Source organism: Streptomyces sp. NPDC006643 (assembly GCF_042870175.1).
Classification (GTDB): Bacteria; Actinomycetota; Actinomycetes; order Streptomycetales; family Streptomycetaceae; genus Streptomyces.
Genome location: NZ_JBIAHA010000023.1, coordinates 22011 through 79681, shown reverse-complemented (window position 1 = coordinate 79681; position 57671 = coordinate 22011). Strand labels below are relative to the sequence as shown.

The 57671-nt window shown below is 70.2% G+C and carries 45 protein-coding genes and 3 pseudogenes (1 of these 48 only partly in view); 25 read left to right on the top strand and 23 right to left on the bottom strand.

Going from position 1 to position 57671, the window contains the following annotated elements; all coding sequences use genetic code 11:
• Both ACFYNU_RS28705 and ACFYNU_RS28700 read left to right on the top strand, forming a co-directional pair.
• Nucleotides 1–56, top strand: the final stretch of a protein-coding gene (locus tag ACFYNU_RS28705) for a serine hydrolase domain-containing protein (protein WP_356596601.1). The gene continues 1363 nt to the left of window position 1, outside the view; the window shows 56 of its 1419 coding nt (coding positions 1364–1419); its start codon lies beyond the left edge, outside the window; it ends in the stop codon at nt 54–56.
• A 9-nt stretch (nt 57–65) separates the two neighbouring features.
• A complete protein-coding gene (locus ACFYNU_RS28700) occupies nt 66–608 on the top strand; it encodes a DUF1707 domain-containing protein (protein ID WP_356596599.1) in 543 nt (180 codons plus the stop codon).
• 84 nt (nt 609–692) lie between these two features.
• On the opposite strand, the gene ACFYNU_RS28695 is transcribed toward ACFYNU_RS28700, so the two are convergent.
• Complete coding sequence (locus ACFYNU_RS28695; RefSeq protein ID WP_356596597.1) at nt 693–4205, bottom strand: NB-ARC domain-containing protein; 3513 nt, start codon at nt 4203–4205, stop codon at nt 693–695.
• 203 nt (nt 4206–4408) lie between these two features.
• A complete protein-coding gene (locus tag ACFYNU_RS28690; RefSeq protein ID WP_356596595.1) occupies nt 4409–4828 on the bottom strand; it encodes a GNAT family N-acetyltransferase in 420 nt (139 codons plus the stop codon).
• An 89-nt stretch (nt 4829–4917) separates the two neighbouring features.
• Between ACFYNU_RS28690 and ACFYNU_RS28685 the strand changes: the two genes are divergently transcribed.
• Together ACFYNU_RS28685 and ACFYNU_RS28680 are read left to right on the top strand one after the other, a co-directional pair.
• Nucleotides 4918–5553: an ATP-binding cassette domain-containing protein gene (locus ACFYNU_RS28685; RefSeq protein WP_356596593.1), complete on the top strand. Its 636-nt coding sequence runs from the start codon at nt 4918–4920 to the stop codon at nt 5551–5553.
• Entirely contained in the window at nt 5550–7097 is a 1548-nt protein-coding gene (locus tag ACFYNU_RS28680) for a hypothetical protein (protein WP_356596591.1), read from the top strand. The genes ACFYNU_RS28685 and ACFYNU_RS28680 overlap by 4 nt, the downstream gene beginning before the upstream one ends.
• Before the next feature lie 100 nt (nt 7098–7197).
• Here the strand turns inward: ACFYNU_RS28680 and ACFYNU_RS28675 are convergent, their stop codons facing one another.
• The 3 genes from ACFYNU_RS28675 to ACFYNU_RS28665 all read right to left on the bottom strand — a co-directional run bounded on the left by ACFYNU_RS28675 (nt 7198) and on the right by ACFYNU_RS28665 (nt 10047).
• Nucleotides 7198–8091 (bottom strand): S1 family peptidase, encoded by an 894-nt coding sequence (locus ACFYNU_RS28675; protein WP_356596589.1) that lies wholly within the window; start codon nt 8089–8091, stop codon nt 7198–7200.
• A gap of 844 nt (nt 8092–8935) precedes the next feature.
• Nucleotides 8936–9436 carry a winged helix-turn-helix domain-containing protein gene (locus ACFYNU_RS28670; protein ID WP_356596587.1) on the bottom strand — a complete coding sequence of 167 codons (501 nt, stop codon included), beginning with the start codon at nt 9434–9436 and terminating at the stop codon, nt 8936–8938.
• Between the two features lie 71 nt (nt 9437–9507).
• Nucleotides 9508–10047, bottom strand: coding sequence for a peptidoglycan-binding protein (locus ACFYNU_RS28665; RefSeq protein ID WP_356596585.1), 540 nt, complete (start codon nt 10045–10047; stop codon nt 9508–9510).
• A gap of 245 nt (nt 10048–10292) precedes the next feature.
• On the opposite strand from ACFYNU_RS28665, the pseudogene ACFYNU_RS28660 reads away from it, so the two are divergent.
• Nucleotides 10293–10415, top strand: a pseudogene (locus ACFYNU_RS28660) (type I restriction endonuclease subunit M); the annotation flags it as partial.
• Nucleotides 10416–10653: 238 nt separating this feature from the next.
• Here the strand turns inward: ACFYNU_RS28660 and ACFYNU_RS28655 are convergent.
• The 3 genes from ACFYNU_RS28655 to ACFYNU_RS28645 all read right to left on the bottom strand — a co-directional run bounded on the left by ACFYNU_RS28655 (nt 10654) and on the right by ACFYNU_RS28645 (nt 12954).
• A complete protein-coding gene (locus tag ACFYNU_RS28655; protein WP_356596583.1) occupies nt 10654–12183 on the bottom strand; it encodes a UDP-N-acetylglucosamine 1-carboxyvinyltransferase in 1530 nt (509 codons plus the stop codon).
• A 215-nt stretch (nt 12184–12398) separates the two neighbouring features.
• Nucleotides 12399–12599 (bottom strand): DUF4236 domain-containing protein, encoded by a 201-nt coding sequence (locus ACFYNU_RS28650; protein WP_356596581.1) that lies wholly within the window; start codon nt 12597–12599, stop codon nt 12399–12401.
• Nucleotides 12600–12609: 10 nt separating this feature from the next.
• Nucleotides 12610–12954, bottom strand: a complete 345-nt coding sequence (locus tag ACFYNU_RS28645; protein WP_388767586.1) for an SDR family oxidoreductase — start codon at nt 12952–12954, stop codon at nt 12610–12612.
• 160 nt (nt 12955–13114) lie between these two features.
• On the opposite strand from ACFYNU_RS28645, the pseudogene ACFYNU_RS28640 reads away from it, so the two are divergent.
• Both ACFYNU_RS28640 and ACFYNU_RS28635 read left to right on the top strand, forming a co-directional pair.
• Nucleotides 13115–13345: pseudogene (locus ACFYNU_RS28640) on the top strand (helix-turn-helix domain-containing protein); the annotation flags it as partial.
• Nucleotides 13346–13469: 124 nt separating this feature from the next.
• Complete coding sequence (locus ACFYNU_RS28635) at nt 13470–14090, top strand: dihydrofolate reductase family protein (protein WP_356596579.1); 621 nt, start codon at nt 13470–13472, stop codon at nt 14088–14090.
• Here the strand turns inward: ACFYNU_RS28635 and ACFYNU_RS28630 are convergent.
• A complete protein-coding gene (locus tag ACFYNU_RS28630) occupies nt 14068–14967 on the bottom strand; it encodes a helix-turn-helix transcriptional regulator (protein ID WP_356596577.1) in 900 nt (299 codons plus the stop codon). The two genes, ACFYNU_RS28635 and ACFYNU_RS28630, sit on opposite strands and share 23 nt — an antisense overlap.
• Nucleotides 14968–15081: 114 nt before the next feature.
• Here ACFYNU_RS28630 and ACFYNU_RS28625 point away from each other — a divergent pair, with 114 nt between their 5' ends.
• Nucleotides 15082–15753, top strand: coding sequence for a short chain dehydrogenase (locus ACFYNU_RS28625; protein WP_356596575.1), 672 nt, complete (start codon nt 15082–15084; stop codon nt 15751–15753).
• Between the two features lie 22 nt (nt 15754–15775).
• Here ACFYNU_RS28625 and ACFYNU_RS28620 read toward each other — a convergent pair whose 3' ends face one another.
• The 3 genes from ACFYNU_RS28620 to ACFYNU_RS28610 all read right to left on the bottom strand — a co-directional run bounded on the left by ACFYNU_RS28620 (nt 15776) and on the right by ACFYNU_RS28610 (nt 17107).
• A complete protein-coding gene (locus ACFYNU_RS28620; RefSeq protein ID WP_356596573.1) occupies nt 15776–15934 on the bottom strand; it encodes a hypothetical protein in 159 nt (52 codons plus the stop codon).
• Nucleotides 15931–16587, bottom strand: coding sequence for a hypothetical protein (locus tag ACFYNU_RS28615; protein WP_356596571.1), 657 nt, complete (start codon nt 16585–16587; stop codon nt 15931–15933). Before ACFYNU_RS28615 ends, ACFYNU_RS28620 begins: the two co-directional genes overlap by 4 nt.
• A gap of 64 nt (nt 16588–16651) precedes the next feature.
• Nucleotides 16652–17107, bottom strand: a complete 456-nt coding sequence (locus tag ACFYNU_RS28610) for a nuclear transport factor 2 family protein (RefSeq protein ID WP_356596569.1) — start codon at nt 17105–17107, stop codon at nt 16652–16654.
• A 354-nt stretch (nt 17108–17461) separates the two neighbouring features.
• Here ACFYNU_RS28610 and acnA point away from each other — a divergent pair, with 354 nt between their 5' ends.
• Nucleotides 17462–20176: an aconitate hydratase AcnA gene (gene acnA, locus ACFYNU_RS28605; protein WP_356596607.1), complete on the top strand. Its 2715-nt coding sequence runs from the start codon at nt 17462–17464 to the stop codon at nt 20174–20176.
• 141 nt (nt 20177–20317) lie between these two features.
• On the opposite strand, the pseudogene ACFYNU_RS28600 reads toward acnA, so the two are convergent.
• Together ACFYNU_RS28600 and ACFYNU_RS28595 are read right to left on the bottom strand one after the other, a co-directional pair.
• A pseudogene (locus ACFYNU_RS28600) lies at nt 20318–20932 on the bottom strand (N-acetylmuramoyl-L-alanine amidase); the annotation flags it as partial.
• Between the two features lie 25 nt (nt 20933–20957).
• Nucleotides 20958–21608, bottom strand: a complete 651-nt coding sequence (locus ACFYNU_RS28595; RefSeq protein WP_356596567.1) for a peptidoglycan DD-metalloendopeptidase family protein — start codon at nt 21606–21608, stop codon at nt 20958–20960.
• A 344-nt stretch (nt 21609–21952) separates the two neighbouring features.
• Here ACFYNU_RS28595 and ACFYNU_RS28590 point away from each other — a divergent pair, with 344 nt between their 5' ends.
• Nucleotides 21953–22984, top strand: a complete 1032-nt coding sequence (locus tag ACFYNU_RS28590) for an AraC family transcriptional regulator (protein WP_356596565.1) — start codon at nt 21953–21955, stop codon at nt 22982–22984.
• A 161-nt stretch (nt 22985–23145) separates the two neighbouring features.
• Here the strand turns inward: ACFYNU_RS28590 and ACFYNU_RS28585 are convergent, their stop codons facing one another.
• On the bottom strand, nt 23146–26988 hold the full coding sequence (locus ACFYNU_RS28585; protein ID WP_356596563.1) for a GH92 family glycosyl hydrolase: 3843 nt from the start codon (nt 26986–26988) through the stop codon (nt 23146–23148).
• A gap of 677 nt (nt 26989–27665) precedes the next feature.
• Between ACFYNU_RS28585 and ngcE the strand changes: the two genes are divergently transcribed.
• From ngcE to ACFYNU_RS28535, 10 genes are all read left to right on the top strand, one after another.
• A complete protein-coding gene (ngcE, locus tag ACFYNU_RS28580; RefSeq protein ID WP_356596561.1) occupies nt 27666–29114 on the top strand; it encodes an N-acetylglucosamine/diacetylchitobiose ABC transporter substrate-binding protein in 1449 nt (482 codons plus the stop codon).
• 48 nt (nt 29115–29162) lie between these two features.
• The gene (locus ACFYNU_RS28575; protein WP_356596559.1) at nt 29163–30092 is read left to right on the top strand and encodes a sugar ABC transporter permease; all 930 of its coding nucleotides are present in this window, start codon (nt 29163–29165) and stop codon (nt 30090–30092) included.
• Nucleotides 30092–31015, top strand: coding sequence for a carbohydrate ABC transporter permease (locus tag ACFYNU_RS28570; RefSeq protein WP_356596557.1), 924 nt, complete (start codon nt 30092–30094; stop codon nt 31013–31015). The genes ACFYNU_RS28575 and ACFYNU_RS28570 overlap by 1 nt, the downstream gene beginning before the upstream one ends.
• 356 nt (nt 31016–31371) lie before the next feature.
• A complete protein-coding gene (locus ACFYNU_RS28565; RefSeq protein ID WP_356596555.1) occupies nt 31372–32571 on the top strand; it encodes an ROK family transcriptional regulator in 1200 nt (399 codons plus the stop codon).
• A 121-nt stretch (nt 32572–32692) separates the two neighbouring features.
• Nucleotides 32693–33805 carry a substrate-binding domain-containing protein gene (locus ACFYNU_RS28560; RefSeq protein WP_356596553.1) on the top strand — a complete coding sequence of 371 codons (1113 nt, stop codon included), beginning with the start codon at nt 32693–32695 and terminating at the stop codon, nt 33803–33805.
• Nucleotides 33806–33996: 191 nt separating this feature from the next.
• Entirely contained in the window at nt 33997–34785 is a 789-nt protein-coding gene (locus tag ACFYNU_RS28555) for an ATP-binding cassette domain-containing protein (protein ID WP_356596551.1), read from the top strand.
• On the top strand, nt 34782–36074 hold the full coding sequence (locus tag ACFYNU_RS28550) for a sugar ABC transporter permease (protein WP_356596549.1): 1293 nt from the start codon (nt 34782–34784) through the stop codon (nt 36072–36074). Before ACFYNU_RS28555 ends, ACFYNU_RS28550 begins: the two co-directional genes overlap by 4 nt.
• Nucleotides 36075–36319: 245 nt before the next feature.
• Nucleotides 36320–38251, top strand: coding sequence for a 1-deoxy-D-xylulose-5-phosphate synthase (gene dxs, locus ACFYNU_RS28545; RefSeq protein ID WP_356596605.1), 1932 nt, complete (start codon nt 36320–36322; stop codon nt 38249–38251).
• A gap of 157 nt (nt 38252–38408) precedes the next feature.
• A complete protein-coding gene (locus ACFYNU_RS28540; protein WP_356596547.1) occupies nt 38409–39914 on the top strand; it encodes an amino acid permease in 1506 nt (501 codons plus the stop codon).
• A gap of 37 nt (nt 39915–39951) precedes the next feature.
• A complete protein-coding gene (locus ACFYNU_RS28535) occupies nt 39952–41454 on the top strand; it encodes a glycosyltransferase family 39 protein (RefSeq protein ID WP_356596545.1) in 1503 nt (500 codons plus the stop codon).
• On the opposite strand, the gene ACFYNU_RS28530 is transcribed toward ACFYNU_RS28535, so the two are convergent.
• Entirely contained in the window at nt 41430–41822 is a 393-nt protein-coding gene (locus ACFYNU_RS28530) for an NTP pyrophosphohydrolase (RefSeq protein ID WP_356596543.1), read from the bottom strand. The two genes, ACFYNU_RS28535 and ACFYNU_RS28530, sit on opposite strands and share 25 nt — an antisense overlap.
• Nucleotides 41823–41923: 101 nt before the next feature.
• Between ACFYNU_RS28530 and ACFYNU_RS28525 the strand changes: the two genes are divergently transcribed.
• Nucleotides 41924–43081 carry a hypothetical protein gene (locus ACFYNU_RS28525; RefSeq protein ID WP_356596541.1) on the top strand — a complete coding sequence of 386 codons (1158 nt, stop codon included), beginning with the start codon at nt 41924–41926 and terminating at the stop codon, nt 43079–43081.
• 609 nt (nt 43082–43690) lie between these two features.
• Here ACFYNU_RS28525 and ACFYNU_RS28520 read toward each other — a convergent pair.
• From ACFYNU_RS28520 to ACFYNU_RS28500, 5 genes are all read right to left on the bottom strand, one after another.
• Complete coding sequence (locus ACFYNU_RS28520; RefSeq protein ID WP_356597335.1) at nt 43691–45817, bottom strand: 3-hydroxyacyl-CoA dehydrogenase NAD-binding domain-containing protein; 2127 nt, start codon at nt 45815–45817, stop codon at nt 43691–43693.
• A complete protein-coding gene (locus ACFYNU_RS28515; RefSeq protein WP_356597337.1) occupies nt 45814–47034 on the bottom strand; it encodes an acetyl-CoA C-acyltransferase in 1221 nt (406 codons plus the stop codon). The genes ACFYNU_RS28520 and ACFYNU_RS28515 overlap by 4 nt, the downstream gene beginning before the upstream one ends.
• A gap of 733 nt (nt 47035–47767) precedes the next feature.
• Complete coding sequence (locus ACFYNU_RS28510) at nt 47768–49051, bottom strand: ribonuclease D (protein WP_356597252.1); 1284 nt, start codon at nt 49049–49051, stop codon at nt 47768–47770.
• Nucleotides 49052–49138: 87 nt separating this feature from the next.
• The gene (locus tag ACFYNU_RS28505; protein WP_023537917.1) at nt 49139–49798 is read right to left on the bottom strand and encodes a response regulator transcription factor; all 660 of its coding nucleotides are present in this window, start codon (nt 49796–49798) and stop codon (nt 49139–49141) included.
• Nucleotides 49799–50020: 222 nt separating this feature from the next.
• Nucleotides 50021–50695, bottom strand: coding sequence for a DUF3000 domain-containing protein (locus ACFYNU_RS28500; RefSeq protein WP_356597254.1), 675 nt, complete (start codon nt 50693–50695; stop codon nt 50021–50023).
• Nucleotides 50696–50786: 91 nt separating this feature from the next.
• On the opposite strand from ACFYNU_RS28500, the gene hemE reads away from it, so the two are divergent.
• Nucleotides 50787–51878 carry a uroporphyrinogen decarboxylase gene (hemE, locus tag ACFYNU_RS28495; RefSeq protein ID WP_356597256.1) on the top strand — a complete coding sequence of 364 codons (1092 nt, stop codon included), beginning with the start codon at nt 50787–50789 and terminating at the stop codon, nt 51876–51878.
• Between the two features lie 18 nt (nt 51879–51896).
• Here the strand turns inward: hemE and ACFYNU_RS28490 are convergent, their stop codons facing one another.
• Both ACFYNU_RS28490 and ACFYNU_RS28485 read right to left on the bottom strand, forming a co-directional pair.
• On the bottom strand, nt 51897–53282 hold the full coding sequence (locus ACFYNU_RS28490) for an FAD-dependent oxidoreductase (protein WP_356597258.1): 1386 nt from the start codon (nt 53280–53282) through the stop codon (nt 51897–51899).
• Between the two features lie 69 nt (nt 53283–53351).
• Complete coding sequence (locus tag ACFYNU_RS28485; RefSeq protein WP_356597260.1) at nt 53352–54320, bottom strand: DUF4349 domain-containing protein; 969 nt, start codon at nt 54318–54320, stop codon at nt 53352–53354.
• 161 nt (nt 54321–54481) lie between these two features.
• Here ACFYNU_RS28485 and hemG point away from each other — a divergent pair, with 161 nt between their 5' ends.
• The 3 genes from hemG (at nt 54482) to ACFYNU_RS28470 (ending at nt 57537) form a co-directional block, all read left to right on the top strand.
• On the top strand, nt 54482–55975 hold the full coding sequence (gene hemG / locus ACFYNU_RS28480; protein WP_356597262.1) for a protoporphyrinogen oxidase: 1494 nt from the start codon (nt 54482–54484) through the stop codon (nt 55973–55975).
• 4 nt (nt 55976–55979) lie between these two features.
• Nucleotides 55980–56696 carry a hydrogen peroxide-dependent heme synthase gene (hemQ, locus tag ACFYNU_RS28475; protein ID WP_356597264.1) on the top strand — a complete coding sequence of 239 codons (717 nt, stop codon included), beginning with the start codon at nt 55980–55982 and terminating at the stop codon, nt 56694–56696.
• 328 nt (nt 56697–57024) lie between these two features.
• Nucleotides 57025–57537 carry a DinB family protein gene (locus tag ACFYNU_RS28470; RefSeq protein WP_356597266.1) on the top strand — a complete coding sequence of 171 codons (513 nt, stop codon included), beginning with the start codon at nt 57025–57027 and terminating at the stop codon, nt 57535–57537.
• Nucleotides 57538–57671 lie beyond the last annotated feature (134 nt).

The following is a 57671-nucleotide window of genomic DNA, read 5'->3' as shown; positions in this document are numbered from 1 at the left end:
TGGGTGTCGACCTCGCGGGCCGGCTCTTCGGCCGGACCCCGACCGTCGCCCACTAGAGTGAGGCGGTGACCCCTCTGCCGGAGAACCCGCAGCGACAGATCAGCGAAGACGACCGTGACACGGCCGTACGGCGCCTTCAGGAGGCGTACGCCGAAGGGCACCTCTCCCACGAGGAGATGGACGCACACCTGCACACCGCGCTCACCGCCAAGACGCACGGCGAGCTGGCGCCCGTACTGGCCTCGCTCCCGGCGGAGAAGGCACCCACCACGTCCACGATCGCCGCACAGGGCGGCCGGATCAAACGGCACGGCGCGTGGCGGGTGCCCCGGAATCTGAAGGTCGAGTCCGCGTTCGGAAAGGTCGACCTGGACCTGTCCCGGGCGGTCGTCGAGCACCCGGTGGTCGACATCGAGCTGCAACTCGGCACCGGCCGGGCCAAGATCACGGTGCCGCGCGACGCGGTCGTCGACATCGAGAATCTGAACACCGGGTGGAAGGACACGCATTACAAGCCCCCGCGGCACGCCCGCCCCGGTGGCCCGACGATCCGGATCTCCGGAACGATGGGCTTCGGCCGGCTGACGATCCGCCACTCCGGCCGCTGAGCCGACGCGCCGCCCGTACCTGAAGCGCCGCCAGTACCCGGCGCGCCGCCCGTACCCGACGCGCCGCGCGTGCCTGACGCCCCGTCAGGTACGGAACGTGAAGAGATACAGCCCCCGTTCCCCGGCCGCCGCGACGACGCGGCTGTCGGGTGCCCACAGACAGCAGTGCAGGGGACCGTCGACGCGCATCACGCTCGCCACCCGCTCGGTGGCGCGGTCCCAGATCCGCAGCGTCCCCTCCGCGTCGGTGGTGGCGAGCCAGGCGCCGTCCGGTGCGACGGAGACGGATGTCGCTCCGTCGGCGTGGGCGGTGAGGAGCGACGTACACGCCCCGTCGGCCCGGTCCCAGAACCGCACCGTCATGTCCTGACCGGTGGTGGCGAGCCAGCTGCCGTCGGACGCGACGGTCACCGATCCCGCCCCGTACGCGGCAACGGTGCGGGTGCAGGTGCCGCTCGCCCGGTCCCAGATCCGCAGCGTCCCCTGCGCGTCGGTCGTGGCGAGCCAGGTCCCGTCCGGCGCGATCGTCACCGACCGCACCGCACCGGCGTGCCCGGTGAGGGTGCCCGTGCACCGCTCGCTCGTCCGGTCCCAGATCCGTACCGTGCCCTCCGCGCCGGCGGCGAGCCAGCTGCCGTCCGGCGAGATCGCCATGGGCTCCTCCCCGCCGGTCTCACTCGCCGGGATCGTCGTGCTCGTACCGCTTGCCCGGTCCCAGATCCACAGGGTGCGCGCCGCGCCGGTGGTGGCGATCCAGCTGCCGTCGGGCGCGATCGCCATCAGCGCCATCCGGCCGACGGGGTCGTGCGGAGCGAACGTCGGCCCTCCGTCGGCGCGGTTCCAGATCCGTACCGTCCTGTCGTCGCTGGTGGTGGCGAGCCAGCTGCCGTCCGGCGCGTACGTCACGGACTCCACCCGCCCGGCGTGGCCGGTGAGTACGGCGCCGCAGGAGCCGGTGCTCCGGTCCCAGAGCCGTACGGTCTGGTCGTCGCTGGCGGTGGCGACCCAGGCCCCGCTCGGCGAGATCGCGACCGCGCGCACCGCGCCGGTGTGGCCGGTGAGTACGGCGCCGCAGGAGCCGGTGCTCCGGTCCCAGAGCCGTACGGTCTGGTCGTCGCCGGCGGTGGCGACCCAGGCCCCGCTCGGCGAGATCGCGACCGCGCGCACCGCGCCGGTGTGCCCGGTGAGGGTGGCGGTGAAGTTCTGCGTCCGCAGGCTCCAGAGCCGTACGGTCCGGTCGTCGCAGGCGATGGCGATCCAGGTCCCGTCCGGGGCGACCGTCACCGACTCCACCAGGACCGAGGGTTCGGCGAGAACCACGGTGCACAGGGGTTCCTCCGGGCGGGCGATCCGCACCTTCCTGCCGTAGCAGGTGTAGGCGAACCAGGCCCCGTCCGCCACGCTGGTCACCTGCCACACACCGCGCGAGTGCCAGGTCGGGAAGGAAGCGATCGCGTTGCCGCCCGTGGGCGCCCAGATGCCCGTCCTCTTGTCACTGACGGCGGCGACCTCGGTCCCGTCCGGCGAGATCGCCACCGAACTCACCGACTGCGGGACGTCGTCGCTGGGCGGCGCGAAGATGGTGGCGACGGGGGGCCCGCCGGCGGGATCCCAGATCCGCACCTTGTCCGTCCCGTTGGCGGTGACGAGCCAGTTGCTGTCCGGGGCGATCACCAGTGACGTCACCACCTGCCTTCTGCTCCTGCCCCTGGGCCGGCTGAGGGTGGCGGTACGGGTCCCGCCGACCGGGTCCCAGATGTGCACCTCGCCCGGTCCCTGGACGGTGGCGAGCCAGGTGCCGTTCGGCGCGATCGCCAGCCGGCTCACCGGCCCGCCGAATCCGGTGAGCGTACGCAGCAGTGCCGGGACGGGGAGGTCGGGCGGCGGCCACGCGTTGACCAACACCGGCCCCGGGAGCGGCGATCGCTGTCGCGCGGCGACCTGGTCGCGCCAGAGCGGGAGCCCTTCGAAGCGGCTGTGCAGCACCGCTGTCAGCGCACCGGCGGGGTCGGTGGGGGTGAGGAGATGGGCGGCCTGCGCGATGGTGTGGGCGCGTGCGGCGGCGGTGGGGCTCCCGATCCGGGTGAGATCGCTCCAGGGGGCGGTGGGACCGCGCTGCGCCAGCCGGGTCTCCACCCAGCGCAGATCGCTCGCCACGGCCTCGGCGAACTCGGCCGGACCGGCGGCCAGCAGATGCTCGATCAGATGATCGAGCAGATAGCCCTCGCGCAGTTCCCACCACGCCCTGCCCGGATCGGGCGCGTCGGCGGCCAGGGGACCGGCGGGGGGCAGATCGTCGGCGACGGCGTCGACCAGCCGGGCGTGGACGGCGGCCAGCGCCGTCTCGCCCAGCTCACCGGCCAGGTAGTCGCGGATCACGTCGTGCAGGGTGATCCGGCCCGCGTGTTCGGCGGACAGCGACAGCAACGACAGCCGTTCCAGGTCCGCGCACAGGGCGCGGGACCGCGCTTCGGTCAGACCGCCGGTCGAGCGCCACAACCGCGCGACGAGTGACAACGGCACCGCCTCGTCCTCCGCGAACACGGCCAGCTCCGCGAAGCGGTCGGCGCCGCCCGGGGGCAGGAGTGTGGTGGCCGCCTCGACCGTGGCCCGCACCGCCCGGTTCCTGCGCTCGGGATCGTCCAGGTTCAGGGCGCCCGGCGTACGGTCCACCACCGTCGGGCCACGCGCGGACAGCTCCCGCAGCATGTCCGTGGCGGCGGTGGTGACGTCGGCGCCGGTGGCGACCTGTTCCGCGATGAGCCGGTTCGCCAGGCGCAGCAGCAGCGCCCACCGGCCGGTGGCCCGCAGCAGGGCGTCCGTGATGTCGCCGGAGAGGGGCGGCAGTTGATGGGTCAGGACGGCCCGCGCCTGGTCGGGCGACATCTCGTCGACGGCGATCGACCGGGCGTCCGGCGGCAGCAGCGAGGGGACACGGGTCGTGACCAGGCGTACGCAGCGTTTCCCGCCGCGCAGGAAGGGGGCGAGCTGCTCGCTCTCCCACACGTCGTCCAGGACCAGCAGTGTGCGCGGGCGCTGGTTCAGCAGCCGGCCCAGATGGGCGCCGGCGAGAGCGGGGTCGTCGAACTCCTCGGTGTTCCCGGTGATGAAGCGGGTGGCCTCGGCCACCTTCGCCGCGATCGCGGCCCGGCCCCGCACGTCCCGGCCGATGGTGACGGTGTACACCCGGCCGCGGAACCGCCGCTGTACCTGGGGGTTGGCGCACACCACCCCGGCCAGCGTCGTCTTGCCGAAGCCGCCCGCGCCGGACAGCGAGGTCGTGATCCCGACGGCCCCGCCGCTGCCGCACACGGCCGCGACGACCTCGTCCCCCTGCGCCCGGTCGACCACCCAGTCGGCGACCGGGGGCGGTTCGGGCGGCGGTGGGTCACTCGCGGCGGCGGCGGGCTTCTCCTGCCGTACGACCACCGAGGCCGCGACCAGGACGGCCAGCAGGGTCGTAGCCGCGACGGACTCCCAGGAGTTGCGGCGTAACAGATCCAGAACGCCGGGCCAACGCGCGTCCGACGTCGCGGCGTTGGCGGCCAGCGCCCCCAACGCGGCCAGAGTGACGCCGGCACCGGCCAGCAGCACCATGCATGTGACGCGTCCTCGCACCCGTACTCCCGTGTACCCCGTGGTCAGATCGGCCCGACACTATCGGCGAGTACGGGCGCCCGGCGCACAGTTGCCCGCGCGGGGCGCGATGAGATACGGGCGCTACAAGATCGGTGCGCTACGAGACCGGGGCGCTACAAGATCGGTGCGCTACGAGACCGGGGTGCTTCGAGATCGGTGCGCTACGAGGCCGGAGTACTCCGCGACCGGAGCGCGAGGAGACCGGCGCTCGTCGGCGTGAACCCGCAGGCGTCGAAGTAGAACGCCCGCAGGTCGTCGTCGAAGTCGACATGCAGCCACTCACACTTCGCCGCGCGGGCCCCTTCGGCTGCTGTGGCGACGAGTCGGGCCCCGATTCCCGAGCGCCGGAGACCGCCGCCGACCACGGTGTCCAGGACGAACGCGTGCACGCCGCCGTCCCACGCGACATTCACGAATCCGACGAGCGCACCCTCGTGCCGCGCACAGACCCAGCCGAGACTGTGCCGGCGCACCTGCCCCACCCAGTCGATGTCCAGGACCGGATGCCCGAAGCCCTCGGCGTGCAGCGCGTTGACGGCCGCGTTCTCGAAATCGCCCCGCCATGTGTACGTGATCGTCATGACCGCGACCCTAACGACCGCGCGGCGCGGCCGAATTGACGGCGCGTACCGTTGCGGGCATGGGATCACCGCACGGTTCTGGAGGGAAAGTGACCGGAGTTCCGGTGATCGCGGCGGACGGGGCCACCGTCACGCTCGGCGACACCACGCTGCTCGCGCCCACGACGTTCGCGGTGCCGCCGGGCGGGATCTGGTGTGTCACCGGCGGCAACGGTACGGGGAAGACGACGCTGCTGCGCGCCTTCCTGGGCAGTCGCCGACTGACGGCCGGTACGTGTTCGGTACGGGGCGAGGCAGCCGATCTGGCCAGGCCCTCGCACCGGCGGTTCGTGGCCTCCCTGGTCGAACCCGTCCCGTTCGCCCGGGACATGACGCTGCGCGAGCAGGTGACGCTGGTCGCCGCGTCCTGGTACGGCAACGCCCCGGAGACCGCCGACCGGGCCGAACGGATCATCGAGCGGCTCGGACTGTCCTCGCTGGGCGAACGGTTTCCCCATCAGGTCTCGTCCGGACAGCTGCAACTCTTCAGCCTCGCCCTGACGTTGGTGCGCCCCGCCGATGTCGTCCTGCTCGACGAACCCGAGCGCCATCTCGACTCCGACCGCGTCGAGTTGGTGGCCGCGCTGCTCACCGAGCGGGCGGCGCGGGAGAGTACGGCGTTCCTGATCGCCACCCACGAGCCCGCCCTGGTCGAAGTTCGCGACGGCCGTGTGGAGTTGGGATGACGACGCACGCCACCCCGGCCCATGACGCGACCGCCGGGGATCGCGTCCACGCCGTACGGCAGCGGTACGCCCGCCGGGGCGGCCGGGCCACGGTGCGTGGCCGCGCCTACACCGCGTATCTCGTCGCGCTGTTCGGCGTCTTCTACCTGGTGCCGATGGTCCACGCCCGGAGCACGTCCCCGGCGCTGATATCCGTGGGGCCGCTCGCCGAAGTGACGCCGCTCGCCTGCGCGTTCGCATTGGCGGCGTGCTGGGGCGCCCAACTCGCGGGCCGGTTCTGGGGACCGCTGGTCATCCCGCCGTTCCTGCTGCACGTGTTCATGTCCACGGACCTCTCCCCGGCGCGCTACCTCGGCACGATCGCCCGGCGCCGACTGGCGTACGGGGGCACGCTCACGCTGCTGGCGGCGTGCGCGGCGGCGTACCTCGCGACCGATCTCTTCGACCGGCCCGGCACCGCGCTGCCGGGCCTCGCCGTCGTGGCGGGGACCGTCGGCGTCGCCGCCGTCGCCTGGCTGTGGGGGCAGGTCCGGGCGGTACGCGACAATCTCGTCCTCGCCTCCGTAGCGGGCGCCGTGGCACTCGCCGTCGCGGCGCTGAGCCGCACGACCCCGGCGGGCGGGTACGGGCTCTGGCTCGTCGCCGGTGTGCTGGCGACCGCCGGAGCGGCCGTGGGACGGGCGGCCTTCCGTTCGATCCGCAACATCGACCTCGCCCGGCTGGCCCGCGAGTCGGCCCGTGCCTCCCAGGCGCAGGCGTACGCGTGGACGGGCACGCTCCACCACGCACTCGACCTCTACCGGCCCGAGCCACACGGCTTCACATCGGCGCTGATCCGCCCGGACGGGCGCCTTCGCGGCCATCTCGCCCAAGGGGCGGTCCGCGCGCTGCGGACGCCCGGCCGCGCGAGCGCCGCTGTGACGCTCCTGCTGGTCGGCGGCGCCGCGCTGACCCATGGGGTGGCCGGACGGGACGGCGGCGGCCCGGCGGCGCTGTGGTGGACGGCCGGGTCGATCGGTGTGTATCTGGGCAGCGGGTGGGTGGGCGAGACCTGGCGCGGGCTGCGGGACGAGCTGACCCTGGCCCCGCTGTTCGGCGAATGGTGGGGCGGCACACTCGCCCGCACGCTGCTCTGGCCGGTCGTCGCCGTGACGGTCGGCGTATGCCTGGGCGGTGGGCCCGCGACCGTGGCCCGATGGCCCCAGCACGGCGCGCCGTCGGTGCATACGGTCCTCCTTGTCGCGGGGTCGGTGGTGCTCGTCCTCGGCGCCAGATTCCTGCGCGAGATGAAGCTGCATCTGCCGCTCGAACTGCTTCTGCCGGTCATCACGCCGCTCGGCGACCTCTCCGGACTGCGCGTCGTGGCCTGGCAGTTCGACGGTTTCGTGGTCGTGGTGATCGGTGTCGCCGTCATGCACGCCGTCGCGTCCCCGCTCGTCGCGACGGCACTCGCGGTCGGTGTCGCCGCCTGCTGTGTCTGGGCGGGCCTGCGCCGGACGGGCTGGGCGCACCGGGGGCTGCTCTCCCGCCTGGGCCGGGTCTAGCGCGGCGCGGTGCGTGTGCGGTGCGGGGCGTGTGTGACGACGAGTGACGACGACGGCGGACCGCGCCGAGGCGCGGTCCGCCGGTGGTGCGAGTCGCGTGCTAGAGGACGCTGGCGCCGTAGACGCTCAGGGCCTCCGTGACGGGCTGGTAGAACGTGGTGCCACCCGTACGGCAGTTGCCACTGCCGCCGGAGGTGAGGCCCAGCGCCACGCTGCCGGCGAAGAGCGAGCCACCGCTGTCACCGGGCTCGGCGCAGACGTTGGTCTGGATCATGCCGTACACGATGCCGCTGGCACCGTAGTTGACGGTGGCGTTGAGACCGGTGACCGTACCGCCCCAGACGCCCGTGGTGCTGCCGCTGCGACGCACGGACTGGCCGACGAACGCGTTGCCCGCCGACGTGATGTCCTGGTACGTGCCGTTGTACAGGTAGACCCGGCCGTCGGCCGCCGCCGGGTTGGAGTGGCGGATGATGCCGTAGTCGTTCGTCGGGAAGCTGGTCCCGGTACGCGTGCCTATGGACCAGCTGGCACCGATGTTGGTGCAGTGACCGGCGGTCAGCGCGTGGGCCACGCCGCCGACGGACACGTTGAAGCCGAGCGAACAGCGGCTGCCGCTGGTGGTGATGGCTTCGCCACCGGCGATCAGCGGGCTGAACTTACCGTTGGTGCGCTTGACCGTCAGCTCCGCCTTGGAGTCCGCCAGCGCGCTCTTGACCTCGGCCAGTTCGGCCTTCGACACGGTGCTGTCGATGGTCACGACGATCTTGCCGGTGCTCGCCTCGGTGTACCAGGCGGTGCCAGCCACGTCCGCTTCGAGCACGGCCGAGCTGGCGGCGGCGAGCTGCGTGGCGGTGGCCTTGACCTCGGGGGCCGGGGCGGCGACGGCCGAGGGGGCCGCGAGCGCGACGGCGGTCACCAGACCGGACGCCACGGCGACGAGCCGAGCCCGTCTGGACGTGCCGTTGAGCGGGGAGAAGCGCTTGAAGATCACGAGATCCTCCGGAGGTAGTGGGGGATGGACGGCCCGTCCGGTAGGGCGGGCCGCCGATGCGTACGGGTCCCCGACCAGTGGTTGCTGGTCGTGGACCTGCCAAGCTGCGCGGATCGAATGGTTGACGGCTACGGCTCCCGACGCAAGGACTACTTCCGGTCCGCGGCCGGAGAGCACGCTCGGTGTGGGGACGGGGCGCGCCCGACCACACGCCGGGGCGCGCGCCGGCACCTTTCCGGCTTTACTGCAAAGCGTGTGCGCGCTGCCGGACCTGGGTGGTCCGTGCCGGAAACTCCCTTGACGGGCGGCGGGTTTGAGCCTGTTTGCAGTCCCTTTGCATTTGATTGCAACGGGTTACATGACGAACACACGCAGTTTGCCGCTCGATCCGTCCCCGTTGCGGCTGAGGCGGACTACGTCTGGTGGGGTGAGTGGGTCGCGTGGTGCGGCTGGCCATGACTGCGGCATTCAGCAGGCTTTCGAGCGACTTTCCCGTGCGTTCGGCATGGCCGAATCTTGAACTCCACCGCTGCGGGCCCTCCGCTTTCAGACCTGAATACGTCCGGAGGCGCGCTCTTGCGGGGGGTTGTCGGCGTGTGCTGAGGGGGTCCGGTACGGCGAGGAAAGATCCGCCGATCCGGACCGGCCGCACCGGATGTCCGGCGAAGCGGCCCGCGAACGCCTTGTGGTGCGGGCCGAGTTCGGCGCGGCCGGGGCGTGTGGGGCCCGATGTCCGCCCAACTCCCGCAATGGTTGCCGTCGCAAAGCGATTGATGGAATCCAATCACTTGACCATGCCGACAGCCGTGCGCGGGGATTCCCCCCGCGTCAAGCGGGCGGGCGATCACACACTCGGATAGACGGCGATATAGACAGCGGTCCGCTCGGTGTCCGCCTCGACGGCGTCGTCGTCGAACTCGTCGACGAGCGCTGCCAGCCGCCGTTCGTACTCCGCCCGCCGCCGAGGTGTGAGATCCAGTACGAACCTGGCCTGGCGGACGTCCTTCATGTCGAGTTCGCCGGCCTCGGACAGAAAGGCCCCCAACATCGCCCCGCCGACGGGACCTTCGCCCAGCGGACCTCCGGCCCACGGAAGCCCGCTGGACAGATAGGGAATCTCCCTCGCGCCACGATTCCCCCGCCTCGGTGCCTGCGCCTCCAGCAGCCCGGCGTCCACCAGCTTCCGTACATGGTGAAGCGTGGTCGCCGGATCCCTGCCCAGCCGCACGGCCAACTCCTTGTTGGTCATAGCCTGCGTCCGCGTCAGCCGAATGATGCGCAACCGCACCCCCGACGCGAGAGCCCCCGCCCGCACCTCAGCGGCGTCCCGGCGCTGATTCGTCATGTCCCGAGCCTAGGGGGTGTCTTGTCGATCCTGCCGGGCTCGCGCGCCCGGACCGACCACCGACAGGATCGTCACGTGCAGGTACGGGAGTTGTAGCCGGCGACGCGCCAGTTCTCGTTTGCCAGCTCGTAGAAGCCGTGCCTGCCCGTTTCTCCGCGATAGAGGACGAAGTCGTCGCTGTCGCCCGTGTATCTCATCCGGTACTGCCGGTTCGGCCCGTCGTTGACGAGTTGCCCGTAGCCCAGATTCTCTCCGGCCTTGGACCAGGTGTTCTTGCCGACGATGCCGTCGTCGGCCAGGCCCCACCTCCTTTGCAGGCTCTTCGTACGGGACTCGGTGGTCGGCCCGAAGATCCCGTCGATTTCGAAATTGTGGCCGTAGCCTTCCGCCCAAAGGACTTGCTGCCACAGACAGGCGGCGTTGGAGCTGGCATGCGAGTACCGGGAGACGGTCCCCTCGTCGCCCCAGTCGTCGAACAAGGTCCCGGCGCCGCTGATGTAACCGTCGTTGACGTTCGCAGAGGCCGGCGTTGTGCCGAGCCCCAAGGTGAGCATGACCGTCACAGCCGCCGTACCGGCCCCCAGCCGTGTCAGGGCCTTCCTGATGGACATGATGAGATTCCTTCCAGTCGCGCTTCTCGATGTGCCGACCACCAACTCGGCGGCGGGTCGAACTCCCTCGTCGCACCTGAGTTTCACTGCCGCGGACATCGCCGAACAGGGCTTTGCGCCGCACGCCAAAAGCCCAGGCCACGAGCGCGGAGGGAGCGCTCCGGATCCACTCCGCGCGGTGCCATGAGTCGCGGAACACGTACGGGAATCGGGACCACGATCAGCCACTGGCAGGCTCATGCCGCATGATCGACGAATTCGCGAAAGGCGATCTGCCCGGGAGACTGCGGCGAGACCGCTAGGCGCTGCTCTGGAAACTCGACGGCTTGTCGGAATACGACGCACGCCGCCCATTGACCGCGACTGGTCTTCGACCGCCCTTCCCCGGAACAAGTCCATCCGGCATACCGGGCAGGCCGACATCCTGCGCGAGGGCATCGACGGCCGGACCGGGTTGCGCGCCGAACAGCGGTCCAGGCCTAGCGCCGACGACCCACGGACCGCGTCGGCGTCACGTGTCCTCCGGGTCACACCGGCGGCCGTCGCACCCCCCTCCATGACCCACCGAACAGCAGGCCATGAAGGGGTACGACGGCATCGCCGGTTCTAGATGTCGCGGAAGATCTCGATCTGCGCGCCCACCGAGTTCAGGCGCTCCGCCAGGTCCTCGTAACCCCGGTTGATCACATAGACGTTGCGCAGCACCGACGTGCCTTCCGCCGCCATCATCGCCAGCAGTACGACCACCGCGGGGCGCAGCGCCGGCGGGCACATCATCTCCGCCGCGCGCCAGCGGGTCGGGCCCTCCACCAGGACCCGGTGCGGGTCCAGGAGTTGGAGCCGGCCGCCGAGGCGGTTGAGGTCCGTCAGGTAGATGGCGCGGTTGTCGTAGACCCAGTCGTGGATCAGGGTCGTGCCCTGTGCGACGGCGGCGATCGCCGCGAAGAACGGCACGTTGTCGATGTTCAGCCCCGGGAAGGGCATCGGGTGGATCTTGTCGATCGGCGACTCCAGCTTCGAGGGCCGTACGGTCAGATCCACCAGCCGGGTACGGCCGTTGTCCGCCGGGTACTCCGGCGTGAGGTCGTGGTCCAGGCCCATCTCCTCCAGTACCGCCAGCTCGATCTCCAGGAACTCGATCGGCACCCGGCGGATCGTCAGCTCGGACTCTGTGACCACGGCGGCGGCGATCAGGCTCATCGCCTCGACCGGGTCCTCGGAGGGGGAGTAGTCCACATCGGTGTCGATGCTCGGCACGCCGTGCACGGTCAGCGTGGTGGTGCCGACGCCCTCGACCCGTACCCCGAGCGCGTCCAGGAAGAAGCACAGGTCCTGGACCATGTAGTTGGACGACGCGTTACGGATGACGGTGACGCCGTCGTGCCGGGCGGCGGCCAGCAGCGCGTTCTCCGTGACCGTGTCGCCGCGTTCGGTCAGCACGATGGGCCGGTCCGGCGACGTCGAGCGGTCGACCACCGCGTGGTACAGCCCCTCGGTCGCCGTGATGTCCAGACCGAAGCGGCGCAGCGCGATCATGTGCGGCTCGATCGTGCGCGTACCGAGGTCGCAGCCGCCCGCGTACGGCAGCAGGAAGTTGTCCATACGGTGCAGCAGCGGGCCGAGGAACATGATGATCGAGCGGGTACGCCGCGCGGCCTCCGCGTCCATGGCGGCCATGTCCAGCTCCGCCGGCGGCACGATCTCCAGATCCATGCCGTCGTTGATCCAACGGGTGCGTACACCGATGGAGTTGAGCACTTCGAGGAGCCGGTAGACCTCCTCGATACGGGCCACCCGCCGCAGGACCGTACGCCCCTTGTTGAGCAGCGAACCGCAGAGCAGCGCCACGCAGGCGTTCTTGCTCGTCTTGACGTCGATGGAGCCGGAGAGCCGGCGTCCGCCGACCACACGAAGGTGCATCGGCCCGGCGTATCCGAGCGACACGATCTCACTGTCGAGCGCCTCACCGATGCGCGCGATCATCTCAAGGCTGATGTTCTGGTTGCCGCGCTCGATGCGATTCACGGCGCTCTGGCTGGTGGCCAGCGCATCCGCAAGCTGTGTTTGTGTCCAGCCCCGGTGCTGACGGGCGTCACGGATGAGCTTGCCGATGCGTACGAGGTAGTCGTCTGCCATGGAGAAAGGTTATCTCATATGTGAGATGAGAGCGCAGTTGGGGTGCGCCATTCGTGGCGCCCCATCCGGGGCCCCGCGCGGCGCACCTCACCGCCCATCCTGGCCCGACTGGCCCGACCCGGCGAGCGGGGTACGGCCGTTCGGGCACCGTCCCTGACGCCTCGGTCCTGACCCCGCCTCGCCCCGCCGGGGGAACGCGCCGGGGCCCGCCCGTGTCAGTGGCCCCGGCGCTTGGTCGTGGTCTTGCGCCAGCCGAAGGGACCGGGCAGATCCATCGAGGTCGTCCGTCGGCCGGTGCTGCTCGTGGTGTGCTTCGGGCCCTTCTTGCCGCCGCTGGTGATGGACCACGAGCGCTTGTTGATGTTGAGCCGTACGCCCGGCAGGATCTGGAAACTCTTACGGAAGGTGAGCGGCACGGTGGTCTCCTCAAGTCGGTCCCGGTGGAGCCTTGTTGGCAGTACTGGTTACCCGTGGGCGCGCACCCATGTCTGCGGCACCGAGATTGCCGCCGGGCGCCGTGTCGATCGCCTCGCCGATCGCCGCCGCCGGGTCGACGCGGAGCCCGGAGATGGAGGCGACGTTCACGATGTGCCCGGCGCCCTGCTCACGCATGACGGGCGGTACGGCCGCGATGCCGTGCGGCACACCCCGGATGTTGACGTCGATCATGCGGTTCCACTCCTCGACCCTCAGCGCGTCCAGCGTCGACAGCGGCATGACTCCCGCGTTGCGTCCGTGCCGCTCGCGTGCGGCTCCGGCGAACGACCGCATGCTCGCCAGGTTCGTGTTGAGGGCCAGGGGCCGGGCCGGTGATCCGTGGCCGGTGCGGGGAGCATGCGCCGGATCCCGTCCGTGAGGCAGGGCGGGACTTCCTGGGTGTGCCACACCCTGGACCCGGGCCGGGAGTGTCCCGCGACGTACGATTTGCCCCATGAACGGTGACGGACTGGGTGAATTCCTACGGGCCCGGCGCGCCCGGCTGACCCCCGCCGACCTGGCCGGGGTCAGCGCCGACTACTACGCCCGGCTGGAACAGGGCCGTGAACGCAGCCCGTCCGGCCCGGTGATCGACGCCCTCGCCGACGCGCTGCGGCTGGCCGCCGGCCGGGAACCGCACAACACGCGGCTGCTCGCCCTCGTCGCCGAACTGCGGGAAAGCAGCGAGGAGTTCGAGGCGCTCTGGCAGGACAACAGCGCCCGCGGACCGACCCCTTCACGACCGATTCATGGCCCGACCGATTCGCGACAGACGAGCCGAACCACCGAACGTCGAAGGAGCACACCTCATGACGGTCACCGTCACCGCCGACATGGTCATGTCGCTGGACGGCTATATCGCCGGTACCGGCCACAGCGTCGCCGATCCGGCGGGTCGCGGCGCCGACCGGATCGGCGGCTGGATCCACGCGCAGTCCAGCTGGCGCGAACGCTCGGGCCTCGACGGCGGTGCGGCCGACCGCGACTCCGAGATCATGCGCGAGTGGTTCGAGGCGACCGGCTCGGTGGTGATGGGACGGCTCATGTACGACTCCGGGGTGGAGTTCTGGGGGGACGAACCGCCGTTCCACGCCCCGGTGTTCGTGCTGACCAACCGCCCCGCGCCCACTCTCGTCAAGGAAGGCGGCACCAGCTTCACCTTCGTCCCCGACGGCATCCACAGCGCGCTCGACCAGGCCAAGGCCGCCGCCGGCGGCCGTAACGTCGACATCGCCGGGGGCGCCGACACCGTCCAGCAGTATCTGCGGGCCCGGCTCGTCGACGAACTCCAACTCCATGTACTCCCCGTGCTGTTCGGCGCCGGGCTACGGCTCTTCGACAACCTCGGGCTCGGTGCGCACGACCTCGAACCGATCCGTGTGGTGGACACTCCCGGCGCGACCCATCTCAAGTACCGCGTCCTGAAGTAGCGAGGAGCCGCAGCGCGGTCTCGGAGGCGGACCCCGGCTCGGCCCCGTACACCGCCACGCGCTGCCCCTCGTCGTTCGGCAGCACCATGAACTCGACCATGAGCGTCATCGTCCCGACCGTCGGGTGGTGGTACGTACGGGTGTCGGTGCCGCAGTCGCCCACCGAGTGCGCGGCCCACAGCTCGGCGAACTCCGGGCTGGCGACGGTCAGTTCGCCCACGAGTCCGGTCAGACCGGGGTCGTCCGGGAAGCGGCCCGCGATCAGACGGAGATCGGCGACGGTGGCACGGGCCTTGCGCGTCCAGCCGCCTTCGCCACCGCCGTCGCCCTCACCTTCGCCACCGCCGTCGCCGTACAGCTCGCGCGTGTGTGGGTCGAGGAACACCAGCCGGGCGATGTTGGGGCGGTCCCCGGGCCGGTCCGGGGAGCCGATGTCGAGATGACCGGCGAGCAGCGCGTGCGCCGCCGGATTCCAGTCGAGGATGTCGCCGAAGCGCCCGAGCACCAGGGCGGGTACGTCCAGGAACGACCGGATCATGTTCCGTACGCCCGGCCGCACCCGCTCGGGCTCCGCCTCCCGGCGCGGCGCCCTCGGCCGGGGGCGGGCCAGCGAGTAGAGATGAGCGCGCTCGTCGTCGTCCAGGCGCAGCACCCGCGCGACGGCGTCGAGCACGGAGTCCGACGCGTTCGGGCTCTGCCCCTGCTCCAGACGCGTGTAGTAGCCGGCGCTCACCCCGGCGAGCTGCGCCAACTCCTCGCGGCGCAGCCCCGGCACCCGGCGGCGGCTGCCCCCGTACATGGGCAGCCCGGTGTCCTCCGGCCGGAGCAGCGCCCGTCGTGACCGCAGGAACGCGCCCAGGTCCGCGTATGTCTCCATGCGCTTCAGTATCGCGGCCGGGCGCGAGTCCAGGCCGTACTCCAGCCTGTACCTGTCAGGGGTGGGCTCGGCGGACGGCTGGCTACGGCCACCGGCCCGTCGCAGCATGGCGCCATGACGATTCTGGTGATCGGTGCCACGGGCACCATCGGCGGCGCGGTCGCCGACGCGCTGTCCGCGCGCGACGGGCGCGACGGACCGAACGGACCGAACGGACCGAACGGACCGAACGGACCGAACGGACACAGCGACTCGTACGAAGTCCTGCGCGCGTCACGCCGAAGCGGCCCCCTGCGCGTCGACCTGACCGACACGCCCTCCATCGACGCCCTCCTCGAAGCGACCGGTCCGGTGGACGCGATCGTGTGCTGCGCGGCGAGCGGCGCGATGACCCCGCTGACCGCGCCGTCCGACGACACGTTCTGGACCGGCCTCGACGGAAAGCTGATCGGCCAGGTCAACCTCGTACGGCGGGCACTCACCCACGTACGCGACGGCGGCTCGCTCACCCTCACCAGCGGCCACTTCGCCGAGCCCGTGCCGGGCAGCTCGCTCGGCCATCTGATCAACGCCGGACTTGAGGCCTTCGTCCACGCGGCGGCGGTTGAAATGCCGCGCGGCGTACGGCTGAACGCGGTCAGCCCGGGTTGGGTACGCGAGACACTGGCCGCCCTGGGCATGGACCCCGCACCCGGCATCCCCGTGGCCGACCTCGCGCGCGTCTACGTGGCCGCGATCGAAGGCACGGCGAACGGCAGCACCCTCGCCCCGGCGCCGTCACGGTGAGCCGAGGACGCGGTCGACGCCCTCACGCCGGCGGGGCCGCGTACAGCGCCGACGTCTCGTCCTCCGGCGCACGCATCAGCGACGTGGCGAGACCTCGGTACGCCGTCGCGTGCGCCACCGCGGCGCGCGCCCTGAGCAGCAGCGCCCCGCGCCCCGTGCCCTCCCGTTCACCCCTCCTCACCCGGCCCCCGACCCCCGCCCCCGGTGCTCGTACGCCAGCGCCGCCACCTGTTCGGCCAGGGCGGCCAGTCGAGGGTCCTGGCGGGCGCTCGCACGTGCCAGACGGGCGATGTCGCGCGGCTGCGCCCCCGCGACCGCGTCGGGTTCGCCGATCCGGTCGAAGCCGCGCCGCAGGAGCGCGCGGGCGTCGTCGGGGCGTTGTCTCGCCACGGCCTTGACCGCGCCCAGCGCGTTGGCCAGGGCGCTCGCGGGCCGGGACCATTCGCCCTCGCGGGCCCGCGCGGCCGGGTTCGCCGCGTCGTACTCCACGTCGTCGGCGACCGATTCGGCCCGCACCGACAGGTCGAGCCGCCAGAACAGCGGTACGCGCTCGAACCGTACGAACAGCACCCGGCGCCGGTCGGAGTGGAGCAGATCCGGGTCCTGGCGTACCTCCGCCACGGTCAGCACCCTGTCCAGCACGCTCTCGGCCGACGCCACGCACCCGGCGAACGCGCCGTCGGGGACGACCCATTCGACGTCGATGTCGCTGTAGGCGTCGGCCTCGCCCGTCGCGAGCGAGCCCAGCAGCCTCGTCCACGACCCCGGCACGCTCCGCCCGAGCGCGCCCCGCACCTCGGCCGGCAGATGTGCCCGGTCGTCCTCAACTCCCATGCGGCACACGGTAGATCCCGGCGGGACGCCAGTGCCCACGGCCGGGGGAGCGTCTGCTCGGCCGTCAGAGGGTCCGGCCCGGCATCGGCTCCGCGAGCGCGGCCCGCGAGGGCGCCGCGCCGAAGGGATCGGCGAAGTACTGCGTCTCGTGCACCACCAACCGGTCGGCGAACGACTGGTCGGCGAATTCCATGATGCTCACCGAGTACGAGGGGACCCCGTCGTAGGTGATGACGCACTCGCTCACCCAGAGCCGCGCCTGGCCGGTGATCCGCCGCACGGTGAAGTGCCGGTCGGCCGGATGCCCGCCACGCTGCGCGGAGATCGCCGCGCGCCCCCGGAACCGCTCACCGGACTGCGGGTAGTCCAGGATCGCGTCCGCGGCGTAGAGGGCGTGCTCGGCTTCGATGTCCCCGCGCTCCGAAGCCCGCCAGTGCTCCTCGATCGCGGTCCTGGTCCGGGAGTCGTCATCCATGACACCGCCCTCCATGACACCGCCCTCCATGACATCGCCCTCCATGGCATCGCCGTTCCGTGGCGGCGGCAGCCTAACCACCCCGGACGGGCCCGGCCCGGAGGCCGGACGGGAAGGGCCGGTCATGTCGTCCCTCAAGGGGCGGCCACATCGTCCCTTCGGCGGGATCGGACCGGCGAACAACCGCGCCCGGGCATGACCTCGCAGCGGTCATGTACTAGAGTTATCTCGACATCGAGATATCTGCCGAAGGCGTACCGCAGCCGCCAGGCAGTAAGGCGAGCCTAACTAAGCCTTACCTTAGCGGATCGGCGAGCAGCCCGTTGGCGGCACCGCGCGGCGTCAGCCGCACATGCGTCGCGGCGCGGTAGTACGCGCACATTCATGAAGGAGACTGTCGTGTCGGCGAACAGCTTCGACGCCCGCAGCACGCTGCGCGTGGGCGACGAGTCGTACGAGATCTTCAGGCTGGACAAGGTCGAGGGCTCAGCGCGCCTCCCTTACAGCCTGAAGGTGCTGCTGGAGAACCTGCTCCGTACCGAGGACGGCGCGAACATCACCGCCGACCACATCCGTTCGATCGGCGGGTGGGACTCCCAGGCTCAGCCGAGCCAGGAGATCCAGTTCACCCCCGCCCGCGTGATCATGCAGGACTTCACCGGCGTGCCCTGCGTCGTGGACCTCGCCACCATGCGGGAGGCCGTCAAGGAGCTGGGCGGTGACCCGGCGAAGATCAACCCGCTGGCGCCGGCCGAGCTGGTCATCGACCACTCCGTCATCGCCGACAAGTTCGGTACGCCGGAGTCCTTCGCGCAGAACGTGGAGCTGGAGTACGGCCGCAACAAGGAGCGTTACCAGTTCCTGCGCTGGGGCCAGACCGCGTTCGACGAGTTCAAGGTCGTCCCGCCCGGCACCGGCATCGTCCACCAGGTCAACATCGAGCACCTGGCCCGCACCGTCATGGTCCGCGGCGGCCAGGCGTACCCCGACACCCTCGTCGGCACCGACTCGCACACCACCATGGTCAACGGCCTCGGCGTGCTCGGCTGGGGCGTCGGCGGCATCGAGGCCGAGGCGGCGATGCTCGGCCAGCCCGTCTCGATGCTCATCCCGCGCGTCGTCGGCTTCAAGCTGACCGGCGAGCTGACCCCGGGCACCACCGCCACCGACCTGGTCCTCACGATCACCGAGATGCTGCGCAAGCACGGCGTGGTCGGCAAGTTCGTCGAGTTCTACGGCGAGGGCGTCGGCGCCACGTCGCTCGCCAACCGCGCCACCATCGGCAACATGTCGCCGGAGTTCGGCTCCACCGCCGCGATCTTCCCGATCGACGACGAGACGCTGAAGTACCTGCGCCTGACCGGCCGTGACGAGCAGCAGGTCGCGCTCGTCGAGGCGTACGCCAAGGAGCAGGGCCTCTGGCTCGACCCGGCCGCCGAGCCCGACTTCTCCGAGAAGCTGGAGCTGGACCTCGCCACGGTCGTCCCCTCCATCGCCGGCCCGAAGCGCCCGCAGGACCGCATCGTCCTCGCCAACGCCAAGCAGCAGTTCGCGCTCGACGTGCGCAACTACGTGACGGACGACGAGGAGGCGGGCAAGGAGTCCTTCCCGGCCTCCGACTCGCCGGCCTCCGCCAACGGTGTACCGACCCGCCCGACCCTGGTCACCACCCCGGACGGTTCGACGTACGAGATCGACCACGGCGCCGTCACCGTCGCCGCGATCACCTCGTGCACCAACACCTCGAACCCGTACGTGATGGTCGCCGCCGCGCTCGTCGCCAAGAAGGCCGTCGAGAAGGGCCTCACCCGTAAGCCCTGGGTCAAGACGACCCTGGCGCCGGGCTCGAAGGTCGTCACGGACTACTTCGACAAGGCCAACCTCACGCCGTACCTCGACAAGCTCGGCTTCAACCTGGTCGGTTACGGCTGCACGACCTGCATCGGCAACTCCGGTCCGCTGGACGAGGAGATCTCCAGGGCGATCAACGAGAACGACCTGGCCGTCGCCGCGGTGCTCTCCGGCAACCGCAACTTCGAGGGCCGGATCAACCCCGACGTCAAGATGAACTACCTGGCGTCCCCGCCGCTGGTTGTGGCCTACGCGATCGCCGGCTCCATGAAGGTGGACATCACGCGCGACGCGATCGGCGTCGACCAGGAGGGCAAGGCCGTCCACCTCGAAGACATCTGGCCGACCGAGGCCGAGGTCAACGAGGTCGTCGCCTCCGCCATCGGCGAGGACATGTTCAACAAGTCCTACCAGGACGTCTTCGCGGGCGACGCCCAGTGGCAGGCGCTGTCGATCCCCACGGGCAACACCTTCGAGTGGGACCCGCAGTCGACCTACGTACGCAAGCCCCCGTACTTCGAGGGCATGACGATGGAGACGACCCCGGTCGCCGACATCACCGGCGCGCGCGTCCTCGCCATGCTGGGCGACTCGGTCACCACCGACCACATCTCCCCGGCCGGCGCGATCAAGGCCGACACCCCGGCGGGCAAGTATCTGACGGAGCACGGCGTCGAGCGCCGTGACTTCAACTCCTACGGCTCGCGCCGCGGCAACCACGAGGTCATGATCCGCGGCACGTTCGCCAACATCCGCCTGCGCAACCAGATCGCGCCGGGCACGGAGGGCGGCTACACCCGCGACTTCACGGTGGCGGACGCCCCGGTCTCCTTCATCTACGACGCCTCGCAGAACTACCAGGCCGCCGGCACCCCGCTGGTCGTCCTCGCGGGCAAGGAGTACGGCTCGGGCTCGTCCCGCGACTGGGCCGCGAAGGGCACGGCGCTGCTGGGCGTCAAGGCGGTCATCGCCGAGTCGTACGAGCGCATCCACCGCTCGAACCTGATCGGCATGGGCGTGCTGCCGCTCCAGTACCCGGAGGGCGGTTCGGCCCTGTCGTACGGCCTGACGGGCGAGGAGACGTTCACCTTCACGGGCGTCACCGCGCTGAACGACGGCACGACACCGGCGACGGTCAAGGTCACGACGGACACGGGCGTGGAGTTCGACGCGGTGGTCCGCATCGACACCCCGGGCGAGGCGGACTACTACCGCAACGGCGGCATCATGCAGTACGTGCTGCGCAGCCTGATCCGCAAGTAGCCTTCCGGCACAGGGAAGTTGACAAGGGGCCGCACCCCACGCGCCTTCACGCGTGGGGTGCGGCCCCTCGTCGGTGGCCGCGGGCGCTCCCGCCCGCGACCCCGAGGGTCAGGACAGAATTCCCGCAGGTCACCTCCTGGGCGGTTGGGTCTTCAGCCGCTGGGCGATGCGTTCGCGCATGCCCGGCATGCCGAAGCCCTTGGGGTCGATCTTGTCGTCCGACCATTCGAGATGGCCGATGACGCTCTTCGCGCTCCACCGGTGGACACGGCAGACCGCGGCGCCGACGCGTTCGACGGCGGCGAGCTGAGCGGTCGGCCAGGGGTCGGTGCCGTTTCCGAGGTTGACGCACTCGAAGCCGTAGAAGTGGACATTGCCGTCGACTCCGTCGGCGTTGCCGACGGTGGGCCGGGGCGGCCGGTCGTCGTAGTCCTCGGCGATGACGTGCTTGAGGACCAGCGGGTCACCGCCACCGGCGTGGTTGGCGCGGCCGTGTCCGACGAGATGGACGGTGCCGTCCTTGGCGATGACTCCGTGACACAGCGGTCCGGGCAGTGCGCTGTAACCGTCACGGCAGAGCGCGACGGACGGCTGCGTGCCGGTGGTGACGGTGTGGTGGATCATCACACCGTGGACGGGGCCCCACGGCCCCTTGTGGTTGCGGTTGTGGGTCCGCCAGTCGCCGACCTCGACGACCTTCACGCCCTCGGCGCGCAGGGCAGTGAGGAGGGAAGCTGCGGACAGCGGTGCGGCCATGAGTTCCTCCGGTCTGCGTCTGTCGTCACCAGGACGGCTTGCGATCGTTGCCGTAGGCGCCGCCGCGAGGACGGTCCTCGAAGTGCAGGTGAGGTCCGGTGGTGTTGCCGGTCGCGCCGACTTCGCCCAGCTTCTGGCCGGCCTTGACCTTGGCACCCTTCTGGACACCGCGCTTGGAGAGGTGGCAGTAGCAGTAGTCGCGGTTGTTGTCGGCCCGCAGGACGATCATGTTTCCGTACGAGCCGCCGTTGGCGGTCGACTCGGCGATGGTGCCCGCGCGCACCGCGACCACGTCCGTCCCGGTGGGCGCCGGATAGTCGTCACCGGTGTGGTAACCGGCCGCGTAGCTGGAACTGCGCCGCCCGTAGGGGTTGCCCTTGTTGATGCCGTAACCGGGCACGGGGGACGAGACACGTCCCGAACCGCCGCTCCCGTGCCCGCCGTCGGTCAGCTTGAGCCGAGCGAACGTCTCCGGCCCGGGGGCCCCGTCCGCGTCGCTTCCACTCCAACCCTGCGCCCGCTGGAACGCGGAGCAGGCGGCCTTGGTCTCGTTCCCGTACAGGCCGGTGGGACCGGAAGGGATTTTGTGACCCTTGGCTATCAGGGCCTGCTGGAAGGTCTTGACACACGGATCGGTCGAACCGTGCTTCACATGACTGAACTCTATGGCCGGCATGTCATATCCCCCCGAGGAAGGAGGCCGGAGGCTTCGGGCAAGAAAGGGCCGCATAGCTCATTTGTGTTTCTCCTTATGTGGTGGGCGAATTCCGCCGACACCGAGAAGCTATGCGGCGCGGGTCCGCGCGTCCTTGACGCTCGATCGCCACTGTCTTGACGATGCGTGCACGTCCTGCCGGACCCACGACGGCAGCGGCGCGCGGTGCCCCGGCCGGCGACCGCCCTCGTAAGGAATCGGCCTCGCCGGTGCTCATCAAGCCGTATCGCCCCCCGGGCGAAACCGAGTCCGCGAAGCCGTCCGTCTCGAGCGGGACAGAGTCGCGTCGAGTGTGGAGGACTTCGATGATCGAAACGGTGTTCCGGACTGCAGATGTCGCTCCGGAGGACAGATTCGACATGTGGCAGGAACAGATGGCGAAAGCCATGGCTCCGATGGACATGTCCGCCGAACAATCCGAAGCGTTCGCAGCGGAGATGAGCCTGCGCAGCCTGGGCGAGGTGAGCGTGTGGCCCACCAGCTTCGAGCCCATGAGCTTCGTACGGACTTCCAAGTTGATCCGGCAGTCCGATCCCGATACCTATCATCTGACGCTTCCGCTGAACGGCGGAATCGGAATCAGCCAGAGAGATCAGAGCGGTGTCTACGGTCCGTGGGAAATGTATGTGATCAGTTCCTCGGATCCCTTCGACTGTGCCAACGGAGAGATCACCGCGGTGGGGCTCGATGTCCCGAGACGGCTCGTGCCGCTTCCCGACAACAAAGTGCGCAAACTGGTGACCCGCCGGTTATCCGGCCGGGAAGGTCCGGGCGCGCTGCTCGCCGGGACGCTGCTCCGGCTGAGCAGGCAGGACATCGGCTCCTTCCGCCCGTCGGACGGGCCCCGGCTGGAGCCGGTCGTGGCCGACCTGCTCGCCGCGACGCTCGCCCACCACTTGGACGCCGACGACGAACTTCCCCTGGAGACCCGCACCCGCACCCTCGCGATACGGCTCCAGGAATTCATCCGCCACCACCTTCACGACCCGGACCTCAACCCCCGCACCCTCGCCGCCGCCCACCACATCTCCGTCAGCCATGTCCACAGCGTCTTCCGCACCCTGGGCCACCCCACCACCCTCGCCGCCTGGATCCGCGAACAGCGCCTCGAACGGGCCCGCCGGCTGCTGACCGACCCCGCCCAGCGCGCCACCCCCATCCACCACATCGCCGCCCGCTGCGGCTTCACCGACCCCGCGGTCTTCTCCCGTACCTTCCGTGCCACCTTCGGCCTCCCTCCCCGCGACTACCGCCACCACACCCTGAGCGGCGAGAGCACACCGGCCACCACCCGGCAGAAGCCCCCCGGACATCCGGACTCGACCCCGGGTAGGTAACCATCCGAATCCAGCATCAGGAGGCCGTGGCCGACTGCTCGCGGGGAGCGGGACCTCCCCGGCGGAGGCTGAACAGCGGGACGGGCCCCGGCGTCCAACGCCGAGGCCCGTCCCCTGAGCGGAGCGCCCGATGAGCGGAGCGTCCCCTGAGCAGCCGTCCGCTACCGCAGCAGCTCCACCTCCGACAGCTCCGCCTCACCCTTCGTCACCAGGCGGTACTTCGCGTACGACCCCGGTGTCGCCACCGTGAACGCCCGTGTCTGCTGGTCCCACTTGAAGGACTGGCCCGACCGCTTGTCCAGGGTCTGCCAGGTCTTGCCGTCCGCCGAGCCCTGCAACTCCCAGGCGTGCGGCGCGACATCGGCCTTCGACGACGTCAGCGTGTACTGGACCGCCTTCGTCGCCGACGGCACCGGCAGCTCCACCGGACCGCCCGCCGCGCCCGACGTCTTCGACGTGTTGTCGAAGAGCGCGCCCGAGCCGGACAGCGCGTCCGTGCGGGGCGACGGCACCTTGTCGTCCTTCGCGATCGACACCGGCGCCGCGTCCTTGCCCGAGCCCCACGTCGAGGGCTTGGCGCCCATGTCGAACTCCAGCGTGCCGCCCTCGGCGAGGACATCGTGCGGCAGCGCGGTGGAGTTCCACGCCTTGCCGTTGACCTTCAGACCCTGCACGTAGACGTTCTTGTCGCTGTTCTTCGGGGCCGAGACGACGAGCTTCTTCCCGTTCTCCAGGTGCACCGTCGTCTTCGTGAAGAGCGGCGAGCCCACCGCGTACTCCCCGCTGCCCATCACCAGCGGGTAGAAGCCCATCGCGGAGAAGAGGTACCAGGCCGACTGCTCGCCGTTGTCCTCGTCGCCGTGGTAGCCCTGCCCGATCTCGCTGCCGGTGTAGAGGCGGCCCAGCACCTCGCGGACCTTCTCCTGCGTCTTCCAGGGCTGGGAGGCCGCGTTGTACATGTACGTGGCGTGGTGCGCGACCTGGTTCGAGTGGCCGTACATGCCCATCCGGACGTCCCGCGCCTCCGTCATCTCGTGGATGACGCCGCCGTAGGACCCCGTGAACTCCGGCGCCGCGGTCTCCGGCGTCGCGAAGTACTCGTCGAGCTTCGTCCCGAGCCCCGCGCGCCCGCCGTACAGATTGGCGAGGCCGCGGGAGTCCTGCGCCGCGGTGAAGGAGTAGCCCCACGCGTTGGTCTCGGTGTAGTCGTAACCCCACACCCGCGGGTCGAACTCGTCGCTCGGGACCCGCCAGTCGCCCTTCAGGTCGCGGCCCTGGAAGAAGTCCGCCTCCTTGTCGAAGAGCGTGACATAGCTCTGGGCGCGGTTGAGGAAGTACGCGGACTCGTCCTTGTACCGCTTCTCGCCCGTCTCCCGGTAGAGCTTCTCGCCCATCTTCGCTATGCCGTAGTCGTTGAGGTAGCCCTCCAGCGACCAGGACAGGCCCTCATGGGTCTCGGTGGAGGCGTAGCCGAGGAACGGCGACGTCTCCATCCCCTTGCGGCCCACGCCGGCGCTCGGCGGCACGACGCTCGCGTTCTTCAGCGCCGCGTCGTACGCCGCCTTCGCGTCGAAGTCGACACCCTTCACATACGCGTCCGCGAAGGCCACGTCCGAACTGGTGCCGGTCATCAGGTCCGCGTAGCCGGGGGAGGACCAGCGGGAGATCCAGCCGCCGTCCTTGTACTGCTGGACGAAGCCGTCCACCATCTCCCCGGCCTTCTTCGGGGTCAGGAAGGAGTACGCGGGCCACGTCGTCCGGTAGGTGTCCCAGAAGCCGTTGTTGACGTACACCTCGCCCGTGACGATCTTCGCGCCCGTGTGCGTCGGGGAGTCCGTGCCCATCTTCGGTACGAAGGGGCTCGCGTACTGCTGCCTCGGCTTCTTCTTCGTCCCCGTGTTCTCGAAGCCGGAGTTGGGATACAGGTAGAGCCGGTAGAGGCTGGAGTACAGCGTCGTGAGCTGGTCCTTGTTCGCGCCCTCGACCTCCACCTTCCCCAGGATGTCGTCCCAGGCGCGCTGCGCGTCCTTCTTCACCCGGTCGAAGCCGAGGTCGGCGGGCAGTTCGTCCGCCAGGTTCTTCTTCGCCTGGTCGACGCTGATCAGCGAGGTCGCGATCCGCAGGTTGACGGTGCGGTCCTGGCCCGCGTCGAGGCGCAGGAATCCGGTGACGTCCTTGCCGCCGCCGCCCGGCAGCTTGCCGCTGTCCTTGACCGCCGCGTCGAGGACGCCGTACACGAACAGCCGTGTGGCGCCCGCCGATCCACCGCTGCGCACGTCGGAGTAGCCGGTGAAGGACCGGTTCGCGGCGTCGATGGTCAGACCGCCGTTGTTGTTGACGTTGTCGAGCACGAGGCTCGCGTCGTCACCGGGATAGGTGAACCGCATCGCCGCCGCGTGGTCGGTGGGGGTGATCTCCGCCTTGAGGCCGTTCTCGAACGTCACGCCGTAGTAGTGCGGCTTGGCGATCTCGTTCTCGTGGCGGTACGGCAGCGCGCGCGCCTTGCGCGACGCGTCCGGGGTGCCCGCGGCCGTCGACGGCATCAGCTGGAAGGTCTGCCGGTCGCCCATCCAGGGGCTCGGCTCATGGCTCGCCGACAGCGCCTCCAGCGCGGGCAGATTGGCGTCGTTGTTGCGGCGCGAGTACTCGTACAGCCAGCTCGTCGACCCCGCGTCGGTCACCGGGGTCCAGAAGTTGAAGCCGTGCGGCACGGCCGTGGCCGGGAAGGTGTTGCCGCGCGAGAAGGAACCGCTGGAGTTGGTGCCGCGTGTGGTCGACGCGTAGTCCGAGAGATGCGCGAGACGCTTCTCGGGCGCCTTCACCGCGAGCGCGATGTCGTCCACCCAGCCCTGGAACTTCGCCGGGCCCTTGGGGGAGTCGTACGCCACGAGTATCCGGTCCACCGTCTTGCCGGCGGCGACGGAGCCGATCCGGGACGCGACCGCGTTCCACTGGTTGACGTACAACCGCTTGGCCTCGCCCTGGCCCTGAGGGGTCATCAGGCCGCCGTGCGAGTCGAGGGCCTTGAGATCGCTCAGATAGCTGCCGTCGGTGAAGGCGAGGTCCACCGAGACGTTGGTGGCCGGGTAGTTGAGGTCCGTCTCCGTCATCGACGGATAGACCTTGTACGACAGCTCCGTGTCGGGGCGCACGGCCGTGTTGACGTCGAAGACCTTGTTGTACGAGTAGCCCCGGCCGTCCGCCTGGTGCGAACCGGCGTACTCCAGCGCGCGCTTGCCGGTGAAACCGGCGTTGGACTTGGCCGTGGGCGAGCCGCCGGGACCGCTGTCGATCTGGCTGCGCATGTCGGCGGGCGGCGGCGTGCTGGTGTCACCGTCGGAGAACTGGACGTCGGCGAGCTGGGTGGCGTCGCCCGCGCCGTTGTTCTTGGTGATGTCCAGCCGATAGTGCGCGTACTCGGTCGAATTGTCGAAGTCGTACGACTTTGTCTGGAATCGTTCGCCGAAGGTCTGGTCCACTCGGGTGTCGAGGGTCTTCCAGTCCTTGCCGTCGGTCGATCCCTTGAGCGTCCACTCCTTCGGATCGCGCTCGGCATGGTCGTTCGCCGACGTCAGCGCGTAGGTCGACACCTTGACCGGCGCGTCCAGGTCGAACTCGATCCAGGCGGTCGGCTCGAAGGCCAGCCACTTGGTGCTCGACTGGATGTCGACCAGGTTCTCCTTGCCTTCGCCGCCGTTCGCGTTCTCGTCGCTGGCGCGCAGTTCCACGACGCGGTCGGTGACATTGCCCGGGATGCCGGCGTTGAACTCGCCGTTCACGCCCGAGGATCGCTTCTCTCCATCGGGTCCGGTATCAACCGTATTGCGCCAATTCGGCTGCGTATCGTCCTCTTCGAAGGAGGACGCGAACGTGCCCTTGGGGGCCGCCGCCTTGGCGGGCTGTGCCACGGCCGACGAGTGTGCGGTGACGACGAGCAGTGAAGCGGCGGCCACCAGGGCGGCGTTGCGGCACTGTGTGAGCCGGGGTCTGGGTGTGCGCTGCATCCCGAGCCTTCCTTCTGCGGAAGCATGATGGACAACGTTGTCAAAAGTCATGCGCCGGTTAAGTAGTGGTACAAGAGAGGCAAGGTGTCAAGGGTGTTGCCGGTGTGAGATGACAAGAACCGGCCATTGTCCGTGAGTGTTCCGTGGAATGGGCGCACAACTGCCCATGGCGAGAGCGCGCGAGGGGCCCGGATATCGCGCCGTGCGCGATCCGGAAAAAGCGGCGAGATCCGTACGGATGCCGCGCGGGCCTTCTGAAACCCGCTCCAGGTCTCAACTAGGGAAAGACTCCCGCCCAAACCTGCTTTCGATCTTGCTCACTCCACCTGAAGTGGACTATACCTGTCGGCGTCCGCCTCGCCAGGTTTCGAACGGTGAAGGACCAGGAGACGGGGGACGGTTGGGTGCCGCGACGCCGTGACGCACCCCGCCGCCAACCATTCAGGCCGTCCCTGCTGTAATCACGCATCACACGTCACGCGACAGGCATCACAGCGCACACATCACGCAGTTCGTACGACGCTCAACAACACGCTCGACACGAAGCACGGCAATCAGCACCACAATCCTGAACGACCAGCTTCATTTGACCGCGGTGGCGGGGCCCTTCTGCCTCAGGCGAGAAGGACGGGCGACCGGTACACCGCCTGAGTCCTGGAGAAGGCGAGGACTTGAGCATGGGATCCACCTCCGCTCACAGCAATGAGGGCCTTGGCCGTCGTGATCTGATCAAGCGTTCGGCCGCGATCGGCCTGATCACCGTCCCGACCATGAGTTTCCTGGCGTCCTGCGCGAGCAGCGACAGCGGCACCGAGGACAAGGTCGAGAAGGGCAAGACCTCGGCGAAGAACCCCCTCGGAGCCAACGAGACGGCGCAGCTCGATGTCGTCATCTTCAACGGCGGCTTCGGCGAGCAGTACGCCATCGACGCGGAGAAGCGGTACAACGCGGCCTTCCCGAAGGCCCCCAAGGTCAAGCACGCCGCGACCGAGAAGATCCAGTCCACGCTCCAGCCGAGGTTCAACGGCGGCACCCCGCCGGACCTGATCGACAACTCCGGCGCCGAGCAGATGGACATGGGCGTGCTGGTGGGCAAGAAGCAGCTCACCGACCTCACGGCGCTGATGGACGCCCCGTCGTACGACGACCCGGCGAAGAAGGTGCGCGACACCCTGCGCCCCGGCATCGTCGAGATGGGCCAGTTCGACGGCGACCCCGTCTGGATCATGTACTACGCCTACACGGTGTACGGCGTCTGGTACTCGCAGAAGGCGCTGGAGAACCTCGACGCGACGTACCCCGAGACGTGGGACGACATGCTGGCGCTCTGCGCCAAGGCGAAGAAGAAGGGCATCGCGGGCTGGACGTACGCGGGCAAGCACCCGTACTACATCCCGTTCTCGCTCTACCCGCTGATCGCCAAGATCGGTGGCGTCGAGGTCCTCGACAAGATCGACAACCTGGAGCCGAACGCCTGGAAGGACCCGGCGGTCAAGACGGCCTTCGAGGCGTACTACGAGCTGTTCAAGAAGGGCTACATCCTTCAGGGCACCCCCGGACTGGACCACATCCAGTCGCAGACCGCCTGGACGAAGGGCAAGGCGCTCTTCATCCCGAACGGTTCGTGGGTGGAGAACGAGGCGGCCAAGACGATGCCGGCCGACTTCAACCTCGCCGTCGGCGCGCCGTCCAGCATGGACGCCTCCGACAAGATGCCGTTCGGTACCCTCTGGGCGTCCGGCGGTGAGCCCTTCATCGTGCCGCAGAAGGCCAAGAACCCGCAGGGTGGCATGGAGTTGCTGCGCATCATGCTCAGCGAGGAGTCGTCGAAGAACTTCACCTCCCAGGTGAAGTCGCTGACCGCCCTCAACGGCGGCACCGACGGCGTCGAGCTGACACCTGGCCTGAAGTCGGCCGTCGCCGCCCTGGACAAGGCGGGGACGAACGTCGTCAACCCGCGTATGCAGGACTGGTACGTCAAGCTCCAGAAGGAGCAGATCGGTGTCGCCGGCCTCGGCGAGATGATGGCCGGGCGCGCCACCCCCGCCGAGACCATCAAGAAGATCCAGGGTTACGCGGATGCCGCCGCGAAGGACCAGTCCATCAAGCACTACAAGCACCAGTGAGCAGGCGTCACCAGCGGCGGCATCCGCGCACAGATCGGGGTCGGATCCATGCAGCACGGTAAATACCGGTTCATCGTGGGGTTTTTGATCGCCCCCTTGGCGTTGTACGCGATCTTCGTCATATGGCCGTTCATCCAGTCCATCTACTACTCGTTCACGGACTGGACGGGGCTGAGTTCCGATTTCAAGATGGTGGGCTTCGACAACTACAAGAAGATGTTCGAGGACGACATCTTCTGGAAGTCCTTGCAGCACAGCGTGTTGTTCGTGCTGCTGCTGCCGCTGGTGACGCTCGCCCTCGCGCTGTTCCTCGCCTTCATGATCAATGTCGGCGGACGGCAACGGAAAGGCGCCGCGATCACGGGCGTCCGTGGTTCGGGTTTCTACAAGATCGCGTATTTCTTTCCGCAGGTGCTTTCCATCGCGATCGTCGCCCTGCTTTTCCAGTTCGCCTACAACCCGGAGAGCGGTGCCATCAACGCGGCGCTCTCCGCGGTGGGTCTGGACAGCATCCAGCCGCTCTGGCTGGGTGACCCGGATCTCGCGCTCTGGTGCGTGATGGCGGTCCTGATCTGGAGCACGGTCGGCTTCTTCGTCGTCCTGTTCTCCGCCGGAATGGCCTCCATTCCGAAGGACTACTACGAGGCGGCGCTGCTGGACGGCGCGGACCGGTTCACCACGTTCTTCAAGATCACGCTTCCGCTGCTCTGGGACACGGTGCAGGCCGGCTGGATCTACATGGGCATCCTGGCGCTCGGCGCCGAGGCGTTCGCGGTCGTCCAGATCATGACCGTGGGGCCGGGCGGTGGCGGACCCGACTACTCGACGACGGTCCTGCCGCTGTACGTCTACCAAACGGCCTTCAGGGACGCCCAGGCCGGTTATGCCACAACGATCGGTGTCGCTCTGCTCGTGGTGACGCTGTCCTTCGCGGCAGTCGTGACGAAGCTGGGCCGGCGCGAGCGGCTGGAGTTCTGATGAAGACCACTGACACACCTCCGGCCGCACTGCCCGAGGAGCCGCGGGACCGGGCGCCGGTGACCAAGGTGAACGCCCCGCCGGTGAAGGACAAGCGCGAGGGCACCGTCCTCAATGTCTTCTCGCACGGCGTGCTCGTCATCTGGGCGCTGCTGGTCGTCCTGCCGCTGCTGTGGGCGGTGATGTCCTCCTTCAAGGACGACAACTCCATCTTCAGCTCCCCCTGGGCGCTGCCGGACAAGCTCCACTTCGAGAACTGGTCGCGGGCCTGGAGCCAGGCCCACATGAGCGACTACTTCTTCAACACCATCGTGGTGGTGGGGGGTTCGCTGATCGGCACGCTGGTGCTCGGCTCGATGGCCGCGTACGTGCTGGCGCGCTTCGATTTCCCCGGGAACCGCTTCATCTATTTCCTCTTCATCGGAGGGATGAGCTTCCCGATCATCCTGGCGCTGGTCCCGCTGTTCTTCGTCATGAACAACATGGGGCTGCTGAACACCACGCACGGTCTGATCCTGGTGTACATCGCCTACTCGCTGCCGTTCACGGTGTTCTTCCTGTCGTCCTTCTTCAGGACGCTGCCGAGTTCGGTGGCGGAGGCGGCGATCATCGACGGCGCCTCGCACACCAGGACCTTCTTCCAGATCATGCTGCCGATGGCCAAGCCGGGTCTGATCAGCGTGGGTATCTTCAACTTCCTCGGCCAGTGGAACCAGTACATGCTGCCGACGGTGCTCAACACCGACCCGGACAAGAAGGTGCTCTCGCAGGGCCTGGTGCAACTCGCGGTCAGCCAGGGTTACAAGGGTGACTACTCCGGGCTGTTCGCCGGACTGGTGATGGCGATGCTGCCGGTGCTGGCCGCCTACATAATCTTCCAGCGCCAGGTCGTCGCCGGCCTGACGGCGGGCGCGCTCAAGTAGCCGGGTCCGCCCACCGTTCCGTATCTCCTCCGAACCGCCCTCCGGCCTCTCGCCGGGGGGCGGTTCGCGGTGTTCCGGGTCGTTCCGGAGGGGGTTCGTTCGGTAACCATCCCGAGCCGAGGGGGCGTTTTTCGCCACCGGCAGTGGCCTGAAATCGACAAAACGGCGATGTTCGCAGGTCAGATGCGTAAGTACGGTGCTCATCCGAGGTCGGCACTGCTCAAGGTCTTGACGGGAAGCGACCCGAAAGGCTGAGCTTAGAGTTCACAAGTTGGAGAAACGTCGGGGTTTCATAGGCGCGACCCCGGCCGGGGGCGGTGGTCGTGCCGCCTGCCAAGGGCAGGAGTGGATCAGTTGTGGAGACTCCAGGGTCGCAGTCGTCTCTGCACCGGGCGAATCTGGAGCGGGTCGTGCGCGCGGTGCGCATGGCGGGCTCGCTCACCCAGGCGGAGATCGCCCGGAGCACCGGACTGTCGGCGGCCACGGTCTCCAACATCGTCCGCGAGCTGAGGGAGGGCGGCACCGTTGAGGTGACACCCACCTCGGCGGGGGGCCGCCGGGCCCGCAGCGTCTCGCTCAGCGGCGACGCCGGCATCGTCATCGGCGTGGACTTCGGCCATACGCATCTGCGGGTGGCGGTCGGCAACCTGGCCCACCAGGTGCTCGCCGAGGAGTCCGAACCGCTCGACGTGGACGCCTCGTCGGCGTACGGCTTCGGCCGGGCCGAGGAGCTGGTGGAGAGGCTGATCGAGGCCACCGGGATCGGCCGCCAGAAGGTCATCGGCGTGGGGCTCGGGGTGCCGGGTCCCATCGACGTCGTCTCGGGCACGCTCGGCTCCACCTCGATCCTGCCTGGGTGGACGGGGATCAACCCCCGCGAGGAGATGGCGGGCCGGCTCGGCGTGCCGGTGTACGTCGACAACGACGCCAACCTGGGCGCCCTCGGCGAGCTGGTCTGGGGGAGCGGCCGGGGCGTGAAGGACCTCGCCTACATCAAGGTCGCCAGCGGTGTCGGCGCCGGTCTGGTCATAGACGGCCAGATCTACCGGGGACCGGGCGGTACGGCGGGTGAGATCGGGCACATCACGCTCGACGAGTCGGGCCCCGTCTGCCGCTGCGGCAACCGGGGCTGCATGGAGACCTTCACGGCGGCCCGCTACGTGCTGCCGCTGCTCAGGTCCAGCCACGGCCGCGATCTGACCATGGAGCGCGTCGTGCAGCTGGCCAGGGAGGGCGACCCGGGCTGCCGCCGGGTGATCGCCGACGTCGGGCGCCACATCGGCAGCGGCGTCGCCAATCTCTGCAATCTGCTGAACCCCAGCCGGGTGGTGCTCGGCGGCGATCTGGCCGAGGCCGGTGAGCTGGTGCTCGCGCCGATCAGGGAGTCCGTCTCCCGGTACGCGATCCCCAGTGCCGCCAGGCAGCTCTCGGTGCTTCCCGGAGCCCTCGGCGGGCGCGCCGAGGTGCTCGGCGCACTCGCTCTCGTACTGAGCGAAATGGGCGATTCGACCCTGCTGGAGAGCACTCTGCCCGTCGGCTCGGCTGTCTTCACTTAGATAACGAATGGCACCGTTGTCATCTCGTTAAGGATTTACTCCTTGACGCTGAGTCCGCAGCGGAGTTGACTTCCAGCCACCTCGGCCGCAACGTCGCGGCCTCGTCAGGGAGGTTTCTGAAGTGAACGCACATCTCCGACGTGCTGCCGTGGCCGCCGCTGCCACCGCGATGGCCGTCTCGCTCGCCGCCTGTGGAAGCGCCAAGGAGTCCGGTGACTCGGCGAAGGAGTCGTCCAAGAAGTCGGACGGCTCGCTGACCATCGGCCTGCTCCTGCCCGAGAACCAGACCGCGCGCTACGAGAAGTTCGACAAGCCGCTGATAGAGAAGCGCGTCAGTGAGCTGACCGACGGCAAGGGCAAGGTCGTCTACGCCAACGCCAAGCAGGACGCGTCGACGCAGAACCAGCAGGCCGACACGATGGTCACCAACAAGGTCGACGCGCTGATCGTGGACGCCGTCGACTCCAAGGCCATCACGGGCTCCATCAAGAAGGCCAAGGACGCGGGCATCCCGGTCATCGCCTTCGACCGCCTCGCCGAGGGCGACATCGACGGCTACGTCTCCTTCGACAACGAAGAGGTCGGCCGCGTCCAGGGCCAGGCGCTCCTGGACGAGCTGGGCCCGAAGGCGAAGGACGGTGACATCGTGATGATGAACGGCGCGATCACCGACCCGAACGCCGCCCTCTTCAAGTCGGGTGCCAAGTCCGTCCTCGACGGCAAGGTGACCATCGGCAAGGAGTACGACACCAAGGAGTGGAAGCCGGAGAACGCGAACGCCAACATGGAGGGCGCGATCTCGGCCCTGGGCAAGGACAAGATCGTCGGCGTCTACTCCGCCAACGACGGCATGGCGGGCGGCATCATCACCGCCCTCAAGGCCGCCGGCATCAGCCCGCTCCCGCCGGTCACCGGCCAGGACGCCGAACTCGCCGGTGTGCAGCGCATCGTCGCCGGTGAGCAGTTCATGAGCGTCTACAAGCCGTACCCGACCGAGGCCGCGATCGCCGCCGAGATGGCCGTCGCCGTCGCGAAGGGCGAGTCCCTGGACTCCATCGCCAAGACGAAGCTCGACAGTGCCACCACCAAGGGCATCCCGTCGGTCCTCGTCCCGGTCGTCTCGCTGACCAAGGACAACATCAACGACACGGTCATCAAGGACGGCATCTACACCGCCGACGAGATCTGCACCGCCAAGTTCAAGGCCAAGTGCGACACCCTCGGCATCAAGTAGCACGACCCGCGGAAACCCGCCCTGAAGCCTGTCCGGCGCCCCGCCCCTCAACTGTCCCGCTACCGGGCGGGGCGCCGGACGGATCACTTCACGGCTTTCGCCGTGTCACCCGCAGTTCTCTCTTCTGCTCGACCCCCGCGCCCGCCCACCCCCGAGGGCGCGGTATCCCCGCCGGCCAGGCGGCGAAGGAGATGGTTTACGTGACCGCTACGCCCGTGCTGGCGTTGCGAGGGGTCTCCAAGCGGTTCGGTGCCGTGCAGGCGCTCACCGACGTAGAGCTTGAGGTCCATGCCGGACAGGTCGTCGCCCTCGTGGGCGACAACGGCGCCGGCAAATCGACGCTCGTCAAGACGATCGCCGGAGTCCACCCCATCGATGACGGCGTCATCGAGTGGGAGGGCCGGTCGGTCGCGATCAACAAGCCGCACGACGCCCAGGCGCTCGGTGTGGCCACCGTTTACCAGGACCTCGCGCTGTGCGACAACCTCGATGTCGTGGGCAATCTCTACCTCGGCCGGGAGCTGCGCTCCTGGGGCGTGCTCAACGAGGTCGAGATGGAGCGCCGCGCCCGCGAGCTGCTCACCACGCTGTCGATCCGCATCCCCAGCGTGCGTATCCCGATCGCCTCGCTCTCCGGCGGCCAGCGCCAGACCGTGGCCATCGCCCGGTCCATGCTCGGCGAGCCCAAGCTGGTGATCCTCGACGAGCCCACCGCGGCCCTCGGCGTCGAGCAGACCGCCCAGGTCCTCGACCTGGTCGAGCGGCTGCGTGAACGCGGTTACGCCGTCATCCTCGTCAGCCACAACATGGAGGACGTCCGCGCGGTCGCCGACAAGGTCGCCGTGCTCAGGCTGGGCCGCAACAACGGCTTCTTCGACGTCGCCGCCACCTCGCAGGAAGACATCATTTCCGCGATCACCGGTGCCACGGACAACGCCGTGACCCGACGCGCGGCGCGCAACGCGGAGGTTACGAAGTGAGTCTCGACAAGACCTCCGCACCGGTCGGCACCGCCGACGACGCGCCCGCCCCCGCGGCCGGCGCGGCGACCGTCGCCGTGGACCCCCGGCTGCTCGTCCGCGAGCAGGGCTTCGCCGGATACATCGGCGAGTTCAAGCGCAAGATGCGCGGCGGTGACCTCGGTTCCATCCCCGTCGTCATCGGCCTGATCATCATCTGGGCGATCTTCGCCAGCCTGAACTCGAACTTCCTCACCGCCGGCAACCTCTCCGACATCTCGGTCGCCATGGTCGGCACCGGCATGATCGCGGTCGGCATCGTCTTCGTCCTGCTGCTGGGCGAGATCGACCTGTCGGTCGGCTCCGTCAGCGGTGTGGCGGGCGCCGCCTTCGCGGTCCTCGCCGTCACGCACGGCATGCCGGAGTGGCTGGCGCTGATCCTGGCCATCCTCACCGGCAGCGCCGCGGGCGCCATCCACGGCTTCTTCTTCGCCCGGGTGGGCGTGCCCGCGTTCGCCGTGACCCTGGCCGGTCTGCTGTTCTGGAACGGCTTCATGCTCCAGATCCTCGGCGACAACGGCACCATCAACCTGGACCCCGAGGGCCTGGTCGGCAAGCTGACCGGGTACTTCTTCACCGACGTCGCCGCCGCCTACGCCCTCGCGGTGATCGTGGTCGCCGGCTACTTCCTCTCCTCGTTCTTCGACAACCGCCGCAGGGCCGCCGCCGGCGTCCCCTCCCGGCCGCTGAGCGAGATCATCGTCCGTACGGCGCTGCTGGCCGTCCTGGCCTTCGCTGTGGCGATCATGTTCAACCAGTACAAGGGCCTGCCGCTGGCCGTACTGATCTTCGTGATCGTGCTGGTGGCGACGGACTTCGTGCTGCGCCGAACGTCCTTCGGCCGCAAGGTCTTCGCACTCGGCGGCAGCGTCGAGGCGTCGCGCCGAGCCGGTATCAGCGTCGTCGGCGTCCGTATCGCCGTCTTCTCCATCGCGGGCACCTTCGCCGCGATCGGCGGTCTGTTCATCGCCTCGAAGATCGCCTCCGCCAACCAGGGCGCCGGCGCCGGTGAACTGCTGATGAACGCCATCGCGGCGGCCGTCATCGGTGGCACCAGCCTCTTCGGCGGCCGGGGCCGCACCTGGAACGCGCTGCTCGGTGTGCTGGTCATCACGTCGATCCAGTACGGCCTCGCCCTCCAGGGCATCGCCTCACCGATCCAGTACATGATCACCGGTGGTGTGCTTCTCGCCACGGTCGTCATCGACGCCGTCACCCGGAAGACCCAGAAGACCGCCGGCCGCGCCTGACCGCCGTCGTCGCATGTCGTGCCCGGTACCGGAAGCCCCGGTGCCGGGCACGGCCGCGTCCCGGCGCGCCCGTCGGGGGCGTACGTCTGACATCCGCACACATGCCCGTACGGTGAATTACGCGCCGCCCGATGACGCCCGCCGCACGGGGAACATTAGACTCGGCCGTCCGGCATGCGAGATCAGTTCAACGCTTAGGAGGCACGGTGACACAGCCGCGCGCAGCGCGACCGCCCGAGTCGGCGATGGGCGACGGATGGGACCTGCTGACCCGGATCAAGGGCCCGCGTGATCTGGACCGCCTCGGCCCCGAGCAGTTGGACCAGCTCGCCCGTGAGATCCGGTCCTATCTCGTCGACGCCGTCTCCAAGACCGGCGGACACCTCGGTCCCAACCTCGGAGTCGTCGAACTGACGATCGCCCTGCACCGGGTCTTCGACTCGCCCAAGGACAAGGTCCTCTTCGACACCGGCCATCAGTCCTATGTGCACAAGCTGCTCACGGGACGCCAGGACTTCACCCGGCTCAAGAGCAAGGGCGGCCTCTCCGGCTACCCGTCCAGGGCCGAGTCCGAGCACGACATCATCGAGAACTCGCACGCCTCGACCGTCCTCGGCTGGGCCGACGGCCTCGCCAAGGCCAACCAGGTGCTCGGCCGCGACGACCACGTCGTCGCCGTCATCGGCGACGGCGCGCTCACCGGCGGCATGGCCTGGGAGGCGCTGAACAACATCGCCGCCGCCAAGGACCGCCCCCTCGTCATCGTCGTCAACGACAACGAACGCTCCTACGCGCCCACCATCGGCGGCCTCGCGAACCATCTCGCGACGCTGCGCACCACCGACGGCTACGAGCGCTTCCTGGCCCGCGGCAAGGACATCCTGGAGCGCACCCCGGTCGTCGGCCGCCCGCTCTACGAGACCCTGCACGGCGCGAAGAAGGGCCTCAAGGACTTCATCGCCCCCCAGGGCATGTTCGAGGACCTGGGCCTGAAGTACGTCGGCCCGATCGACGGACACGACCTGGAGGCCATGGAGTCGGCCCTCCAGCGCGCCAAGCGGTTCGGCGGCCCCGTCATCATCCACTGCCTCACCGAGAAGGGCCGCGGCTACCAGCCCGCGCTGCAGGACGAGGCCGACCGCTTCCACGCCGTCGGCAAGATCCACCCCGACACCGGTCTGCCGATCGCCAGTTCGGGCGTCGACTGGACCTCGGTGTTCGGCGAGGAGATGGTCAAACTCGGCAACGAACGCGCCGACATCGTCGCCATCACGGCCGCGATGCTCCAGCCGGTCGGCCTGGAGAAGTTCGCGAAGGCGTTCCCGGACCGGGTGTACGACGTGGGGATCGCCGAGCAGCACGGCGCGGTCTCGGCGGCCGGCCTGGCCACCGGCGGACTGCACCCCGTCTTCGCCGTGTACGCGACCTTCCTCAACCGCGCCTTCGACCAGGTCCTGATGGACGTCGCCCTGCACAACTGCGGAGTGACGTTCGTCCTCGACCGGGCCGGCATCACCGGCACCGACGGCGCGTCCCACAACGGCATGTGGGACATGTCCATCCTCCAGTGCGTGCCGGGCCTGCGGATCGCCGCCCCCCGCGACGCCGACCAGGTACGGGCGCAGCTGCGCGAGGCCGTCGCGGTCGACGACGCCCCGACCGTGGTGCGCTTCTCCAAGGGCGCCGTCGGCCCCGCCGTCGCCGCCGTGGGCAAGGTCGGCGGCATGGACGTGCTGCGCCGGCCCGCCGAGGGCACGGCGGACGTCCTGCTCGTGTCCGTCGGCGCGCTCGCCCCGATGTGCCTGGAGATCGCCGATCTCCTCGACAAGCAGGGCATCTCGACGACCGTGGTCGACCCGCGCTGGGTCAAGCCCGTCGACGAGGCGCTCGCGCCGCTCGCCGACCAGCACCGCGTCGTCGTCACCGTCGAGGACAACAGCCGCGCGGGCGGCGTCGGTTCGGCCGTCGCCCAGTCCCTGCGGGACGCCGGTGTCGACATCCCCCTGCGGGACTTCGGCATCCCGGCCCGCTTCCTCGACCACGCCTCGCGCAAGGAGCTGCTGGCCGAAATCGGGCTGACGGCCCCGGACATCGCACGCCAGGTCACCGGCCTCGTCTCGCGGATCGACGGCCGGATGGCCGGCGTACCGTCGGCCGAAGAGGTCACGCGCGACTGACCTCGTCGTAGAAGAAGACGCACCGGCGGATGGGCCGGTCGGACTCCCTGTACGGGTGGTCCGACCGGCCCATCCGTGTGAAATAACCGCTTCCGGGCACCGGGGCCGCCGGGCATCTCTCGATCATGGCGGCATCCACGCACTCGGAGGTACGCCGGTGAGCACCCAGCACGACACGGAACCCAGCGGACGGAACCCGCTGTTCCGCACGAAGACCGTCGAACAGTCCATCCAGGACACCGAAGAGCCGGAGCACGCGCTCAAGAAGTCGCTCTCCGCACTCGATCTGACGGTCTTCGGTGTCGGTGTCATCATCGGCACCGGCATCTTCGTCCTCACCGGCGCCGTCGCCAAGGACAACGCGGGCCCCGCCACCGCCCTCGCCTTCGTCGCCGCCGGCATCGTCTGCGCCCTCGCGGCCGTCTGCTACGCGGAGTTCGCCTCCACCGTGCCGGTGGCCGGCTCCGCGTACACCTTCAGCTACGCCTCACTGGGCGAACTGCCCGCCTGGATCATCGGCTGGGACCTGGTCCTCGAATTCGCCCTCGCCACCGCCGTGGTGGCCGTCGGCTGGTCCGGCTATGTGCAGTCGCTGCTCGACAACGCGGGCTGGCACCTGCCCCACGCCCTCGCGGGCACCGACGCCGAAGAGGGCTTCGGCTTCGATCTGTTGGCCTTCCTCCTGGTCCTCCTGCTGACCGGGATCCTCGTGCTCGGGATGAAGCTCTCCGCCCGTGTCACCACGGTCGTCGTGGTCATCAAGGTGGCCGTCGTCCTGATCGTCATCATCGCGGGCTCGTTCTTCATCGACTCCGCGAACTACTCGCCGTTCATCCCCAAGGCCCAGGAACAGCCCTCCGGCGGCGGTCTCGACTCACCGCTCATCCAGCTGATGTTCGGCTACGCGCCCACCAACTTCGGCGTCATGGGCATCTTCACCGCCGCCTCCGTCGTCTTCTTCGCCTTCATCGGCTTCGACATCGTCGCCACGGCGGCCGAGGAGACGAAGGACCCGCAGCGCGACATGCCCCGCGGCATCCTCGGCTCACTGATCATCTGCACCGTGCTGTACGTGGCCGTGTCCGTCGTCGTCACCGGCATGCAGAAGTACACCGAACTCACCGTCGACGCACCGCTCGCCGACGCCTTCAAGGCCACCGGACACCCCTTCTACTCCGGTGTCATCAGCTTCGGCGCCGCCGTCGGCCTCACCACCGTGTGCATGATCCTGCTGCTCGGCCAGACCCGGGTGTTCTTCGCGATGAGCCGCGACGGGCTGCTCCCACGGGTCTTCTCACACGTCCACCCCCGCTTCCGCACCCCGTACCGCTCGACGGTGCTGCTCGGCGTGATCATCGCCATCGTCGCGGGCTTCACCAGCATCGAGGAACTGGCCTCCCTGGTGAACATCGGCACGCTCTTCGCCTTCGTCGTCGTCGCGATCGGCGTGGTCATCCTGCGCCGTACGCGCCCCGACCTGCCCCGGTCCTTCCGCGCCCCACTGGTGCCCTGGCTGCCGGCCGTGTCGGTGATGGCCTCGCTGTGGCTGATGCTCAACCTGCCCGCCGAGACCTGGCTGCGCTTCGCCATCTGGATGGCCATCGGCGTGGTCGTCTACTTCGCCTACGGACGGGCCAACAGCCGCCTCGGCAAGTCCGGCTGACACCACACCGGTTCCCGTCCCCGCAGGAAAGTCACGCATGTCCGTCGAGCCCTCCACCGCACCACGCCTCGCCCCCGCCCCGCCCCGGCCCACCCGTACGGCCGCGTACGGCTTCTGGCGGCGGCTGCTGCCCGTCCTGGCGGCCGTCGCCCTCGCCATCAGGCTCCCGTCCTTCCTGCACCCCTTCTGGAGCCCCGACGAGGGCTATCTCGCCGTACAGGCCCGGATACTGGCGGACGGCGGCGAGCTGTACGAGACCGTCGTCGACCGCAAGCCGCCCCTGCTGCCCTGGCTGTACGAGGCGGCCTTCACGCTCTTCGGCGACGGATCCGCCCAGGCGATGAAACTCCTCGCGATCGGCGCCCAGTTCACCACCGCCGCCCTCCTCGCGGCCTTCGCCCGGCGCCGCTGGGGCGACCGGTCCGGCGTCACGGCCGGAGTGCTCTTCCTGCTGATCTCGGTCGGATTCATCCCCCAGGACACCCAGGCCGTCACCTTCGAGGTCGTCATGCTGCCCTGCACGGCGGCGGCCGTCCTCTGCGCCGACCGGGGCCGCTGGGGCGCCGCAGGAGTGGCCGTCGCCGGGGCGTTCCTCACCAAACAGACCGGGGGCGTGGTCCTCGTCCCCGTGCTCTGGCTCCTTTGGCGCACCACCGGCCCCGGCCCCGCGCTGCGCCCGGCCCTGCTCCGTACGGGCGCCGGCTTCGCCGTCCCGGTCGCCGCCGCGGCGCTGCTGACCGACCCGGCGGGCTTCGTCTTCTGGACGGTCACCGGATCGGGGGCGTACGCGCTCTCCCTCACCGGCTCCGAACTCCACGTCCTCATCCGGGCGTTCGTGAACAGCCTCATCCTCTGCCTCTGCTGCGTCGGCATCGTCCCCCCGGTCCGCAGGGCCCTGCGGACCCACCGCCGGCCCGCCGGGGGACCCCTCACCGACCTCTGGGTCTGGTTCGCCGCCTCCGCCGCGGCCGTCGCCGTGGGCTTCCACTTCTACGGCCACTACTTCTTGCAACTCCTGCCGCCCATCGCCCTGTTGGCGACCGCGACCCTGCGTTCGCTGCGCCACGAGCGGCTCAGACACGTCCTGTCCGTCCCGGCCGGTGCCTGCGCCCTCTTCGTGCTCTGGGCCTTCTTCGCGCCCCACGCGGAACTCACCCACGCCGAACGCGTCGCCAGAGCCGTACGCGAACACAGCGCCCCCACGGACCGGGTCCTCGTCTGGGGCATGCACCCGCAGACGTACCGCCTCGCCGACCGCGAGCCCGCAAGCCGCTATCTGACCGCCGGGCTCCTCACCAACTTCAGCGGCGGCCGGGACGGCCCCCAGGTCGGCGAGGAGTTCGGGATGCCCGGCGCCTGGCGGATCTTCGCCGAGGAGATGCGGGCCAGTCCGCCCGCCCTGATCGTCGACGACTCCCGGGGCAAGCCCTACGCCCCCGAACGCCTCCCGACGCTACGGCGCCTGCTGGCCGGTCAGTACGAGCCACTGCCCGGCACCGTCGAGGGCACGGTCCTCTACGTCCGCTCCTCCGGCGGCTGACGCACCGTACGGGGCCCCACACAGCGCGCCCCGTACGCCTCCACCCGCCTCCGCAGCTCCCGGTCGGCGGTGACGACCACACAGGGCCGGTCTCCCGCGCCCCGCGCCAGCTCCGCGATCAGGTCGTCGCCACTGCCGGGCGCCGACTCCACCCGTACACCCGGCACGGACTCCACATCCCGCGCCCGCCCCTCCACGACCAGCACCAGCTCAACCGGCCCGGGAATCCCCACGTCGGGCAGCCCGTCCGCGGCCAGCGGCACCAGGCGCTCCCGCAGCCGCTCGGCCGCCGCGCGCCGGTCGCGCCACCATCCGTCGGGCACCGAACCGACCACGTTCGCCCCGTCGACAATCAGTAGAATCCGCACTTCAGGAGCGTGCCACAACCGGCCGGGGCGGTACGGTTCCCGTTCGCCCGCGAATGCTATCGTCGGGGAAATTTCATGCGCTGGGAAGGTGGCAGTGGGTCATGGCACTGCGGTCCGCACGGACGTCGAAACGATCCGGACGCAGCCCCGGCGAGGCCCCGGACACCGGCGCCCGGCCGGCTGAATCCATCCCCCTCCCCACCGCCGACGGTGCCCTGCCCGCGACCACCAGCTGGCTGGTGCGCGGCAAGGACGGCAGACTCACCGCGTACGCGCCCACCGAGGACGGCGTGCTGCGGTGGACGGAGGACCGGCTCGGCGGACCGAGCTGGTCGGGCCCCGAACTCCTCCCGGCCCCGGGCCTGTTGCCGTACCTCTCCATCGCCAGCGGCGCCGAGGGCTACGTCCATCTGGTGGGCCTGCGGCGCAAGCCCGCCGCCGAGGGCCAGATCCGGACGGACGTCGTGTACGCCGTCCAGTTCCAGACCGGCCGCCCGCTGCGGGACTGGCAGGCGCTCGGTACGCCGTACCCGAAGGACCTCGCCCGGGGCGGTCTGCTCGGCCTCCCGTCGGCGGTGATCGACCCCAACGGCTCGCTGCACCTCTTCGCCCGCAACGCGGGCCGGGGCCTGTCGGCCCGGATCCAGAAGCCCACCGGAGCGTGGCTCGCGTGGGCGGACCTCAAGGGGTCCCGGATGACCGGCGAGTCGGCGGCCGTCGTCGGCGAGGACGGGCTGATCGAGGTACTGGGCCCGACCGACGACGCGGTGATGCGCTGGCGACAGCCGAAGGTGGCGGCGAAGGCCGAGCGCGACCTGAAGAGCTTCGCGGCGCGCGTCGCCCCCGGCACCCTCACCTCGGAGCGTACGGGTGGCGACCGCCTCACGCACTACTGGCGCGACACGGACGACCGCACGGTGCACGCCTGGCGCCTCGACGGCGGCGAGACCGCGCCGCTGGGCGGTCCGGGCACCGGCCCGATCGCCCTGCTCCGCACGCCTGTCGACGGCCACGACTGCACGATCCTGGCCCAACGCGGCCTGGACGGACGCCCCTTGCTCGCCGCGTACCCGACGGAGAACGAGGCGGCGGGCGTCACCTGGACCCCGACGGGCGAACAGTGCGTGGGCGCACCCGCGTTGGCCCTGGACGGCCGGGGCCGCGTGGTGATGGCGACGATCGCGAAGGACGGCGGCCTGCGGGTGGCCCGGCAGAAGGCGGAGCCGGGGTTGGCGCTGGAGGCGTGGTCGCGGGTGTGACGGGTTCGTGTACCGGGTCCGCCGGTTGCCGGGGTCCGCGCCTGCGGGCCGGGTTCGTCCTCAAGCGCCGGACGGGCTGGGTGGGTTGCGGCCGGTGTCCGGGTGCCGCTCCGGGGTCATGGCCGGACGGCGTGACTTACGCCGCGTGAACCGCTCGTTGGACCCGACGACCCGGGTTGTCCACGCGGCACAAGTCAGCCTGAGTGTCCGACCACGACCCCTGCGCGTCCCCCTCCCAACCCGCGGAGGGTGTCAGGGACCCGCAACACGCTGCCCGGCAGGCTAGCCACCCGGCAAGACGGGTGTCATGGCCGCCCGGTCCGGTCCCACCCCACCCCCACCCCGCCCACCGGGGGTTTGTGGGGACGTCGTGGCGGTGTGAGGGGGGCGGGGTCGCAGGAGGGGGGTGTTCGGACACTCAGGCTGACTTGTGTCGCGTGAACAAGGAGGTCTCATCGGGTCCAACGAGGTTGCACGCGGCGTAAGTCACGCCGTCCGGACACCCCCCTCCGAAGACCCCGCACCCCGACCGTCAGCCGACAACCGCAACCCAGGCGGGCCCGGGCGGAAGTTCCCGCCCGGGCCCGTCCGGTGATCAGTCCAGCCGCGTTACGCCGGCACGCTCGCCACGCCCGGTGCCAGGAACCGCTTGCCGTTCACCCGTTCCGAGACGCCCTCCCGGTCCAGGTACGGCGTGATGCCACCCAGGTGGAACGGCCAGCCCGCGCCCGTCAGCAGGCACAGGTCGATGTCCTGGGCCTCCGCGACGACGCCCTCGTCCAGCATCAGGCCGATCTCCTGCGCCACCGCGTCCAGCACGCGCGCCCGCGTCTGCTCCTCGGTCAGCGCCGTGTCGCCCTGCTTGAGCAGCGCCGCGACCTCCGGGTCCAGCTCCGGCTTGCCGGAGTCGTACACGTAGAAGCCCCGCTTGCCCGCCTTCACGACCGCCGCCAGGTTCGGCGAGACCGTGAAGCGGTCCGGGAACGCCCGGTTGAGGGTCTCGGAGACGTGCAGACCGATCGCGGGACCGACCAGCTCCAGCAGGACCAGCGGCGACATCGGCAGCCCCAGCGGCTCCACGGCCCGCTCCGCCACGTCGACGGGCGTGCCCTCGTCGATGACGTTCTGGATCTCGCCCATGAAGCGGGTGAGGATGCGGTTCACCACGAACGCTGGCGCGTCCTTCACCAGCACCGCGCTCTTCTTGAGCTTCTTCGCGACACCGAACGCCGTCGCCAGCGACGCGTCGTCCGTCTGCTCGCCGCGCACGATCTCCAACAGGGGCAGGATCGCAACGGGGTTGAAGAAGTGGAAGCCGACGACCCGCTCCGGGTTCTTCAGCTTCGAGGCCATCTCGGACACCGACAGCGACGAGGTGTTGGTGGCGAGGATCGCGTGCGCCGGGGCGACCGCCTCGACCTCCGCGAACACCTTCTGCTTGACGCCCATCTCCTCGAAGACGGCCTCGATGACGAAGTCCGCGTCCGCGAACCCGTCGGCCTTGTCCAGGACTCCGGTGACCAGACCCTTGTAGCGGTTGGCCTTGTCCTGGTTGATCCGGCCCTTGCCGAGCAGCTTGTCGATCTCGGCGTGGACGTAGCCCACACCCTTGTCGATCCGCTCCTGGTCGATGTCCGTGAGCACCACCGGCACTTCGAGCCGGCGCAGGAACAGCAGCGCCAGCTGTGAGGCCATCAGCCCGGCGCCGACGACGCCGACCTTGGTGACGGGGCGCGCGAGCGCCTTGTCGGGCGCGCCCGCCGGGCGCTTGGCGCGCCGCTGCACGAGGTTGAACGCGTAGATCCCGGAGCGCAGTTCACCGCCCATGATCAGGTCGGCGAGCGCGGTGTCCTCGGCGTCGTAACCCGCCTGGAGGTCACCGTTCTTCGCGGCGGCGATGATGTCCAGCGCGCGGTACGCGGCGGGGGCCGCGCCGTGCACCTTGGAGTCGGCCACGAACCGGCCGCGCTCGACGGCCTGGTCCCACGCCTCGCCCCGGTCGATCTCCGGGCGCGCGACCGTCAGCTCACCGCTGAGGACCGACGCGGTCCACAGCAGCGACTGCTCCAGGAAGTCCGCACCCTCGAACAGGGCGTCGGCGATGCCCAGTTCATAGACCTGCGCGCCCTTGAGCTGCTTGTTCTGGTTGAGCGAGTTCTCGATGATCACCGTGACCGCGCGATCGGCGCCGATCAGGTTCGGCAGCAGCGTGCAGCCGCCCCAGCCGGGGACGAGACCGAGGAAGACCTCGGGCAGCGAGAAGGCCGGCAGCGCGGCGGAGACGGTGCGGTACGAGCAGTGCAGCCCGATCTCGACGCCACCGCCCATCGCGGCGCCGTTGTAGTACGCGAACGTCGGCACTGCGATGCCCGCGAGCCGCTTGAAGACGTCGTGGCCGCCCTTGCCGATGGCCAGCGCGTCCTCGTGCCGCTTCAGCAGCTCGACACCCTTGAGGTCGGCGCCCACGGCGAAGATGAACGGCTTGCCGGTCACCCCGACACCGACGATCTTCCCCTCGGCGGCCTCGGCCTCGACCTGGGTGAGCGCCGCGTCGACGTTCGCCAGCGACTGCGGGCCGAACGTCGTCGGCTTCGTGTGGTCCAGCCCGTTGTCCAGCGTGATGAGCGCGAACGTGCCCACGCCGCCGGGGAGTTCGAGGTGGCGTACGTGCGCCTGGGTGACGACCTCGTCCGGGAACAGCTCGGCCGCGCCCTTCAGGAGTTCAGCGGTGCTCACTTGTTTCCTCCGTCGAAGTGCGGGTTCTCCCAGACGACCGTCGCGCCCATGCCGAAGCCGACGCACATGGTCGTGATGCCGTAACGGACCTGCGGCTGCTCCTCGAACTGCCGGGCCAGCTGCGTCATCAGCCGTACGCCGGAGGACGCGAGCGGGTGGCCGTACGCGATGGCGCCGCCGTACTGGTTGACGCGCGGGTCGTCGTCCGCGATGCCGTAATGGTCGAGGAAGGCGATCACCTGGACGGCGAACGCCTCGTTGATCTCGAACAGGCCGATGTCGTCGATCGACAGACCGGCCTTGGCCAGCGCCTTCTCGGTCGAGGGGATCGGGCCGAAGCCCATGACCTCCGGCTCGACACCCACGTACGCGTAGCTCACGAGCCGCATCTTGACCGGCAGCCCGGCCTCCCGCGCGAACTCCTCCGACGCGATCAGAGAGGCGGTGGCGCCGTCGTTCAGCCCCGCCGCGTTACCGGCCGTGACACGGCCGTGCGGGCGGAACGGGGTCTTGAGCCCGGCCAGCGACTCCAGCGTGGTGCCGGGCCGCATCGGCTCGTCCTCGGTGGCCAGACCCCAGCCGGTCTCGCCGCCCTCGGGGCTGGTGCGGCGTACGGAGATCGGCACCAGGTCCTGCTGGATCTTGCCGTTCGCGTACGCCTTCGCGGCCTTCTCCTGCGAGCGCACGGCGTACTCGTCGGCGCGCTGCTTGGTGATGTGCGGGAAGCGGTCGTGCAGGTTCTCCGCGGTCATGCCCATGAACAGGGCGGACTCGTCGACGAGCTTCTCCGACACGAACCGCGGGTTCGGGTCGACGCCCTCGCCCATCGGGTGGCGGCCCATGTGCTCGACACCGCCGGCGACGACGACGTCGTACGCGCCGAAGGCGATGGAACCGGCGGTGGTCGTCACGGCGGTCATGGCACCGGCGCACATGCGGTCGATCGAGTAGCCGGGTACGGACTGCGGCAGCCCGGCGAGGATCCCGGCGGTACGGCCGATGGTCAGGCCCTGGTCACCGATCTGCGTGGTCGCGGCGATGGCGACCTCGTCGATCTTCGCGGGGTCGAGGTCCGGGTTGCGCCGCAGCAGCTCCCGGATGGCCTTCACGACGAGATCGTCGGCCCGGGTCTCGTGGTAGATGCCCTTCGGGCCCGCCTTGCCGAACGGGGTGCGGACGCCGTCGACGAAGACGACGTCCCTGACGGTACGAGGCACGATGGCTCTCCTCCAGGGTCGCGATGGCTCTGCGGGCACGCTTGCTCGGATCCTATGCTACTTGCGGGTAACCGTGCTGCCCAGGCCGACGGGGTGTTCCCCGGATCACCCTGCGGGCCGGGTTCGTCCTCAGGCGCCGGACGGGCTGGGTGGGTTGCGGTCGGTGTCCGGGTCCACCCGCAGGCCGGTGGGTGGGTTCGTCCTCAGGCGCCGGACGGGCTGGGTGGGTTGCGGCCGGTGTCCGGGTGCCGCTCCGGGGTCATGGCCGGACGGCGTGACTTACGCCGCGTGCACGGTTCGTTGGACCCGACGACCCACGTTGTCCACGCGGCACAAGTCAGCCTGAGTGTCCGACCACGACCCCTGCGCGTCCCCCTCCCAACCCGCGGAGGGTGTCAGGGGACCCGGAACACGCTGCCCGGCAGGCCAGCCACCCGGCAAGACGGGTGTCAAGGCCGTACGGTCCGGGCCCACCCCGCCCACCCGCTGCTTGAGCAGTGCTGTGTGGCGGTGTGAGGGGGGTGGGGTCGCAGGAGGGGGGTGTTCGGACACTCAGGCTGACTTGTGTCGCGTGGACAAGGAGGCCTCATCGGGTCCAACGAGCGTTGCACGCGGCGTAAGTCACGCCGTCCGGACACCCCCCTCCGAAGACCCCGCACCCCGACCGTCAGCCGACAACCGCAACCCGGAGGGACCCCGCAACCCCCGCCGGAGGCGACCCCGCAACCGCCCCTCAGCCCGTCGCCGCCGTCGCCCCCAACGCCCGTGCCAACAGCGGCGCCACCTGTTCCACCTGCCACCGCCGCGCCCCATGCGCGGCCAGCGCCGACGACACCGCCTCCATGCTCCGCTCCGCCGGCGGCTCCCAGCACACCCGCCGCACCGTGTCCGGCGTGATCAGGTTCTCCTGCGGCATGTTCAGCCGCTCCGCGAGCGCCGTCACCGACGCGCGCGCGGCCGAGAGGCGGGCCGCCGCCTCCGGGTCCTTGTCCGCCCACGAACGCGGCGGCGGCGGACCGTTCAGCGGCTGGCCCGGCTGCGGCAGCTCCGTGTCGGGCAGCGCCTTCGCCCGGTCGATCGCCGTCTGCCACTGTTCGAGCGCGCGCCGCCCCATCCGGTGCCCGAACCCGGGCAGCGCGGTGAGGGCGTGCACGTTCACCGGCAGGGCCAGCGCCGCCTCGATGATCGCGCCGTCGCTGAGGACCTTGCCGGGGGAGACGTCGCGCCGCTGCGCGGCCTGGTCGCGGGTGTTCCACAGCTCCCGTACGACGGCCATCTGCCTACGCCGCCGGACCTTGTGCATGCCGGACGTACGGCGCCACGGGTCCTTGCGCGGGGGCGGCGGCGGGGCCGAGGCGATCGCGTCGAACTCCTGCCAGGCCCAGTCCAGCTTGTTCTGCCGGTCCAGCTCCTTCTCCAGCGCGTTGCGCAGGTCGACCAGCAGTTCGACGTCTAGCGCGGCGTACCGCAGCCACGGCTCGGGGAGCGGACGGGTCGACCAGTCGACGGCGGAGTGGCCCTTCTCCAGCGCGAAGCCGAGGACGTTCTCGACCATCGCGCCGAGGCCGACGCGGGGGAAGCCCGCGAGACGTCCCGCGAGCTCCGTGTCGAACAGCCGCGTGGGGCGCATGCCTATTTCCCGCAGGCACGGCAGGTCCTGGGTGGCGGCGTGCAGGATCCACTCGGTGTCGGCGAGGACGTCGCCGAGGGCGGAGAGGTCGGGGCAGCCGACGGGGTCGATGAGCGCGGTGCCCGCGCCCTCACGGCGCAGCTGTACGAGATACGCGCTCTGCCCGTAGCGGTAGCCGGACGCGCGCTCGGCGTCGACGGCCAGCGGGCCGGTGCCCGCGGCGAAGGCAGCGATCACCTCGGCGAGCGCTTCTTCGGTGGCGACCACCGGCGGAATGCCTTCGCGAGGCTCCAACAAAGGGATCGGCGCCGTTTCGACGTCGTCCGGGGGAGCGCCCCCGGTGGTTCGCAGTGGTGGGTCTTCTGCGGTCTCTTGGGCGTCGGTCACGTGTCAAGGGTATCTGTGAACGGACGCCGCCCGCCGACGGAACGTTCCGTCGGCGGGCGATGCGGCCGGTGGGGAGGGTGAAACCGGTCAGTGAATGATTCCGGTGCGCAGGGCCACGGCGACCATTCCGGCCCGGTCGCCCGTGCCGAGCTTGCGCGCGATGCGGGCGAGGTGGCTCTTGACGGTCAGGGCGGAGAGCCCCATGGAGACGCCGATCGCCTTGTTCGACTGGCCTTCGGCGACGAGTCTGAGCACCTCGACCTCACGGCCGGAGAGCTCGCGGTAGCCGCCCGGGTGGCTCGGGGAACCCGGGGGGCGGCGGTGCATGCGGGGTCCCGCGCCGATGGGTGCGGCGCCGGGGCGGCCGGGGTGGCCGATGTTCGTACGGGTACCGGTCACGACGTAGCCCTTGACTCCGCCCGCGAGGGCGTTGCGCACCGCGCCGATGTCGTCGGCGGCGGAGAGGGCGAGGCCGTTGGGCCAGCCTGCTGCCCGGGTCTCGGACAGCAGGGTCAGCCCGGAACCGTCGGGCAGGTGGACGTCGGCCACGCAGATGTCGCGTGGATTGCCGACGCGGGGACGCGCCTCCGCGATGGACGAAGCCTCGATGACGTCACGTACTCCGAGCGCCCACAGGTGGCGGGTGACGGTGGAGCGGACGCGAGGGTCGGCCACGACGACCATGGCCGTCGGCTTGTTCGGGCGGTAGGCGACCAGGCTTGCGGGCTGCTCGAGGAGAACGGACACCAGGCCTCCTGGGAAGGTGCGGGACGGGCCGGCTCTGGGGATGAGGCCGGGGGCGAACCGTGCTTGAAGGGTCATTGACCTCTTCGGCAGCAACCGTCCCCGCCTTTAGAGAATGATCACGAATTGATGAGTAACAATTCGGGCAATTCGGATACGCGATCGATCATCCTACGAGTGGCCCCCTCCCCGGAGCGCCGATCCCGGCGCCTGGACGGGACGGTCCTAGCGGGCCTGGGGACCTCGGCGCTGGGGGAGTGAGACCACGCCCGCCCCCGGCTCCGTCGGGCCCGTCGGGGCCGCCGGCGGCAGGCCCGCGAGCTGGCACAGCAGATCGCACCAGGCCGCCAAGTGCGTTGCCGCGTCCGGGACTCCGCCCATGCCCTCGCGTGGCGTCCAGGACGCCCGGATCTCGATTTGTGTCGCCGGGCGGCGCTCCGAGAGTCCGCCGAAGTAGTGCGACCCCGCGCGCGTGACGGTGCCGCTCGGTTCTCCGTAGGAGAGCCCGCGCGCCTCCAGCGCCCCCGTCAGCCACGACCAGCAGACCTCCGGGAGCAGCGGGTCCACCGCCATCTCCGGCTCCAGCTCCGCCCGGACGAGCGTCACCAGCCGGAAGGTGCCCTGCCAGGCGTCGTGTCCGTCCGGGTCGTGGAGCAGGACGAGCCGGCCGTCGGCCAGGTCGTCGTCCCCCTGGACGACCGCCGCCTCCAGCGCGTACGCGTGCGGCGCGAGCCGCTGGGGCGGCTTGGTCGGGTCGATCTCCATCTCGGGGCGCAGCCGCGCCGTCCGCAGAGCTTCGACGGCCAGCCGGAACGCGGACGGGACGGAGTCCTCCTCCGTACCCCCCGCACCGCCGACGCCGTTGGAATGATCAGAAAACTGTCCCTGAGCCGCAGCCATGCGGGGAAGAGTAGGCGGAACGAGCGTCCCGTGCGGTGAAGGACACCCGGCCCGGGGCGCCCGCTTCTGTGTACATGCGAAGATTCTGGGCGTGAGCGCCAACGACCGCCCCTCGGGCCAGCCGACGAAGACCGCACCCACAGCGGCGACACTCGCCACCCACGACTCCGCCTTCATGAAGGCGTGCAGGCGGGAGCCCGTACCGCACACCCCCGTGTGGTTCATGCGACAGGCGGGGCGCTCGTTGCCCGAGTACCGCAAGCTGCGCGAGGGCACCGCGATGCTGGAGTCGTGCATGCGGCCGGATCTGGTCACCGAGATCACGCTCCAGCCGGTACGCCGGCACGGGGTCGACGCCGCGATCTACTTCAGCGACATCGTCGTCCCGCTCAAGGCCATCGGCGTCGACCTCGACATCAAGCCGGGCGTCGGCCCCGTCGTCGCGCACCCCGTCCGCACCCGCGCCGACCTCGCGCAGCTGCGGGACCTGACGCCGGACGACGTCCACTACGTCACCGAGGCCATGGGCATGCTCACCGCCGAGCTGGGGTCCACCCCGCTCATCGGCTTCGCGGGCGCCCCTTTCACCCTCGCGAGTTACCTCGTGGAGGGCGGGCCGTCCCGTAACCACGAGAACACCAAGGCCATGATGTACGGCGACCCGGAGCTGTGGGCCGAACTGCTCGACCGGCTCGCGGAGATCACCGGCGCGTTCCTCAAGGTGCAGATCGAGGCGGGCGCCAGCGCCGTACAGCTCTTCGACTCCTGGGTCGGCGCGCTCGCCCCCGCCGACTACCGGCGCTCCGCGATGCCCGCCTCCGCCAAGGTCTTCGACATGATCGCCGGATACGGCGTGCCGCGTATCCACTTCGGTGTGGGGACGGGCGAACTGCTCGGCCTCATGGGCGAGGCGGGCGCGGACGTGGTGGGTGCCGACTGGCGCGTACCCCTGGACGAGGCGGCCCGCCGCGTCGGCCCCGGCAAGGCGCTCCAGGGCAATCTCGACCCGGCGGTCCTCTTCGCCCCCACGCGGGCCGTGGAGACGAAGACCGACGAAGTCCTCGACGCCGCCAAGGGGTTGGAGGGGCACATCTTCAACCTGGGCCACGGGGTGCTGCCGAACATGGACCCGGACTCGCTGACGCGGCTGGCCGAGTACGTCCACACCCGCACCGCCCGCTAGGGCGGACAGCCCAAGCCGCTACCAGCCCGCCTTGCGTACCGCCGCCGTCGCCTTGCGGGCCGCCACCAGGACCGGGTCCCAGACCGGGGAGAACGGCGGCGCGTAGCCCAGGTCCAGCGCCGTCATCTGCTCGACCGTCATCCGGGCCGTGAGGGCGACCGCCGCGATGTCCACCCGCTTCGCCGCGCCCTCGCCGCCCACGATCTGTACGCCGAGCAGCCGGCCCGTACGGCGCTCGGCGAGCATCTTCACCGTCATCAGCCGCGCGCCCGGCAGATACCCGGCGGTGCCGGTGGACTCGATGGTCGCCGAGACGTAGCTGAGCCCCGCCGCGCGGGCGTCCTTCTCGCGCAGCCCCGTACGGGCGATTTCCCGGTCGCACACCTTGCTGACGGCGGTGCCGACGACGCCCGGGAAGGTGCCGTAGTCGCCGCCCACGTTGGCGCCGATGATCTGGCCGTGCTTGTTGGCGTGCGTGCCCAGCGCGATGTGGCGGGTGGTGCCCGTGGTCAGGTCGAGCACCTCCACGCAGTCGCCGCCCGCCCAGATGTTCTCGTGGCCGCGTACCCGCATCGACAGGTCGGTGAGCAGCCCGCCGTGCGGGCCGAGCGGCAGACCGGCGGCCTCGGCGAGCGCCGTCTCGGGGCGGACGCCGATACCGAGGACGACGACGTCCGCCGGGTACTCGGCGTCGTCGGTGACGACCGCCCTGACCCGGCCGTCGTCACCGGTGAGGATCCTGGACACGGCGGCGCCGCCGACCGTGGTGATGCCGAGGCCGTCCATCGCCTCGTGGACCAGCCGGCCCATGTCCGGGTCCAGTGTGGCCATCGGCTGCTCGTCGCGGTGCAGGACGGTGACCTCGTACCCGCGCTTGAGCAGCGCCTCCGCCATCTCGACGCCGATGTAGCCCGCCCCCACGACGACCGCGCGCCCGCCGCCGGTGCCCGTGCGGGTCAGGGTCTCGATCAGCGCCCGACCGTCGTCGAGGGTCTGCACGCCGTGCACACCGGGGGCGTCGATGCCCGGCAGCGGGGGCCGGATCGGGCGGGCGCCCGTGGCGATCACCAGTTTGTCGAAGTCCGTCCAGGACTCCGTCCCGGCGTCCAGATCCCTGGCCAGGACCCGTCGGCCGGCGGTGTCGATCTCCACGGCCTCGGTCCGCATCCGCAGATCGATCGCGCGCTCCCGGTGCTCCTCCGGCGTACGGGCGACAAGATCCTCCAGCCGCTCGACGTCACCGCCGACCCAGTACGGAATGCCGCACGCCGAGTACGAGGCGAAGTCGCCGCGCTCGAAGGCGACGATCTCCAGCTCCTCGGGCCCCTTGAACCTACGGGCCTGCGACGCGGCGGACATTCCCGCCGCGTCGCCGCCGATGACCACCAAGCGCTCCGCTGCCATTGCGCGTCCTTTCGGATGTGTGCCGGGCACCGTGCACCCGGCACACAGACGCTACGCGGAGGCGGCGGGTCAGTCCCGCCCGCCCGCGTCCGGCGCCGGGCCGGGATCCGGCGCCGCCGCCGGGGCGAACGTCTCGACGGGGGCGGGATCCGGCGTACGCCGCGGTCGCAGCCGGGCGCCGAACAGCAGCCACAGCCCGAACAGCACCGCCAGCGCCACGACGAACGGCAGGATCGCCGCCAGCACCACGACGATCCACCGCAGCATCGACACGAACGCATCCCAGCCGCCGCCGAGCGCGTCCAGGAAGTCCGGGTCGTCGTCCCCGGAGTTCTGCTCCTCCTTCGACGGCTCGCTCAGATCGAGCCGGATGCTCGCCATCGTCGTCCGGTCGGCGAGCGACGCCTGCTTGGCCAGCAGCGACTCCAGCTCCGACTGACGTGTGTTCAGCTGGGACTCCAGGGCCACCACGTCCTTGATGTCCCGCGCCTGGTCCATCAACTTCCGTACGCGGTCGACGCTCGCGCGCTGTGTCGCGATCCGGCTGTTCACGTCGACCACCTGCTCGGTGACGTCCTTCGCGTTCGCCGTGCGGGACAACAGCTTCCCGGCGCCCGCCAGTTCGGTGAGGACGGAGTCGTACTCGGCCTCCGGGACCCGCAGTACGACGGTCGAGGCCACGTGGGTGTCGTCGATGCGCTCGGTGGTCTCGTCCTCGACCACGCCGCCCGCGTCCAGCGCGACCGAACGGGCGTCGGCGAGCGCCTTTGTCGCGCTCCGCACCTCCACCGAGAGAACCGCGGTACGGATCACATGGGTCTTCGCGGACTCCTTGTCGACGGCCTTGCCGCCGTCCGCCTGGCCCTCGCCCTCGCCCCCGGCCTCGTCGGCCGCCGCCCCCGCCCCCTGCCGGCCCGCCGCGGGCTTGGCCGCGCTGTCGGACTTCAGGTCGCCGCCGTCCGAACTCGCCCCGCTGCACCCGGCCAGGGCCAGTGAAACGGTGAGAAGCGCTGCCGCGAATGCGGGAAGTGCACGCATGTCGATCCCCCCAAGGACGCTGTGCGTAGATGTCGCCGGTTCGACGGACCGTCAGCGGCGCGGGTTGCGCTTTTCCGGTCGCGAAGCGGTCACGGTCGGGACTCGGTACGTGCCGAGGCTCGCCGGACGCGGGCCGGAAACGGTCTGAGAGAGTGGAGGCCATGGTGAGCAGTCCGAATCCCGCGCCTCTCGACGGTCACGCGCCTCCCGGCGGGCACGCGCCTTCCGCCCGTCCCGCGCCCCATGTCGTCGTCATCGGCGGCGGCATCGCCGGGCTCGCCGCCGCGGACCGGTTGCTGTCCGCCGGCGCCCGCGTGACCCTCCTGGAGGCGACCGACCGCCTCGGCGGCAAACTCCGCACCGGCGAGATCGCGGGCGCCCCCGTCGACCTCGGCGCCGAGTCGATGCTCGCCCGCCGGCCCGAGGCCGTCGACCTCGCACGCTCCGTGGGGCTGTCTGAGCGCCTCCAGCCGCCCGCCACGGCCTCGGCGTCGCTCTGGTCGCGCGGGGAGCTGTGTGCCATGCCCAAGGGCCATGTGATGGGTGTGCCGGGTGACGCCTCGGCCCTCACCGGGCTGCTCTCCGTGGAAGGCGTCGCCAGGATCGGCCGCGAGGGGGACCTCGGCCCGGCGCGGGTCGGCGACGACGTGTCCGTCGGCGAGTACGTCGCGGAGCGACTGGGGCACGAGGTCGTGGACCGGCTCGTGGAGCCCCTGCTCGGCGGCGTGTACGCGGGCGACGCCTACCGGATCTCGATGCGCGCCGCCGTACCCCAGCTGTACGAGGCGCTGCGCAGGCACGACTCGCTGCTCGACGCCGTCCGCGCCGTCCAGGCCAAGGCCGCCGAACACCCCCGCACCGACGCCGTGTTCACCGGCATCGACGGCGGCGTCGGCCGGCTGCCGGGCGCCGTCGCCGACGCCGTACGGGCGCGCGGGGGCGACATCCGTACGGAGGCGCCCGTCCTCGCCGTCACCCGCACCGCCGACGGCTGGACCGTGCGGACCGAGCGGGAGTCCGTCGCCGCCGACGGGGTGATCATGGCCAACCCCGCCTGGTCCGCCTCCGCCCTCCTCGCGCACGAGTCACCCGGCGCGTCCGCCGAACTCGCCGGGATCGAGTACGCCTCCATGGCGCTCGTGACGATGGCGTTCCCCCGCGCCGCGCTCACCTCACTGCCCGGCCTGCCCGACGGCAGCGGCTTCCTCGTCCCGCCCGTCGACGGCCGCACCATCAAGGCCGCCACCTTCTCCACCCGCAAGTGGGGCTGGGTCGCCGAGTCGGCGCCGGACCTGTTCGTCCTGCGTACCTCCATCGGCCGGTACGGCGAGGAGGACCAGCTCCAGCGCGAGGACGCCGAACTCGTCGGGGCGTCCCTGCGCGACCTCGGCGCCGCCGTCGGACTCGCCGCCCGGCCCGTCGCCACCGAGGTGACCCGCTGGATCGGCGGCCTCCCGCAGTACCCCGTCGGCCACCTCGCCCGCGTCGCCCGTATCCGCGAGGCCGTCGCGAAACTCCCCGGACTGCGCGTCTGCGGCGCCCCGTACGACGGCGTCGGCATCCCCGCCTGTATCGCGAGCGCCCGGCGCGCCGCCGACGAGATCATGGCCACGCCGACCCTGGCGCGGGGCACCGATCGGGGCGCGGGAGAATAGCCGTATGACTTCCGCACCAGACAAGACCCCCAACGCGGGCAAGAAGGCCAAGGATCTCAACGACGTCATCCGCTACACGCTGTGGTCCGTCTTCAAGCTGCGCGATCTGCTGCCGGAGGACCGGGCCGGTTACGCCGACGAGGTCCAGGAGCTGTTCGACCAGCTCGCCGCCAAGGACATCACCGTGCGCGGCACGTACGACGTCTCCGGGCTGCGCGCCGACGCCGACCTGATGATCTGGTGGCACGCCGGGACCGCGGACGAGCTCCAGGGGGCGTACAACCTCTTCCGCCGTACGAGGCTGGGCCGGGCGCTGGAGCCCGTCTGGTCGAACATGGCGCTGCACCGCCCCGCCGAGTTCAACAAGTCCCACGTGCCGGCCTTCCTGGCCGACGAGACGCCGCGCCAGTGGGTGAGCGTCTACCCCTTCGTACGCAGCTACGACTGGTATCTGCTGCCCGACGAGGAGCGGCGTACGATGCTCGCCGACCACGGAAAGATGGCCCGTGGATATCCGGACGTCCGCGCCAACACCGTGTCATCCTTCTCGCTCGGCGACTACGAGTGGATTCTCGCCTTCGAGGCCGACGAGCTGGACCGGATCGTCGACCTGATGCGTCATCTGCGTGGTTCGAAGGCACGGCTGTACGTACGGGAAGAGGTGCCGTTCTACACCGGCCGCCGCAAGTCGGTGGCGGACCTGGTCGCCGAACTCGCCTGACCACGCCTGATCCACAGGTGCGGCCCGCGGTCCGCGTAGCGTGATCGCACAACTGCATGACGGCCAGATCGCCCCCGGGCGGCCCGGCCGTCCCACCCGGAAGATCAGACGACCGGCGGCAGCCCGCGGCCGGGCCTCTCGTCCAGCGACACCGGGTTCGGCCCCGCGTGCGGCGCGCTCCCAGCGCGCCGCACCGGTGTCTCTCCGCCGGGCGGCAGCCGGCCGCTCCGGGGAAGCGCGGCACGGCCGGGAAGGCGATGCTGGAGACAGCCCTGTTCCCGGGGCCGGTCCCGGGCGACCTGGGGGCCGGACAGAATCGGAGCGTGCCATGACCGCGAGCGGTGATCTGCTCATCGACGCCTTCGACCGTATCCGTGAGAACGTCCACCGGGTGGTCGACGGCCTCTCCCCGGACGAGCTGGCCGTACGCGTCGACGAGGGCGCGAACTCGATCGCCTGGCTCGTCTGGCATCTCACCCGCATCCAGGACGACCACATCGCCGACCTGGCCGGGACGGACGAGGTGTGGATCGCACAGGACTGGACGGGCACGTTCGAGCTGCCCTTCTCGCGCAAGGCCACCGGGTACGGACACTCGCCCGAGGACGTGGCGGCGGTCGGCGGGATCACCGGGGAGGCGCTGGTGGGGTACCACGACGCCGTGCACGAGCAGACCGTCGCGTACGTCAGGACGCTCAAGGACGCGGACTACGGACGCGTCGTGGACCGGACCTGGGTCCCGGCCGTGACGCTCGGCGTGCGGCTCCTCAGCGTGATCTCGGACGATCTCCAGCACGTCGGCCAGGCCGCCTTCGTCAAGGGTTGGCTGGCCCGCCCCTGACGGGCGCCTGCCCCTGACAGACCCGCGACTCCGGACAGACGTGTCGCGGGGGGGGGGGGGGGGGGGGGGGGGGGGGGGGGGCGGGGGGGGCGGGGGGGGCGGGGGGGGGGGCGGGGGGGGGGGGGGGGCGGGGG

Excerpts from the sequence above, each read along its gene's own strand:
- hemG (WP_356597262.1), top strand. The coding sequence starts at position 54,482 with ATGGTGAGCAGTCCGAATCCCGCGCCTCTCGACGGTCACGCGCCTCCC.
- ACFYNU_RS28470 (WP_356597266.1), top strand. The coding sequence starts at position 57,025 with ATGACCGCGAGCGGTGATCTGCTCATCGACGCCTTCGACCGTATCCGT.
- dxs (WP_356596605.1), top strand. The coding sequence starts at position 36,320 with ATGGGCGACGGATGGGACCTGCTGACCCGGATCAAGGGCCCGCGTGAT.
- ACFYNU_RS28595 (WP_356596567.1), bottom strand. The coding sequence starts at position 21,608 with ATGCCGGCCATAGAGTTCAGTCATGTGAAGCACGGTTCGACCGATCCG.
- ACFYNU_RS28645 (WP_388767586.1), bottom strand. The coding sequence starts at position 12,954 with ATGCGGTCGTTCGCCGGAGCCGCACGCGAGCGGCACGGACGCAACGCG.
- ACFYNU_RS28500 (WP_356597254.1), bottom strand. The coding sequence starts at position 50,695 with ATGGCTGCGGCTCAGGGACAGTTTTCTGATCATTCCAACGGCGTCGGC.
- ACFYNU_RS28575 (WP_356596559.1), top strand. The coding sequence starts at position 29,163 with ATGCAGCACGGTAAATACCGGTTCATCGTGGGGTTTTTGATCGCCCCC.
- ACFYNU_RS28670 (WP_356596587.1), bottom strand. The coding sequence starts at position 9,436 with ATGACGAATCAGCGCCGGGACGCCGCTGAGGTGCGGGCGGGGGCTCTC.
- ACFYNU_RS28570 (WP_356596557.1), top strand. The coding sequence starts at position 30,092 with ATGAAGACCACTGACACACCTCCGGCCGCACTGCCCGAGGAGCCGCGG.
- ACFYNU_RS28535 (WP_356596545.1), top strand. The coding sequence starts at position 39,952 with ATGTCCGTCGAGCCCTCCACCGCACCACGCCTCGCCCCCGCCCCGCCC.
- ACFYNU_RS28625 (WP_356596575.1), top strand. The coding sequence starts at position 15,082 with ATGACGATTCTGGTGATCGGTGCCACGGGCACCATCGGCGGCGCGGTC.
- ACFYNU_RS28590 (WP_356596565.1), top strand. The coding sequence starts at position 21,953 with ATGATCGAAACGGTGTTCCGGACTGCAGATGTCGCTCCGGAGGACAGA.
- ACFYNU_RS28585 (WP_356596563.1), bottom strand. The coding sequence starts at position 26,988 with ATGCAGCGCACACCCAGACCCCGGCTCACACAGTGCCGCAACGCCGCC.
- ACFYNU_RS28485 (WP_356597260.1), bottom strand. The coding sequence starts at position 54,320 with ATGCGTGCACTTCCCGCATTCGCGGCAGCGCTTCTCACCGTTTCACTG.
- ACFYNU_RS28635 (WP_356596579.1), top strand. The coding sequence starts at position 13,470 with ATGACGGTCACCGTCACCGCCGACATGGTCATGTCGCTGGACGGCTAT.
- ACFYNU_RS28690 (WP_356596595.1), bottom strand. The coding sequence starts at position 4,828 with ATGACGATCACGTACACATGGCGGGGCGATTTCGAGAACGCGGCCGTC.
- ACFYNU_RS28490 (WP_356597258.1), bottom strand. The coding sequence starts at position 53,282 with ATGGCAGCGGAGCGCTTGGTGGTCATCGGCGGCGACGCGGCGGGAATG.
- ACFYNU_RS28615 (WP_356596571.1), bottom strand. The coding sequence starts at position 16,587 with ATGGGAGTTGAGGACGACCGGGCACATCTGCCGGCCGAGGTGCGGGGC.
- ACFYNU_RS28655 (WP_356596583.1), bottom strand. The coding sequence starts at position 12,183 with ATGGCAGACGACTACCTCGTACGCATCGGCAAGCTCATCCGTGACGCC.
- ACFYNU_RS28695 (WP_356596597.1), bottom strand. The coding sequence starts at position 4,205 with ATGGTGCTGCTGGCCGGTGCCGGCGTCACTCTGGCCGCGTTGGGGGCG.
- ACFYNU_RS28555 (WP_356596551.1), top strand. The coding sequence starts at position 33,997 with ATGGTTTACGTGACCGCTACGCCCGTGCTGGCGTTGCGAGGGGTCTCC.
- ACFYNU_RS28610 (WP_356596569.1), bottom strand. The coding sequence starts at position 17,107 with ATGGAGGGCGATGTCATGGAGGGCGGTGTCATGGAGGGCGGTGTCATG.
- ACFYNU_RS28525 (WP_356596541.1), top strand. The coding sequence starts at position 41,924 with ATGGCACTGCGGTCCGCACGGACGTCGAAACGATCCGGACGCAGCCCC.
- ACFYNU_RS28630 (WP_356596577.1), bottom strand. The coding sequence starts at position 14,967 with ATGGAGACATACGCGGACCTGGGCGCGTTCCTGCGGTCACGACGGGCG.
- hemQ (WP_356597264.1), top strand. The coding sequence starts at position 55,980 with ATGACTTCCGCACCAGACAAGACCCCCAACGCGGGCAAGAAGGCCAAG.
- ACFYNU_RS28680 (WP_356596591.1), top strand. The coding sequence starts at position 5,550 with ATGACGACGCACGCCACCCCGGCCCATGACGCGACCGCCGGGGATCGC.
- ACFYNU_RS28665 (WP_356596585.1), bottom strand. The coding sequence starts at position 10,047 with ATGTCCATCAGGAAGGCCCTGACACGGCTGGGGGCCGGTACGGCGGCT.
- ngcE (WP_356596561.1), top strand. The coding sequence starts at position 27,666 with ATGGGATCCACCTCCGCTCACAGCAATGAGGGCCTTGGCCGTCGTGAT.